Genomic DNA, 57,671 nt, shown 5'->3' on the forward strand with positions numbered 1-57,671 from the left:
ACCGCCTTTTTCCAGGATGTCGCGCACCCAATACAGAGTCTCGAAGTTGTGCTCGAGCGTCGGCCGGCCGAACAAGCCCACTTGTGCGACGTAGGGGGGGCGCAGGCGGGGCATGCCGCGTTTGCCTTCGATGGATTCGATCATGGCCGACTCTTCGCCGCAGATGTAGGCGCCCGCGCCGCGGCGCAGTTCGATTTCGGGCATGCCGGTCATCAGGGGGTCCAGCCTCAGCCTGGCCACTTCGGCCTCCAGCATGTTGCGGCAACCGTGGTATTCGTCGCGCAGGTAAACGTAGATTTTTTCGATGCCGACAGCCCAGGCAGCGATCAGCATGCCTTCGAGGAAGCGGTGCGGGTCACGCTCCAGGTAAACGCGGTCCTTGAAGGTGCCGGGTTCGCCTTCGTCGATGTTGACCGCCATCAGGCGCGGGCCTTTTTCGGCACGTACGATGCGCCACTTTCGGCCGGAAGGAAAGCCGGCGCCGCCCAGACCGCGCAGGCCGGAGTCTTCCATGGTCTTGAGAACAGTCTCGATATCGCGCTCGCCCGAAATGCACTGCTTGAGCAGGCTGTAGCCGCCTTTCGCCTGGTAGGCGGGCAGGTCGGTAAAACCTTCGGGAACATGCTGGGTGGCCCTTGCCGCCACGGTTGCGGCGATGGTTTCGCAGCTGGCGTTCGGCACCGGGTTTTGTCCCACCACGGCCGCAGGGGCCTGCTCGCATCGACCAATGCAAGGCGCTGCGATGACGCGGATGTCCCGGCCGAGCAGGGCGGGCAGCCTGTCCAAAAGGTCTTTGGCGCCTGCCATTTCGCAGGCCAAGCCATCGCAGACCCGCACCGTGAGTGCGGCTGGAGCGGCTTCGCCCTCCTTAACCACGTCGAAGTGGTGATAGAAGGTTGCCACCTCATAGACCTCGGTCTGCGCCAGCCTCATCTCCTGAGCCAGTGCGGCCAGATGGGCGGCCGACAGGTGACCGAACTTATCCTGAATCTTGTGCAGGTGTTCGATCAGCAGGTCCGGCTGACGCGACTCGGTGCCCAACAGGCTCTGCACTTCGGCCAACGACTGCGGGTCGACGCGGCGCCCCTTGGGTGCTTGACGCTTTCGCTGCTTGGAGGCGTCGATGACGGCGATGGGAATGATGGGGTGGTTCATGAAGCGTGTGGGCTCGCTGTGTGGCTGGCGTTGGTGGCGTGAGAGTTGCCCGACCTAGATCACGCGTTCGGCGCGTAATTCGGCGATGTAATCGGCGCCGTAGCCCAATTGCGTCAATACTTCGTCGGTGTGCTCACCCAGCAGGGGTGAGCGGGTGACCTCGGTGGCGCTGTCGGACATCTTGATCGGGTTGCCCACGGTCAGGTATTTGCCGCGGGTGGGGTGGTCGACTTCAACAATCGTTCCGGTTTCGCGAAGCGCGGGCTCTTCCGCAATTTCCTTCATCGACAGAATGGGGCCGCAGGGGATGTCGTATTTGTTGAGGATTTCCATGGCCTCGAATTTGGTCTTGGTCATGGTCCATTTTTCGATGCGCGCAAAGATCGGCTTCAAGTGCAGCAAGCGGGCGGCCGGCGTCGCGAAGGCTTCGTCGTCGATCCAGCTCTCTTCGCCGATCACCTTGCACACGGCTGGCCATACGGCGCCCTGGGTGATGAAGTAGATGTAGGCATTGGGGTCGGTTTCCCAGCCCTTGCATTTCAGGATGGAGCCGGGCTGGCCACCGCCAGAAGCATTGCCGGCGCGGGGGACCGCTTCGCCGAACTTGCCGTCGGGGTACTGCGGATACTCGTGCATGGTGCCGGTGCGCTCCAGGCGCTGCTGGTCGCGCAGTTTGACCCGGCACAGGTTCAGCACGGCATCCTGCATGGGCGCCAGTACTTTCTGGCCGCGCCCCGTGGTGTTGCGCTGATAGAGGGCTGCGACGATGCCGAGCGCGAGGTGCAGGCCGGTTCCGCTGTCACCAATTTGTGCGCCCGTGACCATGGGCGGGCCGTCGTCAAAGCCGGAAGTGGAGGCCGAGCCGCCGGCACACTGGGCGACGTTCTCGTAAACCTTGCAGTCTTCGTAGGGGCCGGGGCCAAAACCCTTGACCGATGCGACGATCATCCGGGGATTGAGCTTCTGGATGTGTTCCCAGGTGATACCCATGCGGTCCAGCGCGCCTGGCGCGAAATTTTCGACCAGCACATCGCATTCCTTGATCAGGGTGTCCAGGACCTCCTTGCCCTTCGGCTTCTTGGTGTCCAGCGTGATTGAACGCTTGTTGTGGTTCAGCATGGTGAAGTACAGGCTGTCCACGCCGGGAATATCGCGCAACTGTCCGCGAGTCGCGTCGCCTTCGCCGGCGCGCTCGACCTTGATGACGTCTGCGCCGAACCATGCCAGCAACTGGGTGCACGTAGGCCCGGACTGGACGTGGGTGAAGTCAAGGATGCGAACGCCGTCTAACGCTTTGCTCATGAAAGTTCCTGCTGGAGGTTGAAATGGATGCTCGTGTGGCTTGCGCCATGCTGCAGGACACCTGGGTGCCCGGTTCAACCCCTATGTTAATCACTGCACCGGTGATGTGCCTTTGTCTTTTGGGTTACGGTGTTTTGCCTTGAGGGACAAGCTGCATCTCCAGTTCCGTCAGGCGTTTTTTCAGATTGCGTTCTTCGGCAAAGCGGGCGGTTTCATCGCGGATCACCGCGACGATCGCCGACACCTTGTTGTCCGGGGTATGTAACAGCGCGACGGTAAAGGCAATAGACAACCCGTGCCCGTCCTTGTGCACTGCGGGCACACGAAGGACGTCGTTGCCATACCGCGTTTGTCCGGTCGCCATTGTCTTGTGGTAGCCGTCCCAGTGGCGCTGCTGCTGGCGCTGCGGGATGATGATGTCCAGCGATTTACCCAGGGCTTCTTCTTCTGTGAAGCCAAACATCCGCTGGGCCGCAGGGTTCCACAAGACAATTGCACCACCGGCATCGGAAGCCACAATGGCATCGCCAACAGCCTCCACAAGCTGTTTCAGGTCGGTTGTTGTTTGCATATGTCCACTCCTGTTACCGAAAAATAAGCTGACTGAGGCCTTAAAAAAAACGGCGCTCAATCTGAACGCCGTCTTTCTGGGCCATCAAGACCGCTACTTCAAGATTGCGCTCACACCGCTTTTGCAGTGTGCATGGCCGCGATTTGGTCTTTGCTGTAACCGAGTTCGGCCAGAACCTCATCGGTGTGCTCGCCCAGCAGGGGCGATGCCGTTACTTCGGGCTTGGTGTCAGAGAACTTGATCGGACTGCCCACGGTGAAGTAGCTACCGCGCACTTTATGCGGGACTTCAACGATGGAGCCACTGGCACGCAAGGATTTGTCATGCAACAACTCCTTCATCGACAACACGGGCGCGCAAGGAATATCAAATTTTCGGAAGACGTCCACGGCTTCGAACTTGGTCTTGTCGGCGATGAATGCTTCAATCGTGGCGAAGATATCCATGATGTGCGGCTGGCGTGCCTTGGCCGTGGTGTAGGCCGGGTCGGTTTTCCACTCTGGTTTGCCCAGTGCGTCGCAGATCGGCTCCCAGGCGTGCCCCTGGACCGTGAAATAGATATAGGCGTTGGGGTCGGTCTCCCAGCCCTTGCATTTCAAAATCCAGCCGGGTTGTCCGCCACCGCCGGCATTGGCGCCGCGCGGTACCACGCCGTCTTTGAAAGCTTCCATTTCATGCGGGTATTGCGGGTACTCTTCCAGGTAGCCAAGGTTGTCCAGACGCAACTGGTCGCGCATTTTGACGCGGCACAGGTTGAGCACACTGTCCTGCATGGACACGGCGACTTTTTGGCCCTTGCCAGTCTTCTGCCGGCCGATATAGGCCGTCAAAATACCGATGGCCAGGTGCATGCCGGTATTGCTGTCGCCCAAGGCGGCAGACGAAATGGTGGGGCCTGAGTTCTCGCCCTTCCAGTAGCCGGTGGTGGACGCTGCACCGCCTGCGCACTGGGCCACGTTTTCGTAAACCTTCAAGTCTTCGTAGTGGTGGCCGTCAGAGAAACCCTTGACGGATGCCAGAATCATTTTTGGGTTGAGTGACTGGATGTGTTCCCAGGTGAATCCCATACGGTCCAGCGCACCGGGACCAAAGTTCTCGACCATCACGTCGGATTCCTTGATGAGCCTCTCCAACACTTCCTTGCCTTCGGGCTTTTTGGTGTCCAGCGTCAGGCCGCGCTTGTTGCTGTTGAGCATGGTGAAATACAGCGCGTCAGCGCCTTCGATGTCACGCAACTGGCTTCGGGTAACGTCGCCAGAGCCAGGACGCTCGACCTTGATCACGTCAGCGCCGAACCAGGCCAGCATCTGGGTACAGGCGGGTCCTGCCTGAACGTGGGTGAAGTCGATGATCTTGATGCCGGCGAGTGGTTTGTTGCTCATTTTGATTTCTCCTTAGGATGCTTTGGATTACTTCTTTGCTGCAGCGCTTTGCGGATTCAGACTTGTGATCCGGCCGCTCTCGGTGCCTGCAGTTTCGTCAATGATCGCGTTGATCAGGGTCGGCTTGCCGGACTTGACGGCTTCGTCCAGCGCCTTGGCCAGCTCTGCCGGTGTGTTGGCTAGAACGCCCACGCCGCCGAAAGCCTGCATCATCATTTCGTAGCGTGCATTCTTGACGAAAACGGTGGGTGCCACATCGCCGCCTAGCGGATTGACGTCAGTGCCCTTGTAAATGCCGTTGTTGTTGAAGACGATGACACAAATTGGAAGGTTATAGCGGCAGATGGTTTCTACCTCCATGCCGCTAAAGCCGAAAGCGCTGTCGCCTTCGATGGCAATTACGGGTTTACCCGTAACCACCGCGGCAGCGACGGCAAAGCCCATGCCGATGCCCATGATGCCCCAGGTGCCGACGTCCAGACGCTTGCGGGGCTCATACATGTCGACAATGCTGCGCGCGAAATCCAGGGTGTTCGCGCCTTCGTTCACCACGATGGCGTCGGGACGCGCCTTGACAGCATTGCGGATGACGTTCAGTGCGCTGTGGAAGTTCATCGTGGGCGGATTGAGCGCCAGCGTCGCCGCCATTTTGGACAGGTTCTTGTCCTTGCGTTCGTTGATCCCTTGAGTCCATTCGGCCGGCGGTTTGGCCCAGCTTGAGCCCAGGCCTGCCAGCAGCGCGGAGACGCACGAACCGATGTCGCCGACCAGGGGTGCGGCGATCGGTACGTTGCTGTCCATTTCGGTCGGCGAGATGTCGATCTGGATGAACTGGCGGGTGTCGGCATTCTGGCCGCCCCAGGTCTTGCCTTTACCGTGCGAGAGCAACCAGTTCAAGCGCGCACCGACCAGCATCACCACATCGGCTTCTGCCAGCACGTGAGAGCGGGTGGCCGAAGCCGACTGTGGATGCGTATCGGGCAGCAGGCCTTTGGCCATGGACATCGGCAAATAAGGGATGCCGGTTTTCTCGATCAGGGTGCGGATATCGGCGTCGCACTGCGCATAGGCAGCGCCTTTGCCAAGCACGATCAGCGGGCGTTTGGCGCCCTTGAGCAGGTCCAGTGCGCGTTTGACCGCATCGGGGGCGGGAATCTGGCGCGGTGCGGGATCGACCACCTTGATGAGCGATTTCTTGCCGGCTGCGGCGTCCATCGACTGGCTGAACAGTTTGGCCGGCAGGTCGAGGTAAACGCCGCCGGGACGGCCAGACAGCGCCGAACGGATGGCGCGAGCGATGCCGACACCGATGTCTTCGGCATGGAGGACGCGAAATGCTGCTTTGCACAATGGCTTGGCAATTGCCAGCTGGTCCATTTCCTCGTAGTCGCCTTGCTGAAGATCGACAATCTCGCGCTCGCTGGAGCCGCTGATGAGGATCATCGGGAAGCAATTGGTCGTTGCATTGGCCAGGGCGGTGAGTCCGTTGAGGAAGCCTGGCGCGGATACCGTCAGGCAAATCCCTGGTTTTTGCGTCAGGAAGCCCGCAGCCGCAGCGGCGTTGCCGGCGTGCTGCTCGTGGCGGAAAGAAATCATGCGGATTCCTTCGGCCTGCGCCTTGCGGGTCAGGTCGGTAATGGGAATGCCGGGCAGGGCGAAGATCGTGTCAATGCCGTTGAGCTTGAGGGCATCGATGACGAGGTGAAAACCGTCGATCTGCTCTGTCGTGGAGGTCGCGTTGGTCATAATGAATGTCTCTTCGTGTGACTTCGATAAAGGTTGAGCAAAGCAGTTGGCTGTGTGTCCCGCCCTGGAAAACGTATTGACCTGAATCAGGGTCTTCCGCGGTGGGTCACGTTGCTTCACTTTTTGCACTCAGGCGGGTCATTTGCACCGTCGAGGTATCATAGGAATCGATTCAGATTTGGCCATTGACCACGGTCAATTTTCGGTGGATTCCCCACCCCGAAAAACCCGCCAATCTGCGTCTCGCTCAATCCTTATTGCCCCCATGTCGTCCATACCAAATCATCCCGAGAGAAACGTCATTCGCGTGCAGTTGGCGCAGAACATTGTTTTGAAGGGGATGACGGCGGAACAGAGTGCAGAATTGGAGTCGCACCTGGTCATTGTTGACGGCCAGAAAGGTGATTCCCTGCTGGAGCAGGGCGTGCACGAAATGGAGCAATATTTCATTCTTGAGGGCATCCTCAAGCGGGTGGTGACCAACGAGCAGGCCAAGGAGATGATTCTTCGCTTTGCCGACGAGCGGGACATGGAAACCAGCTACGCGGCCTGGCGCCTGGGCACCCCCACGCCATACAGCACGGTCTGCGTTACCAAGGTTCGGGTGGCAAAGCTGCCCTTGCCCGAATGGGTGGCTTTCCTGGAGCGGCATCATGAAATCAAGCAGTCGTTCGAGTATTACGTGATGCGCCTGATGAGTGAAATCATGGCCCATACCATCACGCTGCATTTGCTGGATGCACCGGGGCGCGTCAAGCGCTTTCAGCGCAAACATCCGGAGCTGTTTGACCGCATTCCGAAGAAGGAACTGGCGTCTTACCTGAATCTCTCAGCAGAAACCCTTAGCCGGCTTAAACAACGCGGCAAGATCTGACAGGTTCAGCGAAGCGGAAATAAAAAAGCCGGGTGATGTACCCGGCTTTTTTGTGGCTTTTCGCAGGAGGTCAGTCCACCGGCTGTTCTGCCGCGAATTCGCTCTTCTTGGGTGGGCGAATCTTTGCCATGACGCGAGAAATCAATGGCCAGAACAGCAACACCAGGGCCAGCGTGGTGATGCCGCCGACCAGTGGGTTAGACCACATGATGGACATTTCACCTTGCGACACAAGCATGGCCTGGCGGAATGAATCCTCAGCCTTGTCTCCGAGAACCAGTGCCAGAACCAGCGGCGCCAGCGGATAGTCGAGCTTCTTGAAGAGATAGCCGATGACACCGAACAGCATCATGAACCAGATATCCAGCATGGCGTTGTGCACGGTGTAGGCGCCAATCGCGCAGATCACCACAATCACAGGGGCAATGATGGAGAACGGAATGCGCAGGATGGATGCGAACAACGGGACGGTGGTCAGCACAACGATCAGGCCCACCAGGTTACCCAGGTACATGCTGGCGATCAGCCCCCAGACGAAGTCCTTCTGTTCAACAAACAGCAGCGGTCCGGGCTGCAGGCCCCAGATCAGCAGGCCGCCGAGCAGCACGGCTGCGGTGGGTGAGCCTGGAATGCCCAGTGCCAGCATGGGGAGCAGGGCGCTGGTGCCGGCGGCATGCGCTGCGGTTTCGGGCGCAATCACGCCTTCGATTTCGCCGGTGCCGAATTTCGAGCCGTTCTTTGACATCTTCTTGGCAAGGCCGTAACTCATGAACGAGGCAGGTGTGGCGCCGCCAGGGGTGATGCCCATCCAGATGCCGATCAGCGAGCTGCGAAGGGACGTCATCCAGTATTTCGGCAACTTCTTCCATGTTTCCAGTACGACCTTGGGGTCGATTTTGGCGCTCTTGCCAGAGAAAGCCAGGCCTTCTTCCATGGACAGCAGGATTTCGCCGATACCGAACAGACCGATCACCGCGATCAGGAAATCGAAACCGCGCATAAGGTCCGGGATGCCGAAGGTCAGGCGCAACTGGCCGGTCACGGTGTCCATCCCAACAGACGCCAGCGCAAAGCCGATCGTCATGGACGCGAGGATCTTGAACGGAGACCCTTTTCCCATGCCCACAAAGCTGCAGAAAGTCAGCAGGTAGACCGCGAAAAACTCGGGAGGGCCGAACTTGAGCGCGAACTTGGCGACGAGTGGCGCCAGGAAGGTGATCATCACCACGGCAACGAAAGCGCCGATAAAAGAGGAGGTGAACGCAGCCGTCAGCGCGGCGCCGGCTTTGCCTTGCTGGGCCATCGGGTAGCCGTCAAAGGTGGTGGCCACCGACCAGGGCTCTCCCGGAATATTGAACAAAATGGAGGTGATCGCACCGCCAAAAAGCGCACCCCAATAGATGCAGGACAGCATGATGATGGCCGAAGTGGGCGACATCGTGAAAGTCAGTGGCAGCAAGATAGCCACACCGTTGGCGCCGCCCAGGCCGGGCAGCACGCCGATCAGCACACCCAGAATGATGCCCACGAACATCAGGACGATGTTCATCGGCGTCAGGATGACGCTGAATCCGTGAAAAAGCGAGTTAAGTTCTTCCATTTCGATATCCGGTAAAAGTTCAGTGGGCTCGTTGTGGGTAGAGGGGGCTCAGTAGCCGAGGAAGCTCAGCGGCTCGAACTGGCCCTTGAACAAGGGAACCTTGAACCAGACCTCGAACATGAAGAAAAAAAGTGCGTTCACAAGGAAGGCTGTGATCACGCTTTTGATCGGGGAAAATTTTCCCAGGATGATCATGAACAGTGCGATGTAAACGGCCGATGCAACGTAGAGGCCTAAAAACTGGACTGCCCCCACGTAAACGATGGCAGGAATCAGGACCGATAAAACGCGTTTGAGCTGTTCGCCGTCGACGAATACTTCGGTATTTTTTTCCTTGCCGAACAGGGTTTGATAAAGGGTGCCGGCGCCTGAAATGCACAGGATGATGCCGATATAAAACGGGAAGTAGCCTGAGCCGGGGCCGTCGCTGGTCCAGCCGGACCCGAGGGCCCAGCTGCCCTGGATGACTATGGCGCCCAGGATGACGATACAGGTGGCGACGATTGCTTCAACGACATAGGTCGCGACGCCCGAGCGGACTTCCGCGCCGGATTCTTGGTTTGGCTCCATGAGCAACTCCGTTGGATTGAGTGCCCTGCACCAGGGCGAACTTGATTGATTGTGGGGCTGGCGCGTGGCCAGCCCGCAGGGGAAAACCCGGCGAACGGGGCTTTCTTGATCGTTACTTCGCGATGAAGCCGGCTTCCTTCATCAGCTCGCGATGGCGCTGTTCAGCGCTGCCCAGCCATTTGCCGAACTCGTCGCCGGACATGGAGGTCTGGTTGAACGCGCCTTTTTCCATGTAGTCTTTCCACTCAGGCGTGTCGCGAATCTTCTTGAGCAGCGTGACGTAGAACTCGAGCTGGTCTTTGGACACACCGGGCGCCATGAAAATGCCGCGCAGCATGGTGTAGTCGGTGGGCACACCGGCTTCCTTGCAAGTCGGGATATCGGCCCACGACTGGGTATCGGTGACCTTGGTCTTGTAAGTCATCCGTTTGTCATCGAAGACGCAGAGGGCCCGGAGCTGGTTGGCGCGCCACTGGGCAACTGCCTCGATCGGATTGTTGACGGAAGAGTCAACGTGTTTTCCGACGAGCTGCACAGCGACTTCACCACCGCCCTTGAAGGGGACATAGATGAATTTGGTGCCGGTGGCCTGCTCAATGCCGACGGTGATAATCTGGTCTTCCTGCTTGGAGCCGGTGCCGCCCATCTTGATTTTGCTGGGGCCTGCGGTTTTCACAGCTGCCAGGTAGTCCTTGGCGGTCTTGGCGGGGTTTTCCGCATTCACCCAAAGAACGAACTGGTCCAGCGCCATCATGGACACGGGGGTCATGTCGCGCCAGTTGAAGGGAACACCGGTTGCCAGTGGCGTGGTGAAGAGGTTGGACAGCGTGATGATGATCTTGTGCGGATTGCCCGTGGCCCCTTTCACCTCGAGGAAACCCTCGGCGCCCGCGCCGCCGGACTTGTTGACGACGATCAGCGGCTCTTTCATCAGCTTGTGCTTGATGACGATACCTTGCATCAGGCGAGCCATCTGATCGGCCCCGCCACCGGTACCTGCTGGTACCACGAACTCCACCGGCTTGGTGGGCTCCCAGGCCGCGTGGGCCGGGAAAGCCGTCAGCGCCGCTGCTGCGATGGCGCATGTCCCTGCTGCAGCCACTTTATTCTTGATGCTCGCAAATCTGGTTTTCATCACGTTGTCTCCTGTATTGGGTAACTCTGTTGTTGGCTGGAATTTCTTTACTGATTCCCTAGCCGAGCATATTGCAGACGTATGGTCTTACCAAGTGGGCCAAAAACTCTTGACAGGGGTCAAGTTTGCGGGATTTTCGAGCCGCTCTAGGGTTTCTCCGGAGCCGCTTCGGCGCTGTATGGCGCGCCTGGATAGCGTATGTCCCTAGGAGGAAAGTGTGACAACGCCGTAACATGAATTTCAGCGGGCTAGCTGATGCTCCGCGTCGAGGTGCGTGACTGGAACCTCACACATGCTTTGAAAGGTAAAAACCATGAAAAACGCATTGTTCCTGGCAGTTCTGTTTTCCTGCGGTGTGACCGCCCAAGCGCAGTCGTGCGAAGGCGGGCTTTACCTTAATCCGCAAGTGATCCGGGGCGAGGGAGCCTCGCAAACCGAAAGTGCCCTGAAAGAACTCGTTGACTTTATCCGTCCCACGGGGCTGTCGGTCACGCCGGTGCTCAACATCCGGGAGACGCAGGATGTTTTGACAGCCGTCAAGAAGCCGGCTCCACCATGCTGGGTCTATGGCAACCCCGTGGTCGGTCTTGCCTCGGGCTATAAGCCGGTGGCTGTCAACATGGACCCGATCCAGTCGGCTGTACTGATTCTGGCTGACATCGGAACGGTCAAGGACGGCAAACCGGTCGAGTTGAAGACGCTCCCTCCCGCTGATCAAGCCAAAGTGCTCGCCAAGCTCAAGGCGACCAGTTGCTTTGGCATGAAAAGCGGTGTGACCACATCGCTCGTAAAAGCCGAGAATTTTTGCGGCACGGTGGTCGAAATATTGCCTCAACAAGGGCTGGGGCAAAGCTACTTGCCGACCAAAGCGGCATTTCATTGGCAAGCGGACCGGTGGGCCGGCCTGATTACCCGGCTACAGAGTGCACAGGCTGCCACCATGAAAAGCCACCACGGTACCGATGAACGCATCCATATGGCGCAACTGGTGATTGTGCCGACCGCCAACGCGAGTTGGGGCTACGGGCTGTACGTTCACCCTGGCGCTCCAGCAGATGTGACCAAAAAAGCGGCTACTCTGTTCGACTCCCTCAAGAACGCAAACCCGCTTCTGTTAAAGGCGTTGGACCTTGGGGCCAAGTTCGATTTCGACACTCCTTCGGACGCAGTGGTTGAGGCTATGAAGAAATCGTTGGCCTTTGGACCTTGAGTCGGATCGTTTTTGAGGCTTGCCGCAGGTCGCGGCAACAAGAAAAACCGTTGTGCGCCGCAGCAATTGGATGAGGCCTGATTGGCTGGCACAGTCCTGTCGGTGCCAAGCCCAAAGCCCGGCGTTACCGGGCAATCAGGCCGCGAGCTGAAGGCGCACCTGTCCGCGCTCTTCGTCCATGGTTTTTGCGAGCAGCTTGACCAGGGCATATACCGTGTCGATGTGCGGCGTTGGTGTTTGCGTAAGGCGTCCCAGTTCGACTACTGAACCCACCAGGGCGTCGATTTCCGGGGCTCGACCGGCTTCGATGTCCTGCAGCATGGATGTTTTGTGCTTGCCCACTTTCTCCGCACCGGCGATGCGCTTGTCCAGCGTGACGCGGAACTCGATGCCCAGTTTGTGCGCGACTTCCTGCGCCTCGCGCATCATGCTGGCAGCCAGTTCGCGTGTCAGCGGATATTGGCAAATGTCCACCAGTGTGGAATGGGCCAGGCTGCTGATGGGGTTGAAAGTGAGATTGCCCCAAAGCTTGAGCCAGATCTCCGATCGGATGTTGTCCAAAACGGGCGCCTTGAACCCCGCGTTGCCAAAACATTCTGAAATTCGCGTGACACGTTCGCTGATTGAGCCGTCAAGCTCGCCGACCGGAAAGCGGTCGCCTTCGATATGTTTCACGACACCTGGCGCCACAAGTTCAGAGGCCGGGTAGACGACACAGCCGATGACGCGCTGCGGAGGGATCATTTTTGACAGCGTACCGCTGGGGTCCACGCTATGGACCTGGCTTCCTTCAAACGGGCCACCATGGTTATGGAAGTACCAGTAGGGGATGCCGTTTTGCATGGTGACGACTGTGGTGTCACGCCCAAACAGCTTGGGAAGATCGTTGGCTACAGCCTCTACCTGATGTGCCTTCATGGCCAGGATCACCAGATCCTGCGGGCCGGCTTCTGTGTAGTTGTTGGTCGCCTTGACATTTTCCGCAACGTGTTCGGTGCCATCATGCATGATGAGCTTCATGCCTTTTTTGCGAATAGCATCCAGGTTGGCGCCCCGTACGATGAAGGTTACGTCCTCACCGGCCAAAGCCAATTTCACACCCACATAACCGCCGATGGCTCCGGCCCCAATGATCGCAATCTTCACACCCGTGCTCCTGGTAAAAAACGTTATTCGAACCGGTTACTGAGCCTGCCGATACCGGCAATCTCCACTTCGATCGTGCTTCCCGGTTTCATGGATCCCACGCCGATTGACGTACCGCACAGGATGATATCGCCTGCATAGAGTGTCATGTCCTGGGATATCAAGCTCACCAGCTGCTTCACTGAAAAGCGCATGTCGCTAATGGGATAGTCCTGGCGGATCTCGCCGTTGAGGATGGTTTTAACCACCAGCTTTTCCGGATCAAGGCCTGTGGCAACGACGGGGCCGAAGGGGCAGAAGGTATCCAGCCCTTTGGCGCGTACCCACTGGGCAAACGAGGCATCACGGTTCAGTATGTCGGCGACCGTCACATCGTTGGCGCAGGTGTAGCCGAACACATGATCCATTGCATCGCGCTCGGAAACCTGCTTGCAGGTTTTGCCGATGACGATGCCCAGTTCGCCTTCGAAAACAACCTTGCCATCGCATGGAGGTTTTACGATGATTCCGTTTGGATCCAGGTAGGAGTTCGGCGCCTTGATTAAGTAGAGCGGTTCGGCCGGCACGGCCAGATTGAGCTTTTGACCCAGGGCGTGGAAGTTGTTCCACATCGCGATGACCTTGCTGGGCCGTACCGGCATCAAAAGCTCGACGCTGGCCAGCGGCAACGCCCGGTCTGTGGGTGTCGCACCGGAGAACATGTTGCCCTGGCAAACCCGGATGTTCTCTCCCTCGAGAGTTCCGAAGCCGGTTGAATTGCCTTCCCTGAAACGTAGCCAACGGTTAGACATTCCGGCCCTTCACGTGTACAGCGCACTCGGCGTGAACCGGGGTGCAGGGGTGGTGTTTTTTGGCCGGCTATTGGCTGGCGTGAGTGAATGGCTGGACCAGCCGGCATAAGGAGCCGGGTTTGCCCGGCTGGCGACCATGCTGGCATGGCAGCGGGCCTTGGCCGCTTCGATGGCCTCAACCAGGAAATCTGCTTCGTAGGCTCGCAGCAGATGCGCCTGCTCGGTTTCCAGATAGGTGCGCACGGCATCGCGACCTTGGGCCTGCAATCGGGCATAAGTGGCGGCATCCCAGTGCCAGGTCAAACCGAGCTCTTCGAATGCGGCGTTGTAGGCGTGGCGGGTCTGGTCGGTCCGGTCGGCGGCGGTGTTGTCAAGCGAGGCGTTGAGCATGGAGGTCTCCTTTGATGGGTGGATGCTCTGGGGGCACTTTTCGATGCGCGATGCACCGGGCTTGAGACAACTGTAGAAAGAATAGATGATTAATGATAGTTAAAGTATTTCACATAAATGATTATCTATGAGTTATATATAAATATTGCCTGGCGCGAAGGGTTGTGGTTCACGCAGGTGGGTAAGAGTGCAGTGACTTTCCGGTGCGCCTGCGTGCGGACGCCAATCCCGAGCAAGTGAGGTCAGAAATGGAGGCTGGAGTTTTTTCGGCAGTTCCATCACGGAATGCGATCCGGCCGCACGAGACTTTTTCTTCGGCTGGACCAATAACGGGCCCAATGCCGGCTGCATGAGCGGTGCGACTTTGGGGACGGTTAACTCCCGGTGCAAACGGGCGCAACGCAAAGACGCCGGATCCCCGCTTGTGCCGCGCGTTCCGGCAACGATCACCCGGCTTGCTGGCCGATCTCGAAGTTGGCCAGTTTCTCCAGTGCACGCACCATGGCAGAGTGGTCCCAGGTTTTGCCACCGTGTGCGACGCAGGAATTGAACAGCTCCTGCGCGGTGGCCGTGTTGGGCAGCGAGATGCCGAGCAGGCGCGCGGTGGAGAGCGCCAGGTTCAAGTCCTTCTGGTGCAGCTCGATGCGAAAACCCGGACCAAACGTGCGCTTGACCATGCGTTCACCATGCACCTCCAGAATCTTCGATGACGCGAAGCCGCCCATCAAGGCTTGGCGTACACGCGCCGGGTCGGCACCGGCGCGGGCGGCAAACAGCAGCGCCTCGGCCACCGCTTCGATGTTGAGCGCCACGATGATCTGGTTGGCCACTTTGGCGGTCTGGCCGTCACCATTGTCGCCAACCAGGGTGATGTTCTTTCCCATCAATTCAAACAGCGGCTTGATGCGTTCAAACACGGCTTCCGGGCCGCCGACCATGATGGACAGCGTCGCATTTTTTGCACCGACTTCGCCGCCCGACACCGGTGCGTCGAGGTAGTCGCAGCCCAGTGTGTTGATTTTCTGCGCAAAGGTTTTGGTGGCTATGGGCGAGATGGAGCTCATGTCGACGACAACCTTGCGTTCACCTGCGTCTGCGGACGAGCCCTTCAGACCGGTTGCAACACCGCCGTCGCTAAACAGCGCAGCCTCCACGTCGGGGGTATCAGGCACCATGATGAAGATGATGTCCGCGCGCTCAGCCACGCCGCGGGCATTTACGCATTGCGTGGCGCTGCCACTGGCAATCGCGTCGGGCATCTTGCCGAGGGTATGGACAAACAGCTGGTGCCCGGCCTTGATCAGATGGCCGGCCATGGGCGTGCCCATGATGCCGAGGCCGACGAAGCCGATTTTCAGGGCGTTGGAGGTCATGTAGAAGTATTCCTTGTGAGATGGTGCGGGTCAGCTTGTCAGGCGCTGGCGCCAGCCCAGTCCTGCGTCCGTCGTGCTGGCAGGTTTGTATTCGCAGCCTATCCAGCCGCCATAGCCAAGGCGGTCCAGATGCGTGAACAAAAATGCGTAGTTGATCTCGCCGGTGCCCGGCTCGTTGCGGCCGGGGTTGTCGGCCAGCTGGATGTGAGCGATGCGTGCCAGATGTTTTTGTATCGTCGCCGCCACTTCCCCTTCCATGCGCTGCGCGTGGTAAATGTCGTACTGCACGAAGGCGTTGTTGGCGCCGACCTCGTCCAGAATGTCCAGTGCCTGTGCCGTACGGTTCAGGTAGAAGCCCGGAATGTCAAAGGTGTTGATCGGTTCGATCAGTAATTTGAGGCCGTTTTTTTTCAGTTCGCTGGCTGCATAGTGCAGGTTATCGACAAAAGTCTTGCGCAGAACGGTGTCACTGGCCCCCGCGGGTGTTTTGCCGGCCAGGCAGTTGAGTTGACCCACACCGAGCACTTGGGCATACGCGATGGCTTGGGCCACACCGGCACGGAATTCTTCCACGCGATCGGGGTGACAGGCAATACCGCGTTCGCCGGCTTCCCAATCGCCGGCGGGCAGGTTGTGCAGCACCAGCTGCAAACCATTGCCATTGAGCCTGGCCTTGATGTCAGCGGCGCTGAAGGCATAGGGGAAAAGAAACTCCACGGCCTTGAAGCCAGCTTTGGCGGCCGGTTCAAAGCGGTCGAGGAACGCATGTTCGGTATAAAGCATGCTGAGATTGGCGGAAAATTTAGGCATGGTTTCTCTGCTGGTGGGGCGTTGGGCGTTGCTGGGGGGCTTATTCGAGCAAGCCAGCCAGTTCCAGGCCTTCTCGGCCCTTGGGGTGGCGACAGTCGATGTCTTCAAACTCGTTGACCTTGTCGATCTCCGTGCCCATGGCGATGTTGGTGACCTTTTCGAGGATGACTTCCACAACCACCGGCACCCGGTATTTGCGTGCCATCACCTGTGCTTCGACCATGGCGTCATTGATCTTTTCAGGGTCGGTCACGCGCAATGACTTGCAGCCCAGGCCTTGCACTACAGCCTGGTGGTCCACACCGTAACTGCGCAGATCGCCTTCGCCTTCCGGTACGTTCTGGTTTTCAAAAGCCAGCTGGACGCAGTAGTCCATCTCAAAACCTCGCTGGGCCTGGCGGATCAGGCCCAGATAGCTGTTGTTGACCAGCACCTGCACATAGGGCAGATTGAACTGCGCGCCCACGGCCAGCTCCTCCATCAAAAACTGGAAGTCGTAGTCGCCGGACAGCCCGACAACGGTACGTGTCGGATCGGCGGCCACCACACCGAGGGCCGCGGGGATGGTCCAGCCCAGCGGACCCGCCTGGCCGCAGTTGATCCACTGGCGTGGTCCGTACACATTGAGGAACTGCGCCCCGGCAATCTGGCTCAGGCCAATGGTTGTCACGTAAATGGTGTCGCGGGGGAACACCTTGTTCATTTCCTCGTACACACGCATCGGTTTGATGGGTGTCTCGGTAAAGTGAGACTTGCGGTGCATGAGCTTTTTTCGCTCGGCACAACGGGCGGCCCAGCTGTCATAGTCGGGCAGGCTCTTGGCAGCCTTGCGTTCGCGGGCGACTTGCACCAGAAGTTCCAGCGCGGCCTTGGCGTCGCTGACAATGCCAAAGTCGGGATTGAACACCCGGCCGATTTGTGTCGGCTCGATGTCTACGTGCACAAAGGTGCGGCCTTTGCAATACACCTCGGGCGAACCGGTATGGCGATTGGCCCAGCGGTTGCCGATGCCGATGACGAAGTCGCTGGCCAGCATGGTGGCGTTGCCGTAGCGGTGGCTGGTTTGCAGCCCACACATGCCGGCCATCAGGGGATGATCGTCGGGAATGGTGCCCCAGCCCATCAGGGTGGGGATGACCGGCACACCGGTGAGCTCGGCAAACTCGACCAGCAGATCTGAAGCATCGGCGTTGATGATGCCGCCGCCGGCGACGATCAAAGGCTTGCTGGAAGCAGCAAGCATGTCGAGTGCTTTTTCGATTTGTTTGCGGCTGGCAGCCGGCTTGTAGACCGGTAGCGGCTCATAGGTGTCAATGTCGAATTCAATTTCGGCCATCTGCACATCAAAAGGCAGGTCGATCAGCACCGGGCCGGGTCGTCCCGAGCGCATCAGGTGAAAGGCTTGCTGGAAGGAGCGCGGCACCAAAGCCGGTTCGCGCACGGTCACGCTCCACTTGGTGACCGGTTTGGAAATGGACTCGATGTCGACCGCCTGAAAATCTTCCTTGTACAGACGCGCACGCGGCGCCTGGCCGGTGATGCACAAAATGGGGATGCTGTCGGCAATCGCCGAGTACAGCCCGGTGATCATGTCGGTGCCGGCCGGGCCGCTGGTGCCAATGCACACACCGATGTTTCCGGCCTTGGCGCGCGTGTAGCCTTCGGCCATGTGCGACGCGGCCTCGACGTGCCGGGCCAGGATATGCGTGATCGACTGGCGCTCACGCAGTGCGGAGTAAAACGGGTTGATGGCCGCGCCGGGCACACCAAAAGCTTGTGTGATGCCTTCTTTTTCCATCACCAGAACGGCGGCCATGGCGGCCTTCATTTTTGCCATCGAAGTCTCCTAGAGGTTGCTGATCGTTGAGACGGATGGTCGCGGCGTTGGTGGTTGCGGGGAAGCCCCATCCTGTGCATTACGCTTATTCCAAACTGGAATAAATGATTGCCTGGCCGATGTCGCCGTGGTCTACTTGTGGCCATGGACCGCATTCAAGCCATCCGGCTTTTCATTCGCGTGGTGGACCTCGGCTCTTTCAGCAAGGCGGCGGCCGACATGGGTATGGGCCAGCCGTCGGCCACCAAACTGGTGGTGCAACTGGAAAAGCAGTTGGGTTCGCGGCTGCTCCACCGCTCGACCCGCGGCGTGACGCCCACTGAGATAGGCGCGCTGTATTACGCCAAGTGCAAGCTGATTGCACATCATGTCGAAGAGGCCGAGACGGTGGCGGCGCTATTGCAGTCGCAGGTCCAGGGCGGCCTGCGAATCACTACCTCCGTAGCTTTTGGACGGCGTGTGCTGGTGCCGCTGGTCATGCGGTTCATGCAGATGCACCCCAAATTGCAAATCGAGTTGAACTTTGAAGACCGTTATGTCAACCTGGTTGAGCAGGGCATTGACGTGGCGATCCGGATGGGACCGCTCGCTGACTCGACGTTGGGGGCGCGTTACCTGGGTATCAACCCGTGGGTGGTCGTGGCCTCGCCCGAATACATCAGGAAGCGCGGTGCGCCGGCCGATCCTGCGGATCTTGTCACGCACGATGCGCTGATCTACAGCACGGTGCAAGGCGATGCGCGCTGGCATTTCAACGGAGCCGAAGGCCAAGCGTGGCAGGTCTCGGTCAGTGGGCCGCTGCGCTCGAACAATCTCTCGGCGCTGCTGGTGGCAGCGCGTGGCGGTATGGGCGTGGCGGCCTTGCCCCGGTATGTGGCGCATGAGTCAGTGCGCAGCGGCACCCTGGTGCCTCTCCTGAGCGGCTGGGTGCTGCCGTCGCAGGAAATCCATGCTGTCTATCCCTCACCCCAACTGGTGCCGGCCAAGGTCAACGGTTTTGTCGGCTGGCTGCAAGGCCAGTTCGGCGAGTCCTGGTGGGCGGACCAGAAATAGCCACAGGCGAAAGCTTGCCCCCAGGTCGACCGGCCAGCAATGAATGATTATCTATTGCTAATCCATTTGATACCATGAATTACTTGTGAGTTATGGACTAAAGGGGCCGAGATGAAGAATGCGACATTGCGCCAGCTCAAGGTGTTCGAGGCTGTGGCCCGCAACTTGAGTTTTTCGCGAGCCGCCGAAGAGCTGCACCTGACGCAGCCAGCAGTGTCCATCCAGGTCAACAAACTGGAAGACCACGCAGGCCTTCCGCTGTTTGAGCAGCTCGGCAAAAAAATTCATCTCACGCCGGCGGGCATTGAGATGCTTCATTCCAGCCGGATCATCATCCAGCAGTTCAAGGAGGTGGAGGAAGCCATGGCGCAGTTCAAGGGCATCTCCGGCGGCAAGCTGAACGTTGCGGTGATCAGCGCCGGCGACTATTTCTTTCCGCGCCTGCTCGTTGAGTTTGCGCGGCGCCACTCGGGCGTGACGCTGGACTTCGGCGTCTGCAATCGCGAAGAACTCTTGAGCCAACTGACCGACAACCTGACAGATCTGGCCGTCATGGTGCGCCCGCCACTGGATATGGACACGGTGAGCGAACCTTTCGCCCCGCACCCCTATGTTGTTGTGGCAGCACCCAACCATCCGCTGGCCGCCAAAAAGCGCATTCCGCTATCGCGCCTGGCCAGCGAACCCTTTGTTGTGCGTGAAAAAGGTTCTGATACCTGGAATTCGATGGAGGAGGGTTTCGGCACGCACCTGGCCGACCTCAACATCGCGATGGAGATCAAGAGCACGGAAACCATCAAACAGGCCGTGATCGCGGGCATGGGGGTGAGTTTTCTGTCGGCGCATACCATCAGCCGCGAACTTCAGGTGGGCAGCCTGACCGTGCTCGACGTGCAGGGTTTTCCGTTGATGCTGAATTGGTATGTCGTGCACCGTCGCAACAAGCGGCTGACGCCGGTAGCGCAGGCGTTCAAGACTTTTTTGATGACGGATGGCGGGGCGTTGATCGAGCAGACAATTGGTTTTCGGCCCAAAACGGCACAGCCCCGGCGTGCTGTCACCCGCCGTTAGCACAACAAGGGTTAGCGCAGCAGGAAATAGGCTGCCAGGATATACAGCACGACGGCGAAGACTTTTTTCAGCGGCTGGATGTCCATGCGGTGCGCGGTGCGTGCGCCCAGCGGCGCCGTACAAATGCTGGCCACCGAGATGATGACCAGTCCTGGCAGGTAAAGAAAGCCGATGGAGCCGGGCGGCATTTGAGGTAGGTTCTGGCCAGCCCAGATGTAGCCCAAGGTGCCGGCCAGCGCAATCGGAAAACCAAGCGCTGCCGAGGTTCCCACGGCGTCATGGATTTTCACGTTGCACCAGGTCATGAAGGGCACCGAAACGAAGGCGCCGCCTGCGCCCACCAGCGAAGACAGCATGCCGATGACACCACCCATGCCAAAGGTGCCCAGGCGGCCGGGCAGAGTGCGGCTGGGTTTGGGTTTACGGCCCAGAAACATCTGGGTGGCTGAAAACGCCACAAAAACGGCAAACAGGATGCTGAGGATTTTTCCCGGCAAGGCCACCGCCAGTTGGGCACCAATCAATGACCCCAGCAAAATGCCGGGCGCCAGCAGCCGAACGATGGGCCATAGCACGGCCCCGCGCCGGTGGTGCGCACGCACTGATGACAACGAGGTGAAGCAGATGGTGGCCAGCGAGGTGGCGACCGCCATTTTCACGGTGTATTCCTGCGGGTAGCCCTTTGCCGTGAGGATGAAGGTGATGAACGGCACCATCAGCATGCCGCCGCCGATGCCCAGCAGGCCTGCGAGAAAACCGGTGCACAGACCCAACAGGAGAAGTTCGGCAATAAGTTGGGGTTCGAGAGACATCAGATCTGCTGTGGCACGGCGGGCTGGGCCCGCAACCGGCTATTGTTTTTGTTCGCGGCCTGGATTCCGTTCGGATCCGGGACAAGAAAAGAAAGGTGTCTGCGAGTGCCACTGGACCGTCATCCTGAACCGGGGTTCAGGTGGGCGAGGGCAGTCAGGTTTCGGGTTCGTCTGACGCGAGACGATCACACCTGCCGGACAATTTACCAAGCCCGTGCTCGAAGAGCATTGGTTCAAGGAAATATAAAGCCCAATGCGCATCGCAGACGTGTTCATTGTAGGCCTTTGCGGCTCCCGCGCGCGAAGTGGGGGAGTGATTTACCGCAGGGGTGCGGGCTTAAAGCAGGCGGCCGTCAACGCCCAAGGCTGTGTCAAGCCGCTGTAGCAAGGCTGTGAGTTGCGGATGCGTTGTTTCGCCAGCACTGGCGGTTGTTTCCGCTGTTGTCGCGGCGGGTGTGGGCGTAGCGTTTGGCGTGCGCTCGGGGAGCTCAAAGGCGAGATTGAGCGCCGCCAGAACGGCAATGCGGTCACGTGCCTTGATTTTCCCGGCATCGCGAATCCTGCACATGGCCATGTCAACACGGTTGACCGCGTCCAGCATTCGGGCGTCGCCATTTTCGGGGCAGCCCAGCAAATAGCTTTGGCCCATGATCTGCACTTCGAGCTGTTTCATGACTCGGTTCCCACGGTGTTTTTGGCGGCATGCCCGTTGGTTTCGGGCAGGCGCTCCAGCAGTGCATCCACACGGGCGCGTGCCGCGCCGAGCCGCGATTTGAGGGAGTCGCGTTCGTGCGTCAGAACGCCAACCTGCTCCACCAGGAGCTCGTTGGTACGCTGCAGCTCCTCATAGCGCAGCAGGAGCCGCTCAACGCGTTCGACGATCTGGTCGATTTGGGTTTGGTTCGACATGGCAGCTCCGATTGTAGGGTTTGCGGCCGGACATGGGGAAGGCCCGCGTAGAATCTGCCCTGTTGGTGCCCGCAGTGTGGTTCGCACGCTGCAGTTCAACGGGAAGCAGGAGGGGGTCAAAGCCATGCATCAGGTCAACCTGATTCGCTGGCGCCGAGACCTTTAACCTGCGCTGCCCCCGCAACGGTAATACGGACGAATGGGCTCCTGACGCCAAGTCAGAAGCCCATTCAGCTTTCATCACTAGCCACTGAGCGTTTTGAACACACGCTTGGGAAGGCGATGGAGGCAGTTCCGTCAGCCCGGATACCGGCCAACAAGGTGAACGCGCACGTCCATGAACTGGCATGAGCGTTTGTAACGCTCATGCACTGGCGGGGAAGCCAGTGAGGGTATTTTGTTGATTGTCTGATTCCATGAAAACCTGTGTTTTCCACACACGCCTTGCCGTGCTTCCGCTGGCTGTGGCCGCTGCCTTTCCCGCCTTGTCCCAGACTACCCCGGCGGCCCAGGCCGGCGCGGCGCCACAACTCAAGGAAATGGTGGTAACCGCTACGCGCAGCGCCCAACCCATCGGCGATGTCATTGCTGATGTCACGGTCATTGACCGTGAAACCATAGAGCGCGCCGGCCCGGTGGGGCTGGCTGATGTTCTGGTTCGCGTGCCGGGCATACAGATCACCCGTAACGGCGGTATCGGCAGCAATACAAGCGTTTTTGTGCGTGGCGGTGAAACCCGCCACACCCCGGTTTTTGTAGACGGCGTGAGGATGGAGTCGCAGACGACGGCTGGAGCCGCCTCCTGGAACAACATTCCACTCTCGCTGATTGATCGCATTGAGATCGTGCGCGGCCCCAGCAGCGCAGTCTATGGCTCCGACGCCGTGGCCGGCGTGATCCAGATATTCACCAAGCGCGGCCAAGGCCCTTTTTCGCCTTCCGTGACGGTGGGTTACGGTTCCTACAATACCAGCCGGGTCGAGCTCGCCGCCAGCGGTTCAGCGGGCGGCTTTGACTATTCTCTGGGCTTGACGCAGGGACAAAGCGATGGCTTCAATGCCCGGACCATCCCGGCTCAAAACCCCGATGCCGACGGCTACAAAAGCCAGAGTGCCAATGCCAAGCTGGGTTTTCAAATCAATCCTGACCACCGCATTGAAGCCAATGTGTTGCAGAGCCATATGGATGCGCAGTACGACGGCGGCCTCACACGCGACTTTCGCCGTATCAGCGACCTGCAGACCCTGGGCCTGCAGTGGGAAGCCAAATGGTCTGGCCAATACAGCACCAAGCTGGCGGTCACGCAGGGTACCGACTCCGGTGAAGAAGGCCTGAATGGCTCGACCCCGCAGGTTTCTTACGACAAGAGCACCATCAGCACGTTGTTGTTCCAGAACGAATACCGCATTGGCGCGCATCTCCTGAGCGCTACACTGGAAAGCCGTCGCGATGTGTTCCGCCTGGTCGGCTCTTCGGCCGTGCCGGCTGGCATGAGCACCCTCAACGGGAACCGTTCGCTGGATGGCGTGAGCCTGGGCTACGGCTGGAGCGGCGGCGCGCACACGGTGCAGTTCAACGCCCGCCATGACACGGACAGCGAATTCGGCGGAAAGACCACCGGCTCCGCCGCCTATGCCTTTGCGCTCACGCCACAGTGGAAAGTGTCCGCATCCGCCGGCACCTCCTTTCGGGTCCCCACGCTGTACCAGCGTTTCAGCATTTACGGCACCTCGACCTTGAAGCCCGAATCCGGCCGCAGCGTGGAAATGGCGCTCAAATATAGCCAGGGGACTGCCCAGTACGGTGTCACCGCTTATCGCAACCGCATGACCAACCTGCTGAGCTTCGTCACGGGCAACGGTCCCTGCATCAATGGCGGCCCGCCGACGGTGCTGAGCAATCGTGGCTGCTATGCCAACACGGCGCAGGCCCAGTACACAGGGCTGACATTCACGGCTGCCGAGACGCTGGGCAATGTTCACATCCGCGGCTCGCTGGATCTGCAAAATCCCAAGAACCTGGTTACCAACCGAACCCTGCAGCGCCGCTCCCGCCAATACGGCACGCTGGGCGCCGAGATGCCGGTGGGCGGCTGGCAACTGGCGACGGACCTGGTGATGGCCTCGCACGCACTCGACAGCGACACCAGCAACGTGGTGCTGCCAGGCTACTCGCTCGTGAACCTGAGCGCCACGACGGCGCTGTCGCGCGACTGGAAACTGGTCGCCAAGCTGGACAATGTGACCGACAAGGCCTACCAGACTGCCGGCACTTACGCCAATGGCCGGCGCTCCGTGTACGTCGGCCTGACCTGGGCACCCCAGTAAGCCTCATCCACACCAGCCATGCAAACTTCCGCCCGTTGCCCTGCCATCCTCATCGCCGCCCCGGCTTCCGGCCAGGGCAAGACGACGGTGACCTGCGCGCTGGCGCGCCTGCATGCGCGGCAGGGCCGCCGGGTTCGGGTTTTCAAGTGCGGGCCGGACTTTCTGGACCCGTGCTGGCACGCCCTGGCCAGCGGCACGCCGGTGTACCAGATGGATCTGTGGATGACGGGCGAGGACGATTGCCGCGCGCGCCTGCATGCGGCGGCACTGGAGGCCGACCTTATCATTGTGGAAGGCGTGATGGGCCTGTTTGACGGTGAACCCAGCGCGGCCGACCTGGCACAACGCTTTGGCTTGCCGGTGCTGGCGGTGGTGGATGCATCGGGCATGGTGGCAACCTTCGGCGCGCTGGCCTTTGGCTTGCAGCACTATCGCCCCGACATGCCCTGGGCCGGCGTGCTGGCCAACCGCGTGGCCAATGCGCGGCATGCGGGCATGCTGCAGGCCAGTGTGGCACCGGACCAATGGTTGGGGGCGGTGCTGCGCAATCCCGCCATGAGCCTGCCCAAGCGCCACCTGGGGCTGACCGTCGCGACCGAAGTGGCAGATGCCATGGAAAGGCTGGACGCCGCAGCCGATACGCTGGCCACCACGCCGCTGGGTCAGATGACCCTGGACGACTTGCAGCGATGGGCGGTGGACTTCGCGGCGCCGGAAGCCTCTGCGCCCATTGCTCCCATGTTGAAAGGCAAAACCATCGCTGTTGCGCGCGACGCCGCTTTCTGTTTTATCTACGCCGCCAACCTCGATACCCTGCGCGCGCTGGGTGCTGAGCTGGTGTTCTTTTCGCCATTGGCTGACGCGGCTGTACCGGTCTGCGACGCGATGTGGATTCCTGGTGGTTACCCCGAACTGCACGCAGAGACAATTGCGGCAAACACCGCGCTACGCACCAGCCTGGCCGCACACATTTCCGCAGGCAAACCTGTATGGGCCGAGTGCGGCGGCATGATGGCCCTGTTTGAGACGCTGGTCACGCTGGATGGCAAACGCCATGTGCAATGGGGTGTGCTACCTGGCGAAGTGACCATGCAAAAGCTGCTGGCCGGCCTGGGCCCGCAGCAGCTGGCCCTGGAAAGCGGCACCTTGCGCGGCCACACTTTCCATTACTCGACCACGGCCACGCCATTACAGGCCGCGGCACGCACCTCGCGGCCGGGCACCGCGCCCGCGCCGGACGCGGGCGAGGCCGTGTGGCAGCATGGTGCGGTGCGCGCCAGTTACTTTCATGCCTGGTTTCCATCCTGCCCCGAAGCGGTGGCAGCGCTATTCACCACATCTGTAGAGGTGACTGCATGACGGACTTGCTGCATTACCAGCCCGGCCCGCAGCGCATCGTCTGCCTGACCGAGGAAACCACCGAATGGCTCTACCTGCTGGACCAGCAGCAGCGCATTGTGGGCATCTCGGGCTACACCGTGCGGCCCAAACGCGCGCGCGACGAGAAGCCGCGCGTCAGCGCCTTTCTGAGCGCGAAGATCGAGAAGATCATGGAACTGCAGCCCGACTGCGTGCTGGGCTTTTCGGACCTGCAGGCCGATATTGCTTCGGACCTGGTCAAGCGCGGTGTGCAGGTCACCATCTTCAACCAGCGCAGCGTGGCCGAAATTTTCTCCATGCTGTTCCAGCTGGCCGCCATGGTGGGCGAGGCAGAGCAGGGTGCGCAGCGCATTGCACAGATGCAGGCCGATTTGCGTGCCATGCAGGCGGCCGTCGCGGCCAGGGTCGCCAAGGGTGCGCGCCGCCCCAAGGTGTATTTTGAAGAATGGGACAGCCCGCACATCAGCGCGATCCGCTGGGTGTCGGAGCTCATCGGCATCGCGGGAGGTGACGATTGCTTTCCTGAGCTCGCCGCCGAATCGCTGGGCAAGAACCGCATCATTGCCGACGGGGCCGAGATCGTCCGCCGTAACCCGGATCTCATACTGGGCTCCTGGTGCGGCAAGAAATTCCGGCCGGAGAACGTGGTGGCACGCGAGGGTTGGGGTGCGGTGAATGCGGTGCGTCACAACCAGCTGTTTGAAATCAAGTCGCCCGACATACTGCAGCCCGGCCCCGCTGCGCTGACCGACGGCGTGGCCAGGATGCACCAGATCATCCTGCAGTGGATGGACGCTGAACAAGCCGGAGCGTTCCGATCATGAGCGCTATGACGATTGCCAAAAGCGAACTGATTCTGGGCGGCCAGAAAAGTGGCAAGTCACGTCGTGCCGAACTGCTGGCGCGCCAGTGGCTGGACCAGCGACTGGGCCACCGCGCCGTGCTGATTGCCACCGCACAGCCTTGGGACGAGGAGATGCGCCAGCGCATCGCCCGCCACCAGGCGGATCGCGCCGAGCGCGTGCCCGGCATGACCACGGTGGAAGAGCCGTTGGCACTGGCGGAGGCGATTCAAAAACACAGCCAGCCCGACACCTTGGTAGTGGTGGACTGTCTGACGCTGTGGCTCACCAACCGGTTGATGCCCGTGGATTTTGAACAAAATAAGCCTCTAGCCCCCATGGACAGTGCGCCAGCCGCTTCTCTTTTGATAGCAATTACCCAGGCCCCTGGCCCGGTGGTGCTGGTGGGCAACGAGATTGGGTTGGGCGTAATTCCCATGGGGCGCGAGGTTCGCGCCTTTGTGGATGCCTTGGGCAAACTGAACCAGGATGTGGCCGCTGCGTGCCAGCGCGTGACGCTGATGGCGGCAGGCTTGCCACTGACTTTGAAGGATGCGGGATGAAGATGGACATCCGCCGCTTTCTTTGCCCCTTTCTGTTGCACAGACGCGGGGTGGCAGAGCGTTTTGCTCCGTGTCCCCCGCCCGCGTTGCGGGCTCCTCCTTTACCTGCGCAAAACGCTCTGCCACCCCGCGTCTCGGTGATGCTCGTTTTTGCGTTTGCCTTTACCTTTGGTCTGGCGGGTGTCGCTCGTGCCTTGCAGGTCACCGATGACCGAGGGGTCACCGTCACCTTCCCCGCCGCGCCGCAGCGCATTGTGAGCCTGTTGCCGTCGTTGACCGAAACCGTGTGCGAGCTGGGCCAATGCCAGCGCCTGGTGGGGGTAGACCGCTATTCCAACTTCCCGGCCAGCGTGCAAAAACTGCCCCAAGTTGGCGGCGGGCTGGACCCCAACATCGAGATGATCGTCTCTCTCAAGCCCGATGTGGTGCTGATGGCCACCTCGTCGCGCGCGGGCGAGCGGCTGCAGGCGTTGGGCATCAAGGTGGTGGCGCTGGAGCCGCGAAGCCATGCCGACGTGCAGCGCGTGATGCTCAAGCTCGGCCAGTTGCTGGAGGTGCGTGATGCCGCACGCATCTGGCGCGCGATTGATGCCGGTGTCTCGGCTGCAGCCCAGTCGTTGCCGACCAGCGTGCGCAATGTGAAGATCTACTTCGAAGTGAACCAGGGGCCGTATGCAGCGGGCGAGTCGTCCTTTATTGGCGAAACGCTCACACGCCTGGGTGCCAAAAACATCGTGCCTGCCAAGCTCGGGCCGTTCCCCAAGCTCAACCCCGAATACATCGTCCGCGCCAACCCTGACCTGATCATGATCGGCCAGCGCAGCGCCGGCGGTTTGACGGTGCGGCCCGGCTGGCAAAGCATCCGCGCACTGCGCGAGCAGCGGGTCTGCATTTTCCCACCCGACGAGGCCGACATGCTGGTGCGTCCCGGCCCGCGCATGGCTGAAGGTGCGCGCCTGATGGCCCAATGTCTGCTGAAAAATGCGCCCGCCCCGGGAGCCAAACCATGATGCAAACCCGCGTTTTCTGGCTGGTCTGGGCCGGTGTGCTGGGAGCATTGGCTTTGGTGGCGTTGGGTATCTGTGTCGGCAGCGCCGGACTGGAGAACCTGATTCGTCCGCTGCTCAACCCCGCACAGGACCCGCAGCAAACCGCCATGGCACAGCAAATCATTTGGCAGATCCGCCTGCCGCGCACCTTGGGCGCCTGGGCCGCCGGCGCCTTGCTGGGCCTGGCCGGTGCCGTAGCCCAGGGCCTGTTTCGCAACCCCCTGGCTGACCCGTATTTGCTGGGCAGCGCCTCGGGTGCCTCGCTGGGCGTGGCGCTGGCATTGGCCGCTTTGGGTGGGGGCGCCGGCATGTTGGGCGGCAGCATGATGAGCGGCGGTATGGCCGTCAGTGTGTTCTCCAGCAGCTTGTGGGTGCGTCTGGGGTTGACCGGTGCGGCGTTTCTGGGCGCCGTGTTTGCGGTGATGCTCACGCTGGTGCTGTCGCGCGGTGTGGGCCACACGCTGCGCCTGCTGCTGGCCGGTGTGGTGGTGGGCGTTGTGCTGGGTGCCATGACGCACCTGGTGCTGCTGTTCTCGCCCGAATCGTTGCAGGCCATGCAGGCCTTCATGCTGGGCTCGACCGCCTTTGTCGGTTGGACCTCCTGCGTGCTCATGGCTTGCGTGTGGGGTGTATGCGTGCTGGCATCGTGGCTGCTGGCGCGCGTGCTCGACGGCCTGAGCCTGGGCGACGCCACCGCCGTCAGCCTGGGCCTGCCGGTGGCGCCTATGCGCGCGGCGCTGGTGGCAGTGCTGGCATTGGCCACGGGTACGGCGGTAGCGCAAACCGGGTTGATCGCTTTTGTAGGCCTGGCCGCGCCGCACCTGGTGCGCTCGGTGGTGAAGACTACCCATGCGCACCTGATGCTGCTCTCCAGCCTCATGGGCGGCGTGCTTCTGATGGCGGCCGACACGCTGGCACGCTGGCTGATCGCGCCGCAGGAGCTGCCCGTGGGCATGCTCACCGCGGTGCTGGGCGGCGGCTATTTGTTGTGGCTGATGCACCGTAGCAGCAGTCTGGGTGGAGGGCGTGCGGTATGAGTGATGCTATGAAATCAATAGCTGTCCGCGCAGACTCCATAAAGGCCAGTCTCGGAAATGGCTTGCAAAAGCAACACGTACTGCACGGCATCAGCCTGGACATTGCGGCGGGTCGATGGACCAGCATCGTCGGCCCCAACGGCGCAGGCAAGTCCACCTTGCTCAGGGCGCTGGCCGGCGTGCTGCCGCACAGCGGTGAAGTCAGCTTGCTCGGCCAGCCGCTGCAAAGCCTGCCGCACCGCGAACGCGCCCGCCAGCTGGCCTGGCTGGGCCAGAACGAAACCTCGGCCGATGACCTGACGGTGTGGGACGTGGCCATGCTGGGCCGCTTGCCGCACCAGGCCTGGCTGGCCCCGCCCAGCGTCGCCGACCGTGCAGCGGTGGAGCAGGCCCTGCGCGCCACCCGTGCCTGGGACTGGCGCGAGCGCGCCTTGGGGCAACTGTCGGGCGGCGAGCGCCAGCGCGTGCTGCTGGCGCGTGCCCTGGCAGTGCAGGCCCAGGTGCTGCTGATGGACGAGCCGCTCGCCAACCTCGACCCGCCGCACCAGGCCGACTGGCTGGACGTGGTGCGTGCGCTGGTGGCCGAAGGAAAAACCGTGGTCAGCGTTCTGCATGAGATCACCATGGCATTGCAAGCCGACACCATGGTCGTGATGGCTGAAGGCCGCATCACCCACCAAGGCGCCTGCGCCGATCTGGCCACACACCGCGCACTGGAAGACGTATTTGACGGACGCCTTGCCGTTCATCCCTTGCAAGGGCAGTGGATTGCGCTGCCCAAAGTCAACCATCCTGCAAAGAGAGCTCCCATGCAAATTGAAACCCCGCCCGTCGATTACGAACGTGTCGTTCCCACGGCCGAGCGCCGCGGCCTGATCATGATCAATACCGGCCACGGCAAAGGCAAGAGCACGGCAGCCTTTGGCCTGGCCCTGCGTGCGCATGGCCGCGGCAAGGCCGTCAAGGTCTACCAGTTCATGAAAGTGCCCACTGCCCGCTTTGGCGAGCACCGCTTGTTTGAGCAACTGGGCATCCCCATCGAAGGCCTGGGCGATGGCTTTAGCTGGAAGAGCCGCGACCTGGACCACTCGGCCCAGTTGGCACTCGACGGCTGGGCCAAGGCAGAAGCCACCATCCGCGCCGGCGAGCACTTCATGGTGGTGCTGGACGAAATCATGTACCCGCTGCGCTACGGCTGGATTCCGCTGGAGACCATCCTGACCTGCCTGCGCGAACGCCCACCGCATGTGCACGTGGTGCTGACGGGCCGCAACGCACCGGGTGAGCTGGTAGACCTGGCGGATACGGTGACGGAGATGACTTTGGTCAAGCATCACTTTAAAGCCGGCGTTCCCGCCCAACGCGGCATTGAGGACTAGAGATATGGCCCCCACGCTTTTCACTACGCCTTCGGCTCCGTGTAATGCGCTGCCCCCCGAGGGGGCGCTGCGCCTGCGGCCCGGCAAAGCCGGTTCCGCGGCCCCGGCTGGTGAAGAGGAATTCCGCTCAAGTTTTGCTGCACGTATGGCATTGCGCCTGCTGCCCACGGTCTCGCTGCTGGCAGTTCTCGGGCTGCTCTCCAGCTTCGCGATGGCTCAGGGCACGCAGCCGGTGTCGCGCATCGTCACACTTGCGCCCTCGCTGACCGAGGCCGTGTGTGCGCTGGGCCGCTGTGCGCAGCTGGTGGGCACCGATCGCCACTCCACCTGGCCCGTTTCGGTACTGGCGCTGCCCAAGGTGGGTGGGCTGGAAGACGCGCAGGTCGAACGCATTGTCACGCTGCGGCCGAACCTGGTTTTGCTGGGTCCGCGCAGCCGCGCGGGGGAACGCCTGCAGGCGCTGGGAGTGCCGGTGATGATGCTGGATGCCCGCACCCATGGAGACCTGAAACGCATGCTGGTGAAGCTGGGCGACACCTTGAGTGAACAGGCCCGTGCCACCGAGCTGATCGCCCGCATCGAGGGTGAGCTGGACGCCGCCGCGGGCCGCATGCCCGCCGCGTTGCGCGGGCGCACCGTGTATGTGGAGGTGGGCGCAGGATCGTCTGCAGCCAGCGAGAAGAGCTTTATTGGTGAGACCGTGGCCAGGCTGGGCCTGGTCAATGTGGTGAGCGGCGATCTGGGCCTGTTCCCCCGGATCAATCCCGAGCTGCTGCTGCGCCGCCCGCCCGATCTCATCATTGGCCCGCGCGCCACGCTGGCCAACTTGTCAGACCGCCCCGGCTGGAGTGCACTGCCGGCAGTGCGCCAGCAGCAGCTGTGCCTGCTGGATACTGAACGCATGGACCTGTTGTCACGCCCTGGCCCTCGCCTGGGCGAGGCCGCCCAAATGTTGGTGGAGTGCCTCAAGGCCCTGCCTCCCCGTGACGCGCCCCGTTAATTTTCTTTATCCGAGAGACTCTTATGCAAACCCGAAAAATCCCCGCCACCATCGTCACCGGCTTTCTGGGCAGCGGCAAGACCACGCTGCTCCGCCACCTGTTGGCCAACGCGCAGGGCCGCCGCATCGCGGTCATCGTCAATGAGTTTGGCGAACTCGGCATCGACGGCGAACTGCTGCGCGGCTGCGGCATAGGCTGCGACGAGAACGGTGAAGAAAATGGCCAGTTGTATGAGCTGGCCAACGGCTGCCTGTGCTGCACGGTGCAGGAAGAGTTCGCGCCCGTGATGGAGCAGTTGGCCAAGCGCCGTGACCAGATCGACCATCTGATCATCGAAACTTCGGGCCTGGCGCTGCCCAAGCCGCTGGTGCAGGCCTTCCAGTGGCCCGCGCTGCGCAACACCTTCACCGTGGATGCCGTAGTGACCGTGGTGGACGCGCCTGCGGTTGCCGCGGGAGACTTTGCCGACGACCCGGTGGCCGTGGACGCCCAGCGCCGCGCCGACGACAACCTGGACCATGACTCGCCCTTGCACGAGCTGTTTGAAGACCAACTGGCAACGGCCGACCTGGTGATCGTGCACAAGACGGATGGGTTGACGGCCGAAGAATTGGTGGGTGTGGAAGCCGCCATCCGCGCCGAAACTTTGTCCGGTGTGAAGCTGGTGCATGCGCAGCATGGCCGCATAGATATTGGCGTGTTGCTGGGCCTGGAGCGCGCAGTGGAAGACCAGATCGACCAGCGCAAGACGCATCACGACGAGGAAGAAGACCACGACCATGATGCGTTTGACTCGGTGCAGGTGGCGCTGGACGTGACCGGCCGCGAAGCATTGCTGGCCGCGCTGCGCGATGTGGTGGGCCGCCACGAGATTTACCGCGCCAAGGGTTTTGTGGCCTTGCCCGGTGTGGCCATGCGCCTGGTGGTGCAGGGCGTCGGTACGCGCTTTGACAGCTACTTCGATCGCCCCTGGCGTGCGGATGAAGTGCGCCAGTCGCGCCTGGTGCTGATTGGTTCCGAGCTCAATGCGGCTGTGTTGCAGGCTGAGTTGAGTGCGACGCTGGCGGCACCCGTCGCGGCTTGAATCCAAATGCACGCTGAAGCTTTAGTTTTGTGGCGGGCACAGGCCGACGGGGCACTCCGCTCCGCGGCTGTCCTCCGCCCTGTGGGCTCCTCCTTTATGCCGCTGCGCAGAGCGCCCCATCGACCTGCGCCAGGATGGGCTGTTCAACCTTACCTTGTGAAATAAAACATGCATTTGCTCTCCACCCGCCCTGGCGGCCACGTTGAAGACGGTGGTCAGGGCGTGGTGCGTGTGGAGCAAACGCCGGGCGACATCGTGGTGCTCAGCGCGGCGGACACCACGCTGTCGCTGCTGGCCGATGCGGCGGGTGCATTGCCCGAAGGCTTTCCCACGGTCCGCCTGGCGAACCTGATGTGGCTGCGCCAGCCCGCTTCGGCCGACATGTATGTGGACGAGGTGCTGCAACATGCGCGCGTGGTGGTGATTGACCACCTGGGCGCTGCCAGCGACTGGGCCTATGTGGTGGAGCGCGTGCGCGAACTCGCACGCGAACGCGGCCAGTGGCTGGCGCTCTTCTCGGGTGACGCGAGTGAAGACTTGCAACTGCTGTTGCGCAGCACCGCCCCGCATGAGGACTGCCGCCAGCTCTGGCGCTGCCTGCGCGAAGGCGGCCGAGACAACGCCCGGAACTTTTTTGAATTGATAGGCTATTCCGCGTTTGGCCTGGGGACTCGGCCCACACCGCCTACGGTGTTGCCACCGGCCATAATTTACGAATCGCTGGGTGCCCAAGCGTGGCAAGACGGCGCGCCGGTGGCATTGCTGGTGTTCTACCGTGCCCATGTGCAGGCCGGCAACACTGCGGTGTTTGACGCGATGCTGGCCGCATTGCATGATCAAGGGCTGAACACTGTGGCCGTGGCCGTGGATTCGCTCAAGAACCCCGCTAGCCTGGAGCTGTTGCAGTCGCTGGCCGCGCAACACGGCGTGGGCGTGGTGCTCAACGCGACCAGCTTTGCCATCACCGCACTCGATGGCGACGATGTGGACAGTGTGGACGGCGCGCAGATGGCCCCATTGGCTGGTGATGCACCGGTACTACAGCTCATCACCGCGGGCTGTTCCCAAGAGCAGTGGCAAGAAGACCCGCATGGCCTGGCCCCGCGCGACTTGGCGATGCAGGTGGTGCTGCCCGAGGTGGACGGCCGCATCGGCACCCGCGCCATCAGCTTCAAGGGCCTGGCGTGGCGTGACGAGCGCACCCAGGTGGACGTGGTGCGTTACCAGCCCGAACCCGAACGCATGGCCTTTGTGGCCGAGCTGGCGCGCCGCTGGTGTGTGCTGCGTGACAGGCCGAATGCCGATAAACGCATCGCACTGATCCTGGCCAACTACCCCAACGACGATGCCCGTCTGGCGAATGGTGTGGGCCTGGACACCCCGGCCTCCACGGTGGGCCTGCTGCGCGCCATGCAGGACGCAGGTTATGTCACAGGTGCCTTGCCCGAAGGCGGTGACGCACTGATCGCCGCGCTGGTGGCAGGCGTGACCAACAACCTGGACGCGAACGGCATCCGGCCGGCAGGCCAGAGTCTTGCCATGGCCGATTACCTGCAGGACTTCAACCAACTGGACCTTGCCAGCCGCGACGCAGTGAACGCGCTGTGGGGCTCCCCCGAACAGGACCCCATGGTGCGCAGCGGCCGCTTCATGGTCTCCGGCCTGCGCCTGGGCAACGTGTTTGTGGGTATCCAGCCCGCGCGCGGGCGTGACCTGGACCTGGTGGCGACTTACCACGACGCCGACCTGGTGCCCACGCACAACTACCTGGCGTTTTACTTCTGGCTGCGTCGCCAGTTTGCGGTGGACGCGGTGGTGCATGTGGGCAAACACGGCAACCTCGAATGGCTGCCGGGCAAAAGCGTGGCGCTGGGTGCGGCCTGCTGGCCCGACGCCATCCTGGGCCCCTTGCCGCACCTGTATCCCTTCATCGTCAACGACCCCGGCGAGGGCAGCCAGGCCAAGCGCCGCACGCAGGCCGTCATCATCGACCACCTGATGCCGGCCCTGACCCGCGCCGAAACCTACGGCCCGCTGCAAAAACTCGAGCGCCAGATGGACGAGTACTACGAGGCCCTGTCACTGGACCCACGCCGCGCCCAACGCCTGCGCGGCGACATTCTGGAGCGTGTGCTGACTGAGAACCTGCACACTGACCTGGGCTTTGCCAAACCCGCCGATGACGCGGGCCGTGAAGCGCTGCTGCTGCGGCTGGACGCCTACCTGTGCGAGATCAAGGAGTCACAGATCCGCGATGGGCTGCACATCCTGGGCACATCACCACAGGGCCGCCAGCAAATCGACACGCTGGTGGCGCTGGCGCGTTTTCCAGGTGGTACGGCCGCCGGCCAGCGCAGCCTGCTGGTGGCATTGACTCAGGATTTGGAGCTGGATGGTGTGGACGGCTTCAGCGTGTTGAGCCCCGAATGGGCCGCACCTTGGGGCGGCCCATTCCCTCCGGTGTTGCAAGACATGAGTACCGAAGCCTGGCGTCACGCCGGCCATACACGCGAGCGGCTGGAACTGCTGGCCCGGCAATTGGTAGCTAGCCATGTGGTGGCCGATGCGCCATGGGACGCCACTGCCTGGCCGCACGCCGCCCCGGTGCTGCAGCGCATGCGCATTGTGTTGCGCCCCCGTCTGGACGCTTGTGGTCCGCAGGAGATTGCGCAGTGCCTGCGCGGCCTGTCTGGCAAGTTTGTGCCCGCCGGTCCCAGCGGTGCACCCTCGCGTGGCCGGCCTGACGTGCTGCCCACAGGCCGCAACTTCTATTCGGTGGACACGCGTGCCGTGCCCACACAGACCGCCTACGCCATGGGCGCCGCGGCGGCTGAGCGCGTGATTGAGCGCCACCTGCAAGACCATGGCGAGATGTTGCGCTGCCTGGGCCTGTCGGTCTGGGGCACCAGCACCATGCGCACGGGCGGCGAAGATATTGCACAAGCCTTTGCGTTGCTGGGCGTGCGGCCCAAGTGGGCCGACGGTAGCAGCCGGGTGGTGGACATTGAAGTGCTGCCCATGGCTATCAGGAACCGTCCGCGCGTGGATGTGACTTTGCGCGTTTCGGGTTTCTTCCGCGATGCCTTCCCCAATGTGATTGACCTGTTTGATACCGCCGTGCGCGCCGTGGCCGCGATCAGTGAAGAGGACGAGCCCGACGACGTGAATCCCATCCGCGCCCGGGTGCAGCGCGAAGCGGCCGAGGCACAGGCCAAGGGCTTGAGTGCAGAGGACGCCCAGCGCGAAGCCACCTGGCGCGTGTTTGGCCCGCGCCCCGGCGGTTATGGCGCTGGTCTGCAAGAGGTCATGGCCAGCGGCCGCTGGAACGACGGCGCCGATCTGGCTCAGGCCTATCTGCGCGCCGGCGCCTTTGCCTACGGGCAGGGCGAGCACGGCGCACCAGCGCGTGGCAGTTTCGAGCAGCGCCTGGCCGGTCTGGATGCCGTGCTGCACAACCAGGACAACCGCGAGCACGATGTGCTCGATTCGGACGACTACTACCAGTTCCAGGGTGGCATGGCGGTGGCAGTCGAACATCTGGCGGGTGCGCCCGCATCGCTGTATCACGGCGACTTCAGCGTGCCTGGTGCGCCGCGTATCCGCACGCTGGGCGAAGAGGTGGCGCGCGTGGTGCGTTCGCGCGCCGTCAACCCCAAGTGGCTGGAGGGCGTGCGCCGCCATGGCTACAAGGGGGCTTTTGAGATGGCCGCCACGGTGGACTACCTGTTTGCATTTGACGCCACCACAGGCGTGGTGGGCGACCACCAGTACGCGCTGGTGGCCGATGCTTATTTGCACGACGACACCAACCGCGCGTTTTTGCAGCAGCACAACCCCGGCGCACTGCGCAGCATTGGCGAGCGCCTGCTGGAGGCCATGCAGCGCGGCCTGTGGGAGGCGCCGGGCGAGCACCGCGAACGCATCGAAGACCATTTGCTGGTGCTGGAGCGCCGGCTTGAAGAACACGGAGAAGGACCCTTGCCATGAGCACGACCACGACCACGACCATGAGCATTCCTGAACTGAACATTCCTGTTGAGCCCGCCACCCGCGCGGCCTTTCCCTTCACCGCGCTGGTCGGCCAGCCGCAGCTGCAGCTGGCTTTGCAGCTGGTAGCCATAGACCCCGGCATTGGCGGTGTGCTGATCAGCGGCCCACGCGGCACGGCCAAGTCCACTGCGGCCCGTGCGCTGGCCGCGCTGCTGCCCGGTGCACCCTTTGTCACCTTGCCGCTGGCCGCCAGCTTGGAGCAACTGGTGGGTACGCTGAATGTGGAAGACGTGCTGCGCGACGGCCAGGTGCGCCTGGCGCCTGGGCTGGTGGCGCGGGCCCACAACGGTGTGCTCTATGTGGACGAGGTCAACCTGTTGCCCGATGCGCTGGTGGATGCGCTGTTGGACGTGGCAGCCAGCGGCGTGAACACGGTGGAGCGCGATGGCATCTCAAAACAGCACGCCGCGCGCTTTGTGCTGGTGGGCACCATGAACCCGGAGGAGGGCGAGCTGCGCCCGCAGCTGCTGGACCGCTTTGGCCTCTCGCTGGTGCTGGCCAATCCGGTGGATGCCGCAGAGCGCACCGCCATCCTGCGCGCGCGCCTGGGTTTTGATGAAAACCCCGGGGCCTTGGGCGCGCAGCATGCCGAAGAACAAGGTGCGCTGAGCGCCGCATTGGTGGCCGCCCGCGCTGCCTTGCCACGCCTGATCTGGTCGGACGCGGTGCTGCACCATGCCGCTGCCTGCGCGATTGCCGCCGGTGTGGATGGCATGCGCGCCGATCTGGTGATGCTGCGCGCCGCACGCGCGCTTGCCGCGCTGGAAGGGCGCAGCGAAGTGTCTGTGGCCGATGTAGACGCTGTGGCTGAACTGGCACTGGCCCACCGCCGACCCGAAGGCAGTGCGACACCAGCGCCCGGCACCCACAGCGCACCGCAGCAGCAACCGCAACACAACCCGCAGCGCCTGCAAGACCCGCAAGCTGCTGCGTCCGCGCCCCAGGGCGATTGGGGCGCCTTGCCTGCCCAGCCCGAGGGAACGACCAAGGTTCAAAAAATTGCCGGGTGGCCGCCAAAAAAAGCCTAGGCCACCCCAGCCGCCGCCCGCGCAACGGGACTGGCAGCTGGCGGTGGCCTCCGCCCCAATCTCCCTCTGGAAGTTCAGCCGCGCCCAACGCACGGCAGCGCAGCAGTGCGATTGCCTGGCTGCCCACCGTCGTGGCCAAAGGCCCTGCGCCGTTGCAGCGCGCGCACCTGCGCCACCAGCCGGTCGCGCTGCGCGCCGGGCGCTTGCATTGCATCGTGCTCGACACCTCGGGCTCCATGCGTCAGCGCGGCCGTCTGGCGCTGGCCAAGGGCCATGCGGCCTTCATGATCGAGCAGGCCGCGCGGCAGGGCGACGATGTGGCGCTGTTGCGCTTTGGCGGGCAGGGTGTGGAACTGCTGCTGCCCCCTGGCCGCGCGCGTGCCGCCGGCAGCCAGCGCCTGCGCCCGCTGGGCGGTGGCGGTGGCACGCCGCTGGCCGAGGCGCTGTTTCAGGCTGACCGCTTGCTGCAACGCACGCTGCGCAAAAGTGGCCCCACGGAGTGCTGGCTGTGGCTGCTGACCGACGGCCGCACGCTGGAGCAACCGCAGGCGCCGTTGACCCCGCAGCACCTGGTGATTGTCGATTTTGACGATCCGAAAAAGAACCTGGGCCGCTGTGCCGCCTGGGCCATGCGCTGGGGCGCGGAGCACCGCCTGGCCATGGCCCCGGGTTACCAACCGTAAAAGATCGTCATGTCCGACACCGAAATCATTGTCTGCACCACCTGCCGCCCGTCGGGCGCCTCGCGTGAGCTGCCCGCCCATGGCCTGGCCTTGTTCGAAGCGGTTCAGGAAGCGCTGCTGGTGTGTGAGCTCGACACCGGGCTGCACAAGGGCCTTCAGGTGCGCGGCCAGGCGTGCATGAGCGGCTGCACCCGCGCCTGCACCGTGACCTTGCAAGCCCAGGGCAAATTCAGCTACTACTTTGGCGACCTGGCCCCCGATGCCGAGACCGCGGCCCAGGTGATTGCCTGCGCGCAACTGCACGTGCAAAGTGCCGACGGCAACCTGGCCCGCAACGCGCGGCCCGATCGCCTGCGCAGCGGTATCCTTGCCCGATTGCCCCCTGTTGGTTTGAACGGCCTGGGCTCGACATGAGCGGCCAAATGCACTAAGTTTGTTTTTTTCACCCCACCCACCATCCCACTTACCTCAAGGAGAACGCCATGACTGAACCGACGACGCTGACCCACAACCCTTCTCACACCCTGAATCCCGGCCTGGCCGTGCTGCGTCCCCTGCTGGGCGCCGCCGCATTGGGCCTGGTGGTGCTGTACGGCGTGGCCTTTGCCGAAAGCCCGCTGGCCCACAACGCCGCGCACGATGTGCGCCACATCACCGTCAAACCCTGCCATTGAGCAGCACTTTCACCGGGAGACAGCTATGGTTTTTCAACGATTGATCTGGGCGGCGCTGGCCACTGCCGTGGTGGTGGGTAGCGTGCAAACCGGCGTGCAGCGCTGGCAAGCCGCCCCGCTGATTCTGGCGGCCGAGGTGTACGAGGAGCAAAAGGTGGAGGCTCCGGCGCCCGCCGCCGCTCCCGCTGCCCACGTGCATGCCGAAGGTACGGCCCCTCATACGCACGAGCACGGTGCTGCCAAGGAATGGGAACCCACGAACGGCGCCGAGCGCATTGGCTGGACCTGGGTGGCCAACATGCTGCACGCCTTCAGCATGGCGCTGCTGGTGTTTGCGGTGATGGGCGTGTGGCTTTACAAACGTGACGCACAACGCGGTGGCGCGGTGGCTTCACTGCGCCTGGCCGGTGTGGTGGCTGCAGCTGGCTGGTTGAGCTTTCACCTCTGGCCTTCGCTGGGTTTGCATGCGGAAGTACCCGGCATGGAAGCCGCGCCGCTGCAGGCCCGCCAGGTCTGGTGGGTGCTGGCAGTGAGCAGTGCAGCGGGTGCCTGCGCCGTAGCCGGTTTTGCGCGCGCATCCTGGCGCTGGCTGGTGTCCGCAGCCTTGCTGGCGCTGCCGTTTGTGGTGGGTGCACCCAAGCTTCAAGGTGATGCCCTGGCCGGTTTTGGTCCCGAAGCCCATGCCGCGCTGGAACAGCTCGGCACGCAGTTCATCTGGGCCACGACCTGGGTGTCTCTGTCGTTCTGGGTGAGCCTGGGCCTGGTCAGTGGTTTGGCCTTCCAGCGCTGGGTGCGCCCGGCTTTGCTGGCGGTACTGCAGCGCGCTGACGTGCCTGCTGTTGGCGCGGTGCAAGCTCCTCAGTGAATGGTGTGACGGGCTTTGTCTCCGCCGCCGATGCGGCCCGACCCGGCCACGCCTTCAGCACCGCTGAGCAGCAGGCGGTGTACCGGGCCATCTTCGAGCGGCGCGACATGCGTCACTTCAGCGGCGGCACGGTCACTGACGACATACTGCAGCGCTTGCTGTCGGCCGCGCACCACGCACCCAGCGTCGGCTTCATGCAGCCCTGGCGTTTTATTCGCGTGCGCAGCCGGCCTTTGCGCGAAGGTATTCACGCGCTGATTGAGCAGGAACGTGTGCTCACGGCCCGGGCCTTGGGCGAGCGCGAAGACGAGTTCATGAAACTCAAGGTGCAAGGCGTGCTCGATGCGGCCGAGGTGCTGGTCGTGGCCTTGCCACCGGGGCGCGAACAGCATGTGTTTGGCCGCCGTACCTTGCCCGAAATGGACCTGGCCTCGGCGGCCTGCGCCATCCAGAACCTCTGGCTGGCGGCCCGTGCCGAGGGCCTTGGCATGGGCTGGGTTTCGATTTTTGATCCGCAGCAGCTGGGCGGGTTGTTGCAGATGCCCGAAGGCAGCAAGCCGATTGCGGTGTTGTGCCTGGGCCCTGTCCACGCTTTTTACGACCAGCCCATGCTGCAGGCTGAAAAGTGGGCGCGCCGTGCCCCGCTGGCCGACATGGTGTTTGAAGACAGCTGGGGCCAGACCACCCCGCGTGAGCCGGAAGCCGGCTGAGATGTTCACGCACTGGGCCAGCCTTCATGCCTTGTCCGTTCCTGCTTCCATGGCAGGGCACACGGCGTGCGTGCTCGGTGTAGTGCTGTTGCTGGCTTTATGGGTAGACAAATCTTTCGGTGAACCACCCACAGGTGTGCATCCGGTGGTCTGGATGGGCAACTACCTTCGGGCCTGCGGAAGCATTATCGTGCGCTGCCCGCCCGGGCCGGCTTTTTTCCTCGGCACGCTGGCCTGGTGGGTGGGTGTGGCATTGGTGGGCGCAGCAGCCTGGGGAGTGCAGGCACTGGTGTTCTGGCAGCTCGCCGGCTACATCAAGGCGCCGGCCTGGGGCGCCGCCATCGACACTGCGCTGCTGGCCGCGCCGATGGCCTGGTTACTCAAATGCATGCTGTCATGGCGCATGCTGCGCGAAGAAGTCGGTGCGGTCGAACTGGCGTTGGGCCAGTCGCTGGAAGCAGGACGGGAGCGCCTCTCCTGGCTGGTCAGCCGCGACACCGCCCAGCTCACTGAAAGCCAGGTGCGGGAAAGCGCGATCGAGTCGCTGGCCGAAAACCTCAATGACTCTGTGGTGGCCCCGGTTTTCTGGTTTGCGTTGCTGGGTTTGCCGGGGGCGGCCATTTACCGCTTCGCCAATACGGCGGACGCCATGTGGGGTTACCGCGGCACCTACCGCGGCAAAAATTGGGAATGGGCCGGCAAGTGGGCGGCGCGCGCGGACGACGTGCTCTCCTGGTTGCCGGCACGCCTGACGGCACTGTTGCTGGCGTTGGCGGCAAGAGGCCTGCCGCTCAAGGCATTGCACGAAGAAGCCCGCAAGACCCCGTCGCCCAACAGCGGCTGGCCCATGGCGGCCATGGCGTTGGCGCTGGGTATCTCGCTCGGCAAGCCGGGCGTATATATCTTGAACCCCCAAGGGCGGCCACCTGAAGCATCGGACACGGCCCTGGCCCAAACCTTGGCCTCGAAGGCGGTGTTCTCCCAAACCTTGGTTGCCACTCTGGCGATGCTGTTGATGGCGCTGGCGGTATCGGCATGAGCACCAGCCTCGTCACCACGCGCATTCACGGCGGACCCGACGCGCTCGGTGTGCCGCTGCACGACTTTTCAACCAACAGCAATGCCTGCGGGCCTTGCCCTGCAGCGCTGACTGCCGTCGGCCAGGCCGACGCCACCCGTTACCCCGACGCCGGCTACACGCAGTTGCGCAGGCAACTGGCGGTCTTTCATCGTGTCGATGAGGCGCGTGTATTGCTGGCGGCCAGCGCCAGCGAATTCATCTTTCGCATGACCACCCTGGCCGCGCAGCAGGGCGCACGCGCGGTGTGGCTGCCACCGCACAGCTACGGCGATTACGCACAGGCAGCGGGGGCGCATGGCCTGGAGGTGGCCGGCAAACCCGAGGATGTGCAGCTGCTCTGGGCCTGTGAGCCTTCCAGCCCATTGGGTGCTGCGCATCGCGGCCTGGGTGAGCTGGTTGATGGCCGGAAAGTGGTGGAAGTGTCAGCCCTTGTCGTGCTGGACCGCGCTTACGAGCCCTTGCGGCTCAGCGCTGTGCCCACGCTCACGCCGCAGCAGCTGCAAACCACCTGGCAGCTCTGGACGCCCAACAAGGCGCTGGGCCTGACCGGCGTGCGTGCAGCCTATGCGATTGCACCGATGGAGCAATCGGACAACGCTGCAGCGCTGGAGCGACTCTGCCCCTCGTGGCCGGTGGGCGCGCATGGTGAGGCCATGCTGCAGGCCTGGGCAAGCGAAGAGGCACAGGACTGGCTCGCCGGCAGCCTCAACACCTTGCGCGAATGGAAAGCCCGGCAGATCAGTGTCTGCGAATCGCTGGGATGGACATGCCTGCCCAGCGACGCCAATTTCTTCTGCGCCCAGCCGGCCTTGCCCGAAGGCGTGAGCTTGCAACAGGCATTGTCCGCAGTGCGCACCCAGGGCATCAAGCTGCGCGACACGACGTCATTCGGTTTGCCCGGCCATGTGCGCCTGGGCGTGCAGCCGCCAGCCGCGCAGGATGCCCTGCACAACGCGTGGCAACAACTCTCCAGGACAAGTTCATGAGTGCAAAAAGTGTCATGGTGCTGGGCACCACCAGCGGCGCCGGTAAAAGCTGGCTGACGACAGCGCTGTGCCGCTACTACGCGCGCCAGGGGCTCAAGGTTGCGCCCTTCAAGGCGCAGAACATGAGCAACAACGCAAGGGTGGTCGCGCAAGGAGAGATCGGTAGCGCGCAATACTTCCAGGCCTTGGCGGCGAGAGCTGTACCCGACGTGCGCATGAACCCGCTGCTGCTCAAGCCCGAAAAAGACACACAAAGCCAGGTCGTGTTGATGGGCCAGGTCAACGCCGAACTCTCGCGCATGGAATGGCGCGGCCGCAGCGCCTCGGTCTGGCCGGTGGTGTCGCGGGCGCTCGATGAGTTGATTGCGGACAACGACGTGGTCGTGATGGAGGGTGCAGGCTCGCCGGCCGAAATCAACCTCAAGTCCAGCGACATCGTCAATATGCGCGCTGCGCAGCACGCCAACGCGGCCTGCCTGCTGGTGACTGACATCGACCGCGGCGGCGCCTTTGCCCACCTGTATGGCACCTGGGCCATGCTGGACGAAGCCGAGCGCAAACTCATCAAGGGCTTTGTGCTCAACAAATTCAGGGGCGATGCCAAACTGCTGGCGCCCGGCCCGCAAATACTGCAGGACTTGACCGGCATTCCCACGGTGGCGACGCTGCCGATGTGGTGGCAACACGGCCTGCCTGAAGAGGATGGTGTGTTTGACGACCGCAGCACCGCGGCAGGGGAAGTCTCCACCACCGTGGCCGTGATTGCCTACCCGCGCATCAGCAACCTCGACGAATTCCAGCCCCTGAAAAATGTGCCCGGCGTACGCTTGAAGTGGGTGCGCAGCCCGGTCGATCTGGCCGGCGCCGACTGGATCATCCTGCCCGGCTCCAAGCACACCAGCGGCGACCTGGCCTGGCTGCGCGCACAAGGGCTGGACCAGGCCATTGCCGCCCACGCAGGGCAGGGCGGCGCGGTGCTGGGCATTTGCGGTGGCCTGCAGATGCTCGGCGAAGCGTTGATTGACCCGCATGGCATCGACGGCAATGCACCCGGGCTGGGCTTGCTGCCGGTGGTCACCGTCTTCGAAGAAAGCAAAACGGTACGGCAGCGGCAGGCCCGCTTTGGCGAGGTGGACGGCGCTTGGGCGGCACTGTCAGGCGTGGCCCTGCAGGGCTATGAAATTCACCACGGCCAGACCGCGCAGCACCCGGCGCTGGCCGCAGCGGGCGACACGGCCAGCGCGGTGATGGCAGAAGGCCTGGCCTGGCAGAACATTCGCGGTAATGTGCTGGGCCTGTATCTGCACGGCATGTTTGAAGACCCGGCGGTATTGCAGGCGCTGTTTGGCGCCACGGTGCCCACGCTGGACTCGGTGTTTGATGGGTTGGCCGACTACATCGGCGAGCACTTTGCACCCGGTGTACTGCAATCGCTGATCAGCGACCGGTAAGCCTCTCAGGCCTATCCAGGCATCCGCTTCAAAGGCCCGAAGCAGGCCTGCAACGACTCGGCCTTGCACACAATGAACTGGTCCTGCTTGGGGCTGAACTGGATGAAGCGCACGACCGGCGGGTCCGACGCTTCGTGCAGGTCGCCTGAGCAGTCCCGCTTGCCATTGCTGTCGGTCACGGTGTCGGTGAGCCGGTAAAACCCTTGCGCGCTCGGCGCTGCGGATATTTCGTAGTCGCCTCGCGTGACTTCTTCGCCGCTGGTGTTAAGCCGGGTGCCCTTGGCGCTGTATTGCCAGGTTTCGGTGCAGGCTTTTCCTGCCAGCGTCCAGCTCCAGGTGCCCACGAGAGGGTGGGGCGAGGGTACTGACGCTGGGGCGGGTGGTGTGGGCTTGGCCGTCTGCGCAGCGGCAAGGCCACAGAACAAGGTGGCAAGGGCCAAACCCGTCAGCTTGCGCAAGGGGTGGCTCCTGGCCATGGAATGGGGATAGCGGTGTGAAAACGTCATGGGGTGATTATGAAGAGGCCGCAGCACAGCTTTCTGCGTGCAGAGCCATCCCTTTGTCGCCAAGTGTTATTCTTTAGGGAAACAAGCCCATAGACCAATAGGGATAAGCGCGGGCTGCTATAAAAATCATAGCTAATAAGGGCTTGCTCTCTGCCGTCAACCCGGTGGGCGTTTCTCCGGCAGCCACAAGGTGACACGGGTGCCGCGGCCATCAGAGTGCCAGTGGATCTCGCCGCCGATTGACTGTGCCCGGCGCTGCTGGTTTTGCAGGCCCTTGCCGCCTTTTTGCAAGGCGTTTTCCAGCGAAAATCCCTGCCCGTTGTCGCTGATGACGACACTGACCCCACCGTTTTCAACCCCGGTGCCGACGCGGATTTCACTGGCCTGGGTGTGCTTGAGGGTGTTGGTGAAGGCTTCTTGCAGGATGCGCAGTATGTGCAGCGCGTTGCGCGGGTTCAGCCAATCCAGCGGTGGTACATCGGAAACCTCCCAGCGCAGCGAGATACCGGCGCCCGCCAGCCGCGGGCCCAGGCGAAAGCGCAGGGTAGCCAGCAGCAACAGCAGGTCAGCCTCCACCGGTTCCATCGAATCGATGGTCAGCTTGAGGTCGTCGATGCAGCCCTTGAGAACTTCCGCCACATCGGCCTCGCTGAGCTGGCCTCCTTCCACCACGCGCAGTGCGCTGACCAGCGAGGAGCCCAGCCCGTCGTGCATGTCCTGTGTCAGGCGCTGGCGTTCCTGGCTCAGCGTTTCGCGTTGCTCGATTTCACGCAGCCTGTCGTAGCTCACCGCCAGTTCTGCTTCACGGCTTTGCAGCCGCTCTTCCAGGCTGGCGTTCAGCTGCTCCACCCCACCCAGTGCGCCCACATACTGCCGGAACATGATCACGACGAACACGCCGAACAGCGCCATGGCCGCGTAGGGTGTGAGGTAGTAGCTTTCCAGGTCCAGCACGTATTTGAGCCGGGCCCAGTCGTAGACGCCGAACACATAGTTGAGCAAAAAGGCGATTGACAGCATTTTGGCGTCCAGCGACCGGCTGCGCCATGAATGCCACAGCCCGACCACCAGGATCACCGTGGCCATGCCGATCAGCAGCAGGTAAGCATGGGGCCGCAGTGTAAGCAGGCTGGGAAAGACGGAGGCAAAGGGCAGCGTGACGACGGAAAACACCACAGCCATTCCCAGCATCACGCGGCTGAGCCGGGGCATGACGCGGCCATGCAGAAACTGCAGGAAATAATGCGTAATCAATGATTGCCACATCAGCGCGTTGAGGGTAAGCCAGATAAACCAGGCGTCGCTGACGATCAATTTTTCGGGACCCAGCTGGAAATGCCAGCGCCGTGTCGCGCTCAGCACGGCAATCGCAAACAGGTAGAGGCTGGCGGGGTGACGTCGCACCACCCACACGGCCAGCGAGAACAGCCCGACCGCCAGGAAAGCCGCACTGCACATAAAGGGCAACTGGTTGGCCAGCCAGTCGCGTTTGGCGGCCATCTCGACCAGGCTGTCGGAGTCGCCGGCATAGAACGAGGAAATCCCGGCCTCGGGCGAGGGCAGGCTGTCCAGGCGTATCAACAGGGTTTGCGGCGGCGGGCTGTCTGCGGCCAGGTTCAGCGGCAGCAACAGCGCGGGGTGGCTGAAGAGGTTCCAGACCGGGCTGCCCGTGGAGCGAAAGCGTAGCTGGCCGTCGGCATACACCGCGATCTGGCCGGCCGCCAGCCAGCGGGTCAGGTAGAAGTGCGTGGGGGTTTTCATGCCCTGCAGTTCATCGAGCCGTATGCGCAGCCAGGTCGTGACGACGGGGAGCTTGCCGCCGCTTGACGCCACCGGTTTTTGAATGACAGAAGGCAACTTCACTTTCGTCCAGGGCCCCGGCAAGGCGGCTTCGTCCATCGCAGCGGCCAGCGGCTTGAAGCTGGCCGCCTCTTCACGGATCATCTCGGCTTCGGTGTAATGCACAACCGGTCCCGCGGCCCAAATGGGGGCACCGCAGGCCAGCAGCCAGGCGCCCAGCAGCAGCCGGCGCGCCAGGCCCTTGTGCACCTCAGGCCGCCAGAATGCCCTGGTGCCTGGCTTCATAAATCGCTTCGGCCCGCGAATTCACATTGAGCTTGCTGTAAATGCGCCGCACGTAAGTCTGCACCGTGTGCTGCGACACCTGCATCAGCCGGGCAATCTCGTCGGCGGTGAAGCCTTTGGTGATGAGCTCCAGCACTTCTTTTTCGCGGCTGGACAGCGCGGCTTGCTCATTGGCAGACGCAACCGGTGCCACTGCGGGCGCGGCAGCCGGCGCGGCACGAAAGCGCATCAGGATCTGCCGCGCGATCAGCGGGCTGATCGGGCTGCCGCCGCCGTGCAGGCTGCGGATCTCGTGCAGCATGTTGTCCGGCTCGCTGTCCTTGAGCAGGTAGCCCGAGGCGCCAGCCTCGATGGACTGCAGCACATGCGCCTCGTCGCCGAAGGCTGTGCACACCATCACGGCGCAGGTCGGCCACAGCGTATGTGCCGCGCGTATCACGTCAATGCCCGAGCCGTCGGGCAGGCCCAGGTCGACCAGCAGCACGTCGGCCGGTGCGCTTTGCAGCGACTGCAGGCCCTGCGCGCGCGTGCTGGCCAGACTCATAAGCCGGATGTCGGGCGAGGCCGCGATAGCAGTCACGATGGCGTTCTGGAAGTGAACGTCGTCCTCCACGAGCGCCACGTGGATCAGGGATGGGGTCGAACTGGATTGCATGTCGTCGCTTCCTGCGGGGTGCCGCATCCGCAAACATGCATTGTGCGTCAATGCATGGCCTGCGCGTGTCCCCATATTTAGCGACACGTTGATGTTGCGGCCGCCCTGGCTCAGGCGATCGGGGCCGCAATGGGCGGCGTTGCGGCAGGTGCAAGGTCAGCCGCGTGCCTGCCAGCGAAGATTCAAACTCCACGTTGCCGCCTACCGCCTGTGCGCAGCGCTGCTGGTTCGATCAGCCCTTGCCGCTGCTGTCCAGCGCCCGTTTCACCGCAAAGCCCCTGCCGTTGTCGGCAGTGCTGACACTGACCCAGCCGCCAGTCGCACCGGTAGTCACGCGCATCTCGCTGGCCTGCTCTGCTGCGGTCGCAGCGCAGTCAGTGCCTCAGCCGCCAGACACCCTACCAACAATCCCGCCCGCCATCGGCACTGAAGCCTTCCGCGGAATGAAATGAGGGGTAAATCGGTCTCCAGCCCAGCATCAACGGGCGCAAGCGGCTATCAAAAACGTAGCAAAAGGTTGACTCACATCAACCTGCTGACGTCTATCGGCGATTCTGCGGTGAGTGGCCTTGCAGGCGTGTCCCCAAAACTGGGGACAGACAGCCATCTGTTCCGCCTCGCTGCATGGGTCGAATAGCCAGGTAACGAGCCGCGACGCGGCCTTGCTTCCTCGTGCATGCATCTCTTTGCGTCCTGGGACGTTGTATGGCAGCGCTTGTGCGGTGACCGGAAGTGCGTTTCAGAGGGGATTATTCCCCTCGGCGTTACGGCCCTGTCCCTAGAACTGGGGACATACAGACGGCAATGCCCATCCTACGATTTGCACGTTTTGTAACCATTGCGCGCGCCACCTTTGGGGTGCGCGCAGGCGCTCCCAAACCGCCCGTTTTTCCAGAAAGCCACAACCATGAAAAGCCACGCCAGCATGAACCGCATTTACCGTCTTGTCTGGAACGCCGCCTTGAGCCTGTGGGTGGCCGTGGCGGAAAACGCCAAGGGGCGAGGCAAAGGCGGCTCGTCGCGCGGCAGCGTGCTGTTCAGCTCGACCCCTGGCGGAGGGGCAGAAGGCGGAAGTGAAGGCTCAGGCTTTACGCTCAATACGGCCTGCCGTGCTGCGCTGGTGCTGCTCACTTCCCTGGCCGTGGTTACGCACGAGGCCCGCGCGGCCGATGCGGCCAACGCCAGCGTAACTGCCGGTGCGGGCAATGTCTCCACACTCGGCAACACCACCACCATCAACCAGGCCAGCCAGCGCCTGGCGATCGACTGGACCAGCCTGTCCACGCGCGCCAACGAAGCGCTGGTGTTCAGCCAGCCCAATGCTTCAGCGATAGCCCTGAACCGCATCATCGGCAGCAGCCCCAGCGAATTCCTCGGCAGCCTGACGGCGAATGGCCAGGTGTTTATCCTGAATCCCAATGGCGTTCTGTTTGGCGCCGGGTCGCAAGTGAACGTCGGTGGTCTTGTCGCCTCGACGCTCAATATGAGCAATGCCGACTTCATGGCCGGCAGTAACGTTTTCACGAACTCGGGCGGCAACGGTTCGGTGGTCAACCAAGGGACGATGACGGCGGCGAACGGCGGCTATCTCGCCCTGCTGGCTCCAGAAGTTCGCAACGAAGGCGTGATGACGGCATCGCTGGGAACAGCCTTGCTGGCTGCCGGCAACAAGGTCACGCTCAACCTGGACAACGGTTCCTTGCTGGGCTACAGCATCGACCAGGGGGCCCTCAACGCACTGGCAGAAAACAAACAACTCATCAAGGCCGACGGCGGACAGGTGCTGCTGTCTGCCAAGGCGATGGATGCGTTAACCACGGCCACGGTCAACAACACGGGCGTGATCGAAGCCAGAACGATTCAGAACAAGGGCGGCCGCATCATGCTGATGGGCGACATGCAGACCGGCACCGTCAATTTGGGCGGCACGCTCGATGCATCCGCTCCGAACGGTGGCGACGGCGGTTTTATTGAAACATCTGCCGCCCATGTCAAGGTTGCCGCGGGCACGCGCGTTACCACCCAGGCGCCGCAAGGCAAGACCGGCAAGTGGCTGATCGACCCGCAGGACTACACCATCGCAGCCAGCGGTGGCGACATGACAGGTGCAACCCTGAGCGCGAACCTTGGTACCACCGACGTGGAGCTGCAAAGCAGCGGCGGCGGCACGGCCGGCAATGGCGACATCCACGTCAACGACGACGTTTCCTGGAGCGCCAACACCCTGACCCTCACGGCAGCGCGCGACATCAATATCAATGCGGTGATGACCGCCAGCGGCAACTCCGCGCTGACCCTGAACACTGGCGCGACCAACGGCGCCGATGCGGGTGTGGCAGGCGGCACCGTCAAGGTTGGCCTGACCTCAACCGGCTTTACCGGCCGGGTGGACTTCGCCCGCAACGGCACCGGCTTCCTCACCATCAACGGAAATGGCTACACCGTCATCAACAGCCTGGGGGGCGAAGGCAGCACGACCGGCACCGACCTGCAGGGTATGAACGGCGATTTGAACGGCTACTACGCCCTGGGCGCTAACATCGACGCCAGCGTCACTTCCGCCTGGAACGGCAACGCAGGATTCGATCCAATTGGCAATACGTTCAACGGCCGTTTCAACGGCCTCGGTCATACGGTGTCCAGCCTCACCATCGACCGGAGCGCGCAGTTCGTTGGCCTGTTTGGTAGGGCCAGCGGAGCGCAAATCAGCAACGTAGGGCTGGTGAATGGCAGCGTTCGCGGTGTCAATTATGTCGGCGGTCTGGTGGGATATAGCTACAACGGAAGCACGATCAGCAACAGCTACGCCACGGGTGACGTCAGCGGCGGCGACAATATCGGCGGGCTGGTGGGGCAGAACACTAACGCCACGATCAGCAACAGCTACGCCACGGGCGACGTCAGCGGCGGCGACTATGTCGGCGGGCTGGCGGGGTCAAACGACGGCGGCACGATCAGCAACAGCTACGCCATTGGCAACGTCAGCGGCGGCGGCCTTGTCGGCGGGCTGGTGGGGTCAAACGACGGCGGCACGATCAGCAACAGCTACGCCGTTGGCAACGTCGTCAGCGGCGGCGGCTATGTCGGCGGGCTGGTGGGGTCGAACAGCAGCGGCGGCGCGATCAGCAACAGCTACGCTATGGGTGACGCCAGCTGCAGCGGTTATTGCCGTCTTGCCGGCGGACTGGTGGGACAGAATACTAACGCCACGATCAGCAATAGCTACGCTATGGGTGACGTCAGCGTCAGCAGTGGCGAGGAAGTCGGCGGACTGGTGGGGCAGAACACTAACGCCACGATCAGCAACAGCTACGCCACGGGCGACGTCAGCGGCAGCCTCTACTATGTCGGCGGGCTGGCGGGGTCAAATGACGGCGGCACGATCAGCAACAGCTACGCCATTGGCAACGTCGTCAGCGGCGGCGGCTACTATGTCGGCGGGCTGGTGGGGTGGAGCAGCAGCGGCGGCACGATCAGCAACAGCTACGCCACGGGCGACGTCAGCGGCAGCGGGGGCGCCAATGTTGGCGGGCTGGTGGGGTCAAACGACGGCGGCACGATCAGCAACAGCTACGCCACGGGCGACGTCAGCGGGGCCGCCAATGTCGGCGGGCTGGTGGGGTCAAACGACAGCGGCACGATCAGCAACAGCTACGCTATAGGCGACGTTAGCGGCGGCGACTATGTCGGCGGGCTGATCGGCTACAACGGCGGCACGATCAGCGACAGCTACGCCACGACGGGTACGGTCACCGGCGGCAGCGATGTCGGCGGGCTGATCGGCTACAACAACGGAACGATCAGCAACAGCTACCACAGCGCCACCGCCAACCCGGGGCTGCCAGACGCTTTCGGCACTGGCAAGACCGATGACGAGTTGAAGCGGGCCAGCACCTTCGCCGGCTGGGACATTGCCACTGCAGGCGGCAGCAACGCAGTGTGGCGTATCTATGAGGGCCACAGCATGCCGCTGCTGAGAAGCTTCCTCACGCCACTGAACCTGGCCGATGCCCTCAACGCCACGCAGACCTACAACGGCACTACGCAAACCGCCGCAGCGACCACCCTGGTCGATGCCAACCTGCTGGGAGCGGCAGCCAGCGGCCGCAATGCGGGCTTGTACAACGGCTACTACTCCACCCAGCAGGGCTACGACATCAGCGGCGGGAACCTCACCATCACCCAGGCCAACCTGGTGCTGACCACCACCGACGTCAGCAAAACCTACAACGGCCAGCTCGACGCTGCAGGCACGTTCACCGCGACCGGCAGCACCCAACTGTTTGACACCGACACCGCTACCGGCGGCAGCTTTGCCTTCCTCGACAAAAATGCGGGCACCGGCAAGACGGTGACCGTGGGCGGCGCCACGCTCAACGACGGCAACAGCGGCGGCAACTATGTGCTCAGCTATGCGGACAACACCAGCAGCACGATCACGCCTAAAGCCCTGACTTACAGCACCGCTGCTGCCAACAAGACCTACGACGGCGACACCACAGCCGCGGCGACATTGAGTGGATTGACCGGCCTGATTGGGACGGAAACGGTGACGGCTACCAGCACCGGTGCCACCTTCAACACCAAAGACGTTGTCACGGCCAACCTGGTCACCGTCAACAGCGCCACATTGGCCGACGGAAGCAATGGCGGCCTGGCCAGCAACTACAGCATTGCGGCAGGTGGTACGGCGGCAGCCAACATCACGGCCAAGGCACTGACCTACAGCACCACTGCGGCGAACAAGACCTACGACGGTGACGCCACGGCCACAGCAACCCTGAGCGGGTTGACAGGTCTGGTCGGTACGGAGACCGTCAACGCCAACGGAACGGCAACTTTCAACAGCAAGGACGTAGCCACGGCCAATCTGGTCACCGTGAACAGCGCGGCGCTGGCGGACGGCAGCAACGGCGGCCTGGCCAGCAACTACAGCATCGCGGCAGGCGGCACTGCTGTGGCCAACATCACCGCCAAGGCGCTGACCTACAGCACGGCAGCGGCGAACAAGACCTACGACGGTGACAACACGGCCACCGCAACCTTGAGCGGGTTGGCGGGCCTGGTGGGTACCGAGACGGTGACGGCCAGTGCTGGTGCAACGTTCAACACCAAAGACGTTGCCACGGCCAACCTGGTCACCGTCAACAGCGCCACATTGGCCGACGGAAGCAATGGCGGGCTGGCCAGCAACTACAGCATTGCGGCAGGTGGCACTGCTGTGGCCAACATCACCGCCAAGGCACTGACCTACAGCACCACCGCTGCCAACAAGACCTACGACGGCGACACTACGGCTTCGGCCAGCTTGAACCTGATAGGGCTGGTCAATACGGAAACCCTGGGAAGTACTGCTGGCGCTACCTTCAATACCAAAGACGTTGCCACGGCCAACCTGGTTACCGTTAACAGTGCCACGCTGGCCAATGGAACAAACGGCGGGCTGGCTAGCAACTACAGCATCGCCGCTGGCGGCACCACTGCGGCCAACATCACGGCCAAGGCACTGGCCTACAGCACCACAGCTGCCAACAAGACCTACGACGGTGACACTACGGCCACCGCAACCCTGAGCGGCCTGACGGGCTTGGTCGGTACCGAGACGGTTACCGCAAGTGCTGGTGCAACGTTCAATACCAAAGACGTGCTGACTGCCAACCTCGTGACCGTTAACTCGGCTACGCTGGCCGATGGCACCAATGGCGGGCTGGCCAGCAACTACTCCATCGCCGCCGGCGGTGCCGCTGCAGCCAACATCACCGCGAAAGCGCTGACCTACAGCACCACTGCAAGCAACAAAACCTACGACGGCGATAACACGGCCACCGCAACCCTGAGCGGCCTGACGGGTCTGGTGGGTACCGAGACGGTGACGGCCAGTGCCGGTGCGACGTTCAACACCAAAGACGTTGCTACGGCCAACCTGGTCACTGTCAATAGCGCGACGCTGGCCAATGGAACAAACGGCGGCTTGGCCAGCAACTACAGCATCGCCGCTGGCGGTACCGCTGCAGCCAACGTCACGGCCAAAGCCCTGACCTACAGCACGGCAGCGGCGAACAAGACCTACGATGGCGACACCACAGCCACCGCAACCTTGAGCGGCCTGACGGGTCTGGTGGGTACGGAGACGGTGACGGCCAGCAGCACCAGTGCAACATTCAACACCAGGAATGTTGCCACGGCCAACCTGGTCACCGTGAATTCAGCCACGCTGGCCGACGGAAACAACGGTGGGCTGGCCAGCAACTACAGCATCGCTGCTGGTGGAACTGCTGCAGCCAACATCACCGCAAAAGCGCTGACCTACAGCACAGCAGCCGCTAACAAAACCTACGACGGTGATAACACCGCCACAGCAACCCTGAGCGGGCTGACCGGCCTGGTGGGTAGCGAGACGGTGACGGCCAGTGCCGGTGCAACGTTCAACACCAAAGATGTGCTGACCGCCAATCTCGTGACTGTGAACTCGGCTACGCTGGCCGATGGAACAAACGGCGGGCTGGCCAGCAACTACAGCGTCGCGGCTGGTGGCACCGCTGCAGCCAGCATCACCGCCAAAGCCCTGACCTACAGCACGGCAGCCGCCAACAAGACCTACGACGGTGACGCCGCAGCCGTTGCGACATTGAGCGGGCTGACCGGGCTTGCGGGCACGGAGATCGTAACTGCCAACGGAACGGCAACGTTCAACAGCAAGGACGTGCTGACCGCCAACCTGGTCACCGTTAACAGTGCCACCTTGGCAGATGGCAGCAACGGCGGCCTGGCCAGCAACTATTCCATCGTCGCGGGCGGAACTGCGGCAGCCACCATCACAGCCAAAGCCCTGACCTACAGCACGGCAGCTGCCAACAAGACCTATGACGGAAACGCCACAGCCGCTGCGACATTGAGTGGATTGACAGGCCTGGTTGGTACGGAGACAGTGACGGCCAGTGCCGGTGCGACGTTCAACACCAAAGACGTTGCCACGGCCAACCTGGTCACCGTCAATAGCGCGACGCTGGCCAATGGAACAAACGGCGGACTGGCCAGCAACTACAGCATCGCAGCAGGCGGCACTGCTGCGGCCAGCATCACGGCCAAGGCGCTGACGTACAGCACGGCAGCGGCGAACAAGACCTACGACGGCGACAGCACGGCCACTGCCACCCTGAGCGGACTGACTGGCTTGGTAGGGACCGAGACGGTGACGGCCAGTGCCGATGCGACGTTCAACACCAAAGATGTCGCCACGGCCAACCTTGTGACCGTCAATTCAGCCACGCTGGCCGACGGAAGCAACGGCGGACTGGCCAGCAACTATTCCGTTGCCGCCGGCGGAACTGCGGCAGCCAACATCACCGCAAAAGCGCTGACCTACAGTACTACTGCAAGTAACAAAACCTACGACGGTGACAGCACGGCCACTGCCACCCTGAGCGGACTGACTGGCTTGGTAGGGACCGAGACGGTGACGGCCAGTGCCGGTGCAACGTTCAACACCAAAGATGTGCTGACCGCCAATCTCGTGACAGTGAACTCGGCCACGCTGGCCAATGGAACAAACGGCGGGCTGGCCAGCAACTACAGCATCGCGGCAGGCGGCACTGCTGTGGCCAACATCACCGCCAAGGCGCTGACCTACAGCACGGCAGCTGCCAACAAGACTTACGACGGTGACAACACGGCCACCGCAACCTTGAGTGGGCTGACGGGCCTGGTGGGTACCGAGACGGTGACGGCCAGTGCCGGTGCAACGTTCAACACCAAAGACGTTGCCACGGCCAACCTGGTCACCGTCAACAGCGCCACATTGGCCGACGGAAGCAATGGCGGGCTGGCCAGCAACTACAGCATTGCGGCAGGTGGCACTGCTGTGGCCAACATCACCGCCAAGGCACTGACCTACAGCACCACCGCTGCCAACAAGACCTACGATGGCGACACCACAGCCACCGCAACCTTGAGTGGCCTGACGGGACTGGTGGGTATCGAGACAGTGACGGCCAGTGCCGGTGCAACGTTCAATACCAAAGATGTGCTGACCGCCAACCTCGTGACCGTCAACAGCGCCACGCTGGCAGACGGCAGCAACGGCGGGCTGGCCGGCAACTATTCCATCGCCGCTGGCGGTACCGCTGCGGCCAACATCACTGCGAAAGCGCTGACCTACAGCACGACTGCTGCCAACAAGACCTACGACGGCAATGCCACAGCCGCTGCAACCCTGAGCGGGCTGACTGGCCTGGTGGGGACGGAGACCGTAACTGCCAACGGAACGGCAACGTTCAACAGCAAAGATGTGCTGGCCGCCAACACAGTCACCGTGAACAGTGCGACGCTGGCAGACGGCGCCAACGGAGGCCTGTCCAGCAACTACAGCATCGTGTCAGGTGGCACTGCTGTCGCCAACATCACGGCCAAAGCCCTGACTTACAGCACGGCAGCGGCCAACAAGGAGTACGACGGCAGCATGGGTGCAACGGCCACGATCAGCGGCCTGACCGGCCTGGTCGGGACGGAAACTGTCAGTGTGGCGGGCAATGCCGCCACCTTCAACAGCAAAGATGTGCTGGTGGCAAACCTGGTCACCGTCAATAGTGCGACGCTGGCGGACGGCAGCAACGGCGGGCTGGCCAGCAACTACAGCGTCGCAGCAGGTGGTACCGCTGCTGCCAATATCACCGCCAAGGCCCTGACCTACAGCACGGCCGCCGCCAACAAGACCTATGACGGCAACACCACGGCCACCGCAACCCTGAGCGGGTTGACAGGTCTGGCCGGTACGGAGACCGTCAACGCCAACGGAACGGCAACTTTCAACAGCAAGGACGTGGCCACGGCCAATTTGGTCACCGTCAACAGCGCGACGCTGGCAGACGGCAGCAACGGCGGACTGGCCAGCAACTACAGCATCGCGGCAGGCGGCACTGCTGCAGCCAACATCACCGCCAGGGACCTGACGGTGACAGCCGCTGGCGTGAACAAGGTGTATGACGGTACGACGGCAGCCACCGTGGGCTACGGCGACAACCGTGTGGCCGGTGATGTGCTGGGCGTCACGGGCACTGCCTCCTTCGCCGACAAGAACGCCGGTGTGGGCAAGACCGTCGGCGTGAACGGCATCAGCACTTCAGGCACCGACGCCGGCAACTACAACCTGCTGAACACCACTACAACGACCACGGCCAGCATCACGCCCAAGGCACTGACGGTGACAGCCAACAACGACAGCAAGAACTACGACGGCACGGCCTACAGCGGTGGCAACGGCGTGAGCTACAGCGGTTTTGTGGCGGGCGATACGTCGGCTGATATCGGCGGAACCGTGGGCTATGGCGGATCTTCTCAGGGGGCCGTGGCCGCTGGCAGCTATGCGATCACGCCGGGCGGGCTGAACTCGATCTCCGGCAACTACGCGCTGGGCTTTGCGAATGGCGCGCTCAGCATCAAGACTTCCGACGCCGGCACCGTGGCGCTTGGCAGTGAAACACTGGTCGGCGCCTATGACAGCGCGATGCAGGCTGTGGCCGGCATGGGCGGCGCGTCCGGCGGTGGCGCAGGTGGTGGTGGATTTGGCGGCAGCGCTGACGCCATGGCCGGCACGCTGGCGGCCGCCGCGGCGGAAGCGGGCAATACCGACGAGAACTAGACTCACCCCCGTTCAGACTCACTGCGTGTAGTCTGCTCCCCCCTCGAGGGGGCGGCGCCTGGGGCCGGCGAAGCCGGACCCTCGGCCCCTGCTTGGCTCGTCGGGCGGTGGTGGTTTCGGCGGCAACGCCGCGGCTGATGCGCTCGTAGCAGTCGTTTGGGCGCCTGCACCAGGATTGATAGCGAAATCAGGCTGCAGCGCAATAAAGATGGGCGCAAGCAGCTATCAAAACTGTAGCAACCAAGGGGCGCAAGGCTGCGCCGTGCGTGAAACCCAGGCTATCGCGTCGGTCCGGGGCGTCGTAATATGGCATTTGTCATGCGCGGCGCATGGGCCTGTGGCCCCAACTGGCATACCATCGCCGGCAGGAAAAGAGAGATCTTGGGGGCTTCGCCGCCCGTCCTGTCCCGAAAGGCTACACATGAAAAGCCATGCCGGCATCAACCGCATTTACCGCCTGGCCCGACGCCGCGCCAGTGCAACGGGCGGGTTCACACTCAACGCTGCCTGCAGCGCCGCGTTGCTCCTGCTTGCCGGAGGTGCCCAGCAGGCCCGGGCAGCAGACGCTGCCAGCGCCAGCGTGTCTGCGGGCGCCGCCAGCCTGGCCACGGTGGGCAACACCACCACCGTCAACCAGACCAGCCAGCGCGTGGCGATTGACTGGACCAGCCTGTCTACGGTGGCCAATGAGGCGCTGATCTTTAACCAGCCCAATGCGTCGGCGATTGCGCTTAACCGCGTCACCGGTAGCAGCCCGAGCGAACTGCTTGGCAGCCTTACGGCCAACGGCCAGGTGTTTATCCTGAACCCGAACGGCGTGCTGTTTGGCGCCGGAAGCCAGGTCAATGTCGGCGGCCTGGT

45 protein-coding genes, 1 pseudogene and 1 riboswitch (2 of these 47 only partly in view) are annotated in these 57,671 nt (G+C 62.6%); of the genes and pseudogenes, 26 read left to right on the top strand and 20 right to left on the bottom strand.

From position 1 onward, the window contains the following. From AC1DU8_RS08035 to oxc, 5 genes are all read right to left on the bottom strand, one after another. Positions 1 to 1,155: the 5' portion of an NAD(P)H-dependent oxidoreductase subunit E gene (locus AC1DU8_RS08035; protein WP_477665803.1), read on the bottom strand. 540 nt of this gene lie to the left of the window's left edge; 1,155 of the gene's 1,695 nt are visible here — the first part of the coding sequence; it begins with the start codon at positions 1,153 to 1,155; the stop codon falls past the left edge of the window. 54 nt (positions 1,156 to 1,209) lie between these two features. After that, positions 1,210 to 2,457 (bottom strand): formyl-CoA transferase, encoded by a 1,248-nt coding sequence (gene frc / locus AC1DU8_RS08040; RefSeq protein ID WP_457280477.1) that lies wholly within the window; start codon positions 2,455 to 2,457, stop codon positions 1,210 to 1,212. A 124-nt stretch (positions 2,458 to 2,581) separates the two neighbouring features. Beyond that, positions 2,582 to 3,028: a PAS domain-containing protein gene (locus AC1DU8_RS08045; RefSeq protein WP_457280478.1), complete on the bottom strand. Its 447-nt coding sequence runs from the start codon at positions 3,026 to 3,028 to the stop codon at positions 2,582 to 2,584. A 110-nt stretch (positions 3,029 to 3,138) separates the two neighbouring features. Next, a complete protein-coding gene (frc, locus tag AC1DU8_RS08050) occupies positions 3,139 to 4,410 on the bottom strand; it encodes a formyl-CoA transferase (RefSeq protein ID WP_457280479.1) in 1,272 nt (423 codons plus the stop codon). A 27-nt stretch (positions 4,411 to 4,437) separates the two neighbouring features. After that, positions 4,438 to 6,156, bottom strand: coding sequence for an oxalyl-CoA decarboxylase (oxc, locus tag AC1DU8_RS08055; RefSeq protein WP_457280480.1), 1,719 nt, complete (start codon positions 6,154 to 6,156; stop codon positions 4,438 to 4,440). Between the two features lie 265 nt (positions 6,157 to 6,421). Between oxc and AC1DU8_RS08060 the strand changes: the two genes are divergently transcribed. Beyond that, positions 6,422 to 7,030, top strand: a complete 609-nt coding sequence (locus AC1DU8_RS08060) for a Crp/Fnr family transcriptional regulator (protein ID WP_457280975.1) — start codon at positions 6,422 to 6,424, stop codon at positions 7,028 to 7,030. Between the two features lie 70 nt (positions 7,031 to 7,100). On the opposite strand, the gene AC1DU8_RS08065 is transcribed toward AC1DU8_RS08060, so the two are convergent. The 3 genes from AC1DU8_RS08065 to AC1DU8_RS08075 form a co-directional block, all read right to left on the bottom strand. Next, positions 7,101 to 8,630: a tripartite tricarboxylate transporter permease gene (locus tag AC1DU8_RS08065; RefSeq protein WP_457280481.1), complete on the bottom strand. Its 1,530-nt coding sequence runs from the start codon at positions 8,628 to 8,630 to the stop codon at positions 7,101 to 7,103. Between the two features lie 48 nt (positions 8,631 to 8,678). Further along, complete coding sequence (locus AC1DU8_RS08070; RefSeq protein WP_457280482.1) at positions 8,679 to 9,200, bottom strand: tripartite tricarboxylate transporter TctB family protein; 522 nt, start codon at positions 9,198 to 9,200, stop codon at positions 8,679 to 8,681. Between the two features lie 112 nt (positions 9,201 to 9,312). Then, the gene (locus tag AC1DU8_RS08075; protein ID WP_457280483.1) at positions 9,313 to 10,335 is read right to left on the bottom strand and encodes a Bug family tripartite tricarboxylate transporter substrate binding protein; all 1,023 of its coding nucleotides are present in this window, start codon (positions 10,333 to 10,335) and stop codon (positions 9,313 to 9,315) included. A 313-nt stretch (positions 10,336 to 10,648) separates the two neighbouring features. On the opposite strand from AC1DU8_RS08075, the gene AC1DU8_RS08080 reads away from it, so the two are divergent. After that, the gene (locus tag AC1DU8_RS08080) at positions 10,649 to 11,545 is read left to right on the top strand and encodes a hypothetical protein (protein ID WP_477726606.1); all 897 of its coding nucleotides are present in this window, start codon (positions 10,649 to 10,651) and stop codon (positions 11,543 to 11,545) included. 135 nt (positions 11,546 to 11,680) lie between these two features. Here AC1DU8_RS08080 and AC1DU8_RS08085 read toward each other — a convergent pair whose 3' ends face one another. The 6 genes from AC1DU8_RS08085 to gcl form a co-directional block, all read right to left on the bottom strand. Next, positions 11,681 to 12,691: a 2-dehydropantoate 2-reductase gene (locus AC1DU8_RS08085; RefSeq protein WP_457280485.1), complete on the bottom strand. Its 1,011-nt coding sequence runs from the start codon at positions 12,689 to 12,691 to the stop codon at positions 11,681 to 11,683. Positions 12,692 to 12,714: 23 nt separating this feature from the next. Then, positions 12,715 to 13,482, bottom strand: a complete 768-nt coding sequence (locus tag AC1DU8_RS08090; RefSeq protein WP_477665804.1) for a fumarylacetoacetate hydrolase family protein — start codon at positions 13,480 to 13,482, stop codon at positions 12,715 to 12,717. A 9-nt stretch (positions 13,483 to 13,491) separates the two neighbouring features. After that, on the bottom strand, positions 13,492 to 13,872 hold the full coding sequence (locus tag AC1DU8_RS08095) for an HAD family hydrolase (protein ID WP_457280487.1): 381 nt from the start codon (positions 13,870 to 13,872) through the stop codon (positions 13,492 to 13,494). A gap of 446 nt (positions 13,873 to 14,318) precedes the next feature. Further along, positions 14,319 to 15,245, bottom strand: a complete 927-nt coding sequence (gene glxR, locus AC1DU8_RS08100; RefSeq protein WP_457280488.1) for a 2-hydroxy-3-oxopropionate reductase — start codon at positions 15,243 to 15,245, stop codon at positions 14,319 to 14,321. Positions 15,246 to 15,275: 30 nt separating this feature from the next. Then, complete coding sequence (gene hyi, locus AC1DU8_RS08105; protein ID WP_457280489.1) at positions 15,276 to 16,055, bottom strand: hydroxypyruvate isomerase; 780 nt, start codon at positions 16,053 to 16,055, stop codon at positions 15,276 to 15,278. A gap of 40 nt (positions 16,056 to 16,095) precedes the next feature. Beyond that, positions 16,096 to 17,892 carry a glyoxylate carboligase gene (gcl, locus tag AC1DU8_RS08110; protein WP_457280490.1) on the bottom strand — a complete coding sequence of 599 codons (1,797 nt, stop codon included), beginning with the start codon at positions 17,890 to 17,892 and terminating at the stop codon, positions 16,096 to 16,098. Positions 17,893 to 18,036: 144 nt separating this feature from the next. On the opposite strand from gcl, the gene AC1DU8_RS08115 reads away from it, so the two are divergent. Both AC1DU8_RS08115 and AC1DU8_RS08120 read left to right on the top strand, forming a co-directional pair. Further along, positions 18,037 to 18,945 (top strand): LysR family transcriptional regulator, encoded by a 909-nt coding sequence (locus AC1DU8_RS08115; protein WP_477665807.1) that lies wholly within the window; start codon positions 18,037 to 18,039, stop codon positions 18,943 to 18,945. Positions 18,946 to 19,056: 111 nt separating this feature from the next. Beyond that, positions 19,057 to 20,016: a LysR family transcriptional regulator gene (locus tag AC1DU8_RS08120; protein ID WP_457280492.1), complete on the top strand. Its 960-nt coding sequence runs from the start codon at positions 19,057 to 19,059 to the stop codon at positions 20,014 to 20,016. 11 nt (positions 20,017 to 20,027) lie between these two features. Here AC1DU8_RS08120 and AC1DU8_RS08125 read toward each other — a convergent pair whose 3' ends face one another. The 3 genes from AC1DU8_RS08125 to AC1DU8_RS08135 form a co-directional block, all read right to left on the bottom strand. Then, positions 20,028 to 20,828 (bottom strand): sulfite exporter TauE/SafE family protein, encoded by an 801-nt coding sequence (locus AC1DU8_RS08125; protein WP_457280493.1) that lies wholly within the window; start codon positions 20,826 to 20,828, stop codon positions 20,028 to 20,030. A 337-nt stretch (positions 20,829 to 21,165) separates the two neighbouring features. Then, a complete protein-coding gene (locus tag AC1DU8_RS08130; RefSeq protein ID WP_457280494.1) occupies positions 21,166 to 21,501 on the bottom strand; it encodes a cell division protein ZapA in 336 nt (111 codons plus the stop codon). After that, entirely contained in the window at positions 21,498 to 21,737 is a 240-nt protein-coding gene (locus tag AC1DU8_RS08135; RefSeq protein ID WP_457280495.1) for a DUF904 domain-containing protein, read from the bottom strand. Before AC1DU8_RS08135 ends, AC1DU8_RS08130 begins: the two co-directional genes overlap by 4 nt. A gap of 46 nt (positions 21,738 to 21,783) precedes the next feature. Continuing rightward, positions 21,784 to 22,069: riboswitch (cobalamin riboswitch) on the top strand. Between the two features lie 84 nt (positions 22,070 to 22,153). On the opposite strand from AC1DU8_RS08135, the gene AC1DU8_RS08140 reads away from it, so the two are divergent. The 20 genes and pseudogenes from AC1DU8_RS08140 to AC1DU8_RS08235 all read left to right on the top strand — a co-directional run bounded on the left by AC1DU8_RS08140 (position 22,154) and on the right by AC1DU8_RS08235 (position 43,927). Beyond that, positions 22,154 to 24,064, top strand: a complete 1,911-nt coding sequence (locus AC1DU8_RS08140; RefSeq protein ID WP_477726607.1) for a TonB-dependent receptor domain-containing protein — start codon at positions 22,154 to 22,156, stop codon at positions 24,062 to 24,064. An 18-nt stretch (positions 24,065 to 24,082) separates the two neighbouring features. Further along, the gene (locus AC1DU8_RS08145) at positions 24,083 to 25,423 is read left to right on the top strand and encodes a cobyrinate a,c-diamide synthase (protein ID WP_477726608.1); all 1,341 of its coding nucleotides are present in this window, start codon (positions 24,083 to 24,085) and stop codon (positions 25,421 to 25,423) included. Then, the gene (locus tag AC1DU8_RS08150) at positions 25,420 to 26,268 is read left to right on the top strand and encodes an ABC transporter substrate-binding protein (protein WP_457280498.1); all 849 of its coding nucleotides are present in this window, start codon (positions 25,420 to 25,422) and stop codon (positions 26,266 to 26,268) included. The genes AC1DU8_RS08145 and AC1DU8_RS08150 overlap by 4 nt, the downstream gene beginning before the upstream one ends. Next, a complete protein-coding gene (cobU, locus tag AC1DU8_RS08155) occupies positions 26,265 to 26,849 on the top strand; it encodes a bifunctional adenosylcobinamide kinase/adenosylcobinamide-phosphate guanylyltransferase (RefSeq protein WP_477665810.1) in 585 nt (194 codons plus the stop codon). Before AC1DU8_RS08150 ends, cobU begins: the two co-directional genes overlap by 4 nt. A gap of 140 nt (positions 26,850 to 26,989) precedes the next feature. Continuing rightward, entirely contained in the window at positions 26,990 to 27,859 is an 870-nt protein-coding gene (locus AC1DU8_RS08160) for an ABC transporter substrate-binding protein (RefSeq protein ID WP_477665811.1), read from the top strand. Continuing rightward, positions 27,856 to 28,935 carry a FecCD family ABC transporter permease gene (locus AC1DU8_RS08165; protein WP_477726609.1) on the top strand — a complete coding sequence of 360 codons (1,080 nt, stop codon included), beginning with the start codon at positions 27,856 to 27,858 and terminating at the stop codon, positions 28,933 to 28,935. The genes AC1DU8_RS08160 and AC1DU8_RS08165 overlap by 4 nt, the downstream gene beginning before the upstream one ends. 8 nt (positions 28,936 to 28,943) lie before the next feature. Then, a pseudogene (locus AC1DU8_RS08170) lies at positions 28,944 to 29,717 on the top strand (ABC transporter ATP-binding protein); the annotation flags it as partial. 27 nt (positions 29,718 to 29,744) lie between these two features. Beyond that, positions 29,745 to 30,314, top strand: a complete 570-nt coding sequence (gene cobO / locus AC1DU8_RS08175) for a cob(I)yrinic acid a,c-diamide adenosyltransferase (RefSeq protein ID WP_477727041.1) — start codon at positions 29,745 to 29,747, stop codon at positions 30,312 to 30,314. Between the two features lie 4 nt (positions 30,315 to 30,318). After that, positions 30,319 to 31,314: an ABC transporter substrate-binding protein gene (locus AC1DU8_RS08180; RefSeq protein ID WP_477726610.1), complete on the top strand. Its 996-nt coding sequence runs from the start codon at positions 30,319 to 30,321 to the stop codon at positions 31,312 to 31,314. 23 nt (positions 31,315 to 31,337) lie between these two features. After that, entirely contained in the window at positions 31,338 to 32,399 is a 1,062-nt protein-coding gene (gene cobW / locus AC1DU8_RS08185; RefSeq protein WP_477726611.1) for a cobalamin biosynthesis protein CobW, read from the top strand. A 168-nt stretch (positions 32,400 to 32,567) separates the two neighbouring features. Further along, positions 32,568 to 36,386: a cobaltochelatase subunit CobN gene (gene cobN / locus AC1DU8_RS08190; protein ID WP_477726612.1), complete on the top strand. Its 3,819-nt coding sequence runs from the start codon at positions 32,568 to 32,570 to the stop codon at positions 36,384 to 36,386. After that, positions 36,383 to 37,477, top strand: coding sequence for a magnesium chelatase ATPase subunit I (locus AC1DU8_RS08195; protein WP_477726613.1), 1,095 nt, complete (start codon positions 36,383 to 36,385; stop codon positions 37,475 to 37,477). Before cobN ends, AC1DU8_RS08195 begins: the two co-directional genes overlap by 4 nt. A 131-nt stretch (positions 37,478 to 37,608) precedes the next feature. Continuing rightward, the gene (locus tag AC1DU8_RS08200) at positions 37,609 to 38,160 is read left to right on the top strand and encodes a vWA domain-containing protein (protein WP_477726614.1); all 552 of its coding nucleotides are present in this window, start codon (positions 37,609 to 37,611) and stop codon (positions 38,158 to 38,160) included. 9 nt (positions 38,161 to 38,169) lie between these two features. Then, entirely contained in the window at positions 38,170 to 38,574 is a 405-nt protein-coding gene (locus AC1DU8_RS08205; RefSeq protein ID WP_457280506.1) for a DUF1636 family protein, read from the top strand. 68 nt (positions 38,575 to 38,642) lie between these two features. Beyond that, a complete protein-coding gene (locus tag AC1DU8_RS08210; protein WP_457280507.1) occupies positions 38,643 to 38,834 on the top strand; it encodes a CbtB domain-containing protein in 192 nt (63 codons plus the stop codon). Positions 38,835 to 38,859: 25 nt separating this feature from the next. Further along, positions 38,860 to 39,699 (top strand): CbtA family protein, encoded by an 840-nt coding sequence (locus AC1DU8_RS08215; RefSeq protein WP_477665814.1) that lies wholly within the window; start codon positions 38,860 to 38,862, stop codon positions 39,697 to 39,699. Positions 39,700 to 39,704: 5 nt separating this feature from the next. After that, positions 39,705 to 40,409: a 5,6-dimethylbenzimidazole synthase gene (bluB, locus tag AC1DU8_RS08220; RefSeq protein ID WP_457280509.1), complete on the top strand. Its 705-nt coding sequence runs from the start codon at positions 39,705 to 39,707 to the stop codon at positions 40,407 to 40,409. Positions 40,410 to 40,458: 49 nt separating this feature from the next. Further along, a complete protein-coding gene (gene cbiB, locus AC1DU8_RS08225) occupies positions 40,459 to 41,448 on the top strand; it encodes an adenosylcobinamide-phosphate synthase CbiB (protein WP_477727042.1) in 990 nt (329 codons plus the stop codon). Next, on the top strand, positions 41,445 to 42,476 hold the full coding sequence (locus AC1DU8_RS08230; protein ID WP_477726615.1) for an aminotransferase class I/II-fold pyridoxal phosphate-dependent enzyme: 1,032 nt from the start codon (positions 41,445 to 41,447) through the stop codon (positions 42,474 to 42,476). The genes cbiB and AC1DU8_RS08230 overlap by 4 nt, the downstream gene beginning before the upstream one ends. Then, positions 42,473 to 43,927 carry a cobyric acid synthase gene (locus tag AC1DU8_RS08235; RefSeq protein WP_477726616.1) on the top strand — a complete coding sequence of 485 codons (1,455 nt, stop codon included), beginning with the start codon at positions 42,473 to 42,475 and terminating at the stop codon, positions 43,925 to 43,927. The genes AC1DU8_RS08230 and AC1DU8_RS08235 overlap by 4 nt, the downstream gene beginning before the upstream one ends. Positions 43,928 to 43,938: 11 nt before the next feature. Here AC1DU8_RS08235 and AC1DU8_RS08240 read toward each other — a convergent pair whose 3' ends face one another. The 3 genes from AC1DU8_RS08240 to AC1DU8_RS08250 all read right to left on the bottom strand — a co-directional run bounded on the left by AC1DU8_RS08240 (position 43,939) and on the right by AC1DU8_RS08250 (position 47,173). Continuing rightward, on the bottom strand, positions 43,939 to 44,433 hold the full coding sequence (locus AC1DU8_RS08240) for a hypothetical protein (RefSeq protein WP_477726617.1): 495 nt from the start codon (positions 44,431 to 44,433) through the stop codon (positions 43,939 to 43,941). A gap of 156 nt (positions 44,434 to 44,589) precedes the next feature. Further along, a complete protein-coding gene (locus AC1DU8_RS08245) occupies positions 44,590 to 46,518 on the bottom strand; it encodes a sensor histidine kinase (protein ID WP_477726618.1) in 1,929 nt (642 codons plus the stop codon). Further along, positions 46,484 to 47,173: a response regulator transcription factor gene (locus AC1DU8_RS08250; RefSeq protein ID WP_477726619.1), complete on the bottom strand. Its 690-nt coding sequence runs from the start codon at positions 47,171 to 47,173 to the stop codon at positions 46,484 to 46,486. Before AC1DU8_RS08250 ends, AC1DU8_RS08245 begins: the two co-directional genes overlap by 35 nt. A 907-nt stretch (positions 47,174 to 48,080) precedes the next feature. Between AC1DU8_RS08250 and AC1DU8_RS08255 the strand changes: the two genes are divergently transcribed. Together AC1DU8_RS08255 and AC1DU8_RS08260 are read left to right on the top strand one after the other, a co-directional pair. Continuing rightward, the gene (locus AC1DU8_RS08255; RefSeq protein ID WP_477726620.1) at positions 48,081 to 56,810 is read left to right on the top strand and encodes a YDG domain-containing protein; all 8,730 of its coding nucleotides are present in this window, start codon (positions 48,081 to 48,083) and stop codon (positions 56,808 to 56,810) included. A 421-nt stretch (positions 56,811 to 57,231) separates the two neighbouring features. Then, positions 57,232 to 57,671, top strand: partial view of a two-partner secretion domain-containing protein gene (locus tag AC1DU8_RS08260; RefSeq protein ID WP_477726621.1) — the start only. 2,110 nt of this gene lie beyond the right edge of the window; only the first 440 of its 2,550 coding nucleotides appear in the window; it begins with the start codon at positions 57,232 to 57,234; the stop codon falls past the right edge of the window.

It is taken from the genome of Polaromonas sp. P3_A5 (genome assembly GCF_056403055.1).

What these genes read in the sequence shown, in the direction of transcription:
- frc (WP_457280477.1), bottom strand. Translation starts at nt 2,457, where the DNA reads ATGAGCAAAGCGTTAGACGGCGTTCGCATCCTTGACTTCACCCACGTC.
- AC1DU8_RS08045 (WP_457280478.1), bottom strand. Translation starts at nt 3,028, where the DNA reads ATGCAAACAACAACCGACCTGAAACAGCTTGTGGAGGCTGTTGGCGAT.
- frc (WP_457280479.1), bottom strand. Translation starts at nt 4,410, where the DNA reads ATGAGCAACAAACCACTCGCCGGCATCAAGATCATCGACTTCACCCAC.
- oxc (WP_457280480.1), bottom strand. Translation starts at nt 6,156, where the DNA reads ATGACCAACGCGACCTCCACGACAGAGCAGATCGACGGTTTTCACCTC.
- AC1DU8_RS08060 (WP_457280975.1), top strand. Translation starts at nt 6,422, where the DNA reads ATGTCGTCCATACCAAATCATCCCGAGAGAAACGTCATTCGCGTGCAG.
- AC1DU8_RS08065 (WP_457280481.1), bottom strand. Translation starts at nt 8,630, where the DNA reads ATGGAAGAACTTAACTCGCTTTTTCACGGATTCAGCGTCATCCTGACG.
- AC1DU8_RS08070 (WP_457280482.1), bottom strand. Translation starts at nt 9,200, where the DNA reads ATGGAGCCAAACCAAGAATCCGGCGCGGAAGTCCGCTCGGGCGTCGCG.
- AC1DU8_RS08075 (WP_457280483.1), bottom strand. Translation starts at nt 10,335, where the DNA reads ATGAAAACCAGATTTGCGAGCATCAAGAATAAAGTGGCTGCAGCAGGG.
- AC1DU8_RS08080 (WP_477726606.1), top strand. Translation starts at nt 10,649, where the DNA reads ATGAAAAACGCATTGTTCCTGGCAGTTCTGTTTTCCTGCGGTGTGACC.
- AC1DU8_RS08090 (WP_477665804.1), bottom strand. Translation starts at nt 13,482, where the DNA reads ATGTCTAACCGTTGGCTACGTTTCAGGGAAGGCAATTCAACCGGCTTC.
- AC1DU8_RS08095 (WP_457280487.1), bottom strand. Translation starts at nt 13,872, where the DNA reads ATGCTCAACGCCTCGCTTGACAACACCGCCGCCGACCGGACCGACCAG.
- glxR (WP_457280488.1), bottom strand. Translation starts at nt 15,245, where the DNA reads ATGACCTCCAACGCCCTGAAAATCGGCTTCGTCGGCCTCGGCATCATG.
- hyi (WP_457280489.1), bottom strand. Translation starts at nt 16,055, where the DNA reads ATGCCTAAATTTTCCGCCAATCTCAGCATGCTTTATACCGAACATGCG.
- gcl (WP_457280490.1), bottom strand. Translation starts at nt 17,892, where the DNA reads ATGGCAAAAATGAAGGCCGCCATGGCCGCCGTTCTGGTGATGGAAAAA.
- AC1DU8_RS08115 (WP_477665807.1), top strand. Translation starts at nt 18,037, where the DNA reads ATGGACCGCATTCAAGCCATCCGGCTTTTCATTCGCGTGGTGGACCTC.
- AC1DU8_RS08120 (WP_457280492.1), top strand. Translation starts at nt 19,057, where the DNA reads ATGAAGAATGCGACATTGCGCCAGCTCAAGGTGTTCGAGGCTGTGGCC.
- AC1DU8_RS08125 (WP_457280493.1), bottom strand. Translation starts at nt 20,828, where the DNA reads ATGTCTCTCGAACCCCAACTTATTGCCGAACTTCTCCTGTTGGGTCTG.
- AC1DU8_RS08130 (WP_457280494.1), bottom strand. Translation starts at nt 21,501, where the DNA reads ATGAAACAGCTCGAAGTGCAGATCATGGGCCAAAGCTATTTGCTGGGC.
- AC1DU8_RS08135 (WP_457280495.1), bottom strand. Translation starts at nt 21,737, where the DNA reads ATGTCGAACCAAACCCAAATCGACCAGATCGTCGAACGCGTTGAGCGG.
- AC1DU8_RS08140 (WP_477726607.1), top strand. Translation starts at nt 22,154, where the DNA reads ATGAAAACCTGTGTTTTCCACACACGCCTTGCCGTGCTTCCGCTGGCT.
- AC1DU8_RS08145 (WP_477726608.1), top strand. Translation starts at nt 24,083, where the DNA reads ATGCAAACTTCCGCCCGTTGCCCTGCCATCCTCATCGCCGCCCCGGCT.
- AC1DU8_RS08150 (WP_457280498.1), top strand. Translation starts at nt 25,420, where the DNA reads ATGACGGACTTGCTGCATTACCAGCCCGGCCCGCAGCGCATCGTCTGC.
- cobU (WP_477665810.1), top strand. Translation starts at nt 26,265, where the DNA reads ATGAGCGCTATGACGATTGCCAAAAGCGAACTGATTCTGGGCGGCCAG.
- AC1DU8_RS08160 (WP_477665811.1), top strand. Translation starts at nt 26,990, where the DNA reads ATGCTCGTTTTTGCGTTTGCCTTTACCTTTGGTCTGGCGGGTGTCGCT.
- AC1DU8_RS08165 (WP_477726609.1), top strand. Translation starts at nt 27,856, where the DNA reads ATGATGCAAACCCGCGTTTTCTGGCTGGTCTGGGCCGGTGTGCTGGGA.
- cobO (WP_477727041.1), top strand. Translation starts at nt 29,745, where the DNA reads ATGCAAATTGAAACCCCGCCCGTCGATTACGAACGTGTCGTTCCCACG.
- AC1DU8_RS08180 (WP_477726610.1), top strand. Translation starts at nt 30,319, where the DNA reads ATGGCCCCCACGCTTTTCACTACGCCTTCGGCTCCGTGTAATGCGCTG.
- cobW (WP_477726611.1), top strand. Translation starts at nt 31,338, where the DNA reads ATGCAAACCCGAAAAATCCCCGCCACCATCGTCACCGGCTTTCTGGGC.
- cobN (WP_477726612.1), top strand. Translation starts at nt 32,568, where the DNA reads ATGCATTTGCTCTCCACCCGCCCTGGCGGCCACGTTGAAGACGGTGGT.
- AC1DU8_RS08195 (WP_477726613.1), top strand. Translation starts at nt 36,383, where the DNA reads ATGAGCACGACCACGACCACGACCATGAGCATTCCTGAACTGAACATT.
- AC1DU8_RS08205 (WP_457280506.1), top strand. Translation starts at nt 38,170, where the DNA reads ATGTCCGACACCGAAATCATTGTCTGCACCACCTGCCGCCCGTCGGGC.
- AC1DU8_RS08210 (WP_457280507.1), top strand. Translation starts at nt 38,643, where the DNA reads ATGACTGAACCGACGACGCTGACCCACAACCCTTCTCACACCCTGAAT.
- AC1DU8_RS08215 (WP_477665814.1), top strand. Translation starts at nt 38,860, where the DNA reads ATGGTTTTTCAACGATTGATCTGGGCGGCGCTGGCCACTGCCGTGGTG.
- cbiB (WP_477727042.1), top strand. Translation starts at nt 40,459, where the DNA reads ATGGCAGGGCACACGGCGTGCGTGCTCGGTGTAGTGCTGTTGCTGGCT.
- AC1DU8_RS08230 (WP_477726615.1), top strand. Translation starts at nt 41,445, where the DNA reads ATGAGCACCAGCCTCGTCACCACGCGCATTCACGGCGGACCCGACGCG.
- AC1DU8_RS08235 (WP_477726616.1), top strand. Translation starts at nt 42,473, where the DNA reads ATGAGTGCAAAAAGTGTCATGGTGCTGGGCACCACCAGCGGCGCCGGT.
- AC1DU8_RS08240 (WP_477726617.1), bottom strand. Translation starts at nt 44,433, where the DNA reads ATGACGTTTTCACACCGCTATCCCCATTCCATGGCCAGGAGCCACCCC.
- AC1DU8_RS08245 (WP_477726618.1), bottom strand. Translation starts at nt 46,518, where the DNA reads ATGAAGCCAGGCACCAGGGCATTCTGGCGGCCTGAGGTGCACAAGGGC.
- AC1DU8_RS08250 (WP_477726619.1), bottom strand. Translation starts at nt 47,173, where the DNA reads ATGCAATCCAGTTCGACCCCATCCCTGATCCACGTGGCGCTCGTGGAG.
- AC1DU8_RS08255 (WP_477726620.1), top strand. Translation starts at nt 48,081, where the DNA reads ATGAAAAGCCACGCCAGCATGAACCGCATTTACCGTCTTGTCTGGAAC.